Source organism: Pseudomonas sp. TWI923 (genome assembly GCF_039673365.1).
In the GTDB taxonomy this organism is placed as follows: Bacteria; Pseudomonadota; Gammaproteobacteria; order Pseudomonadales; family Pseudomonadaceae; genus Aquipseudomonas; species Aquipseudomonas sichuanensis.
On sequence record NZ_JBDJLM010000002.1, the window covers coordinates 1 to 53,985 of the forward strand.

Sequence of the window (53,985 nt, forward strand, 5' to 3'; positions counted from 1 at the left end):
GCCTACTTTGGCCGCGGCCGGCGAGGTAAGACCAAAGTAGGCCGCCGTAAGGGCGGAAAGGTGACTAAAAGTCGCTATCGCCGCTGAATGCGCATACATCTATCAAAACCAGCACTTTGAAAGCCGAAGCCGAAGCCGAAGCCGAAGCCGAAGCCGAAGCCGAAGCCGAAGCCATCAAGCCGCCAACCGCCCCCCCGCAATCGCCTCCGAAGCCGCCAACATCGCCCGCAACAACACCGCACACCCCGCCGCCAAATCCCCAGGCGTAGCATTCTCGATCTCGTTATGACTGATCCCCCCCTCACACGGCACGAAGATCATCCCCGCCGGCCCCAGCTCCGCCAGGAAAATCGCGTCATGCCCGGCCCCACTGACAATATCCATGTGCGCCAACCCCAGCGCCGCCGCCGAATGACGCACGGCATCAACACAGACAGGGTCGAAATACAGGGCCGGGAAGTCGGCAGTCGGCGTCAGCTCATAGCTCAGCCCATGCTTCGCCGTGGTCGCCTCGATCACCCCGCGCACCTCGGCGATCATCGCGTCCAGCTGCTCGCCCTCCAGGTGACGGAAGTCCAGGGTCATGCGCACTTCACCAGGGATCACGTTACGCGACCCCGGGTAGGCCTGCAGGCAGCCGACCGTGCCACAGGCATGGGGCTGGTGGGCGAGGGCGGTGCGGTTGACCGCCTCGACCACCGCGACGGCGCCGACCAGGGCGTCCTTGCGCAGGTGCATCGGCGTCGGACCGGCGTGGGCCTCGACGCCGCGCAAGGTCAGGTCGAACCACTTCTGCCCGAGCGCGCCGAGCACCACGCCGATGGTCTTGGCCTGGTCCTCGAGGATCGGCCCCTGCTCGATATGCGCTTCGAAGTAAGCCCCCACCGGGTGCCCGAGCACCGCGCGCTGGCCGGCATAGCCGATGGCGTTCAGCGCCTCGCCAACGCTGACGCCCTGGGCATCGCGCTTGGCCAGGGTTTCTTCCAGGGTGAACTTACCGGCGAACACCCCCGAGCCCATCATGCACGGGGCGAAGCGCGAGCCTTCCTCGTTGGTCCACACCACCACCTCCAGCGGCGCTTCGGTTTCCACGCCCAGGTCGTTGAGAGTGCGGATCACCTCAAGCCCAGCCATCACCCCGAAGCAGCCGTCGAACTTGCCGCCGGTGGGTTGGGTGTCGATATGGCTGCCGGTCATCACCGGTGGCAGTTTGGGGTTGCGCCCCGGGCGACGGGCGAAGATATTGCCGACCCCGTCGACCGTCACCGTGCAGCCCGCGGCTTCGCACCATTGCACGAACAGGTCGCGGGCCTGGCGGTCGAGGTCGGTCAGCGCCAGGCGGCACACACCGCCTTTCTGGGTGGCGCCGAGACGCGCGAGGTCCATCAGCGATTGCCACAGGCGTGCGCTGTCGATGTGGTGCTTGCTTGATTGCAGGACTTCCTTGGCGAGGGTAGTCATGGGTGTCTCCTCAGGCTTTTTTTGTCGGGCTGTTGCGGTCCCATCGCAGGGAGCGGTGCGTTCAGGGCAACGGCTTGGCCAGCCGCGCCGGCCCGCGCACCGCCACGCCGCCCAGGGCGTAGTAGAGCCCGCCACCCAGCAACGAACCGGTGAACCAGCCGTAGTCGTAGAACCAGCTGAAACTGCTGTTGCCGATGGCCATCACGGTCAGCGCCACCGGCACGCCGAAGGCAGCAAAACCGGCCCAGTTCCACGCCGGGTACACGTCGTCGCGGTACAGTCCGGCCAGGTCCAGCTGTTGGCGCCGCACCAGGAAGTAATCCACCACCATGATCCCGGCGATCGGCCCGAGCAGGCTGGAGTAGCCCAGCAGCCAGTTGGAATACACGCTCTCAAGGCTCAGGTCGGAGACGATCCAGCCCAGCTTCTTGAGCAGCTCGTGGCCCATCAGCGCCAGGCCGATGAAGCCGGTCAGCCACACCGCGCGGCTGCGCCCGATCAGGCGTGGGGCGATGTTCTGGAAGTCGTTGGTGGGCGAGACGATGTTGGCCGCCGTGTTGGTCGACAGCGTGGCGATGATGATCAGCGCCATGGCCAGCGCCACCCAGCCCGGGCTCTGGATATGGCCGATCAGGCTGACCGGGTCGGACACCGTCTGGCCCACCAGCGAGGCCGAGGCCGCGGTCATGATCACACCCAGCGAGGCGAACAGGAACATGGTCAGCGGCAGGCCGAAGATCTGCCCGAGGATCTGGTCCTTCTGGCTTTTCGCGTAGCGGCTGAAGTCGGGGATGTTCAGCGACAGGGTGGCCCAGAAGCCGACCATGGCGGTGAGTCCGGCGCAAAAATAGCTGACCACGCTGGCGCCTTCCGGGCGCTTGGGCGGTTGTGCCAGCAACTCGGTCATGGACATGTGCGGCATCGCCCAGAACAGCAGGCCGATACCCACCGCCACCAGCAGCGGCGCCGACAGGGTTTCCAGCCACTTGATCGACTCGGCGCCCCGCAGCACCACCCACAGGTTCAGCGCCCAGAACAGCATGAAGCCGATCACTTCGCCGGTGCCGCCCAGCGCCTTCCACTCGGGGAACAGCGAGCCGAGGAACAGGTGGATGGCCAGCCCGCCGAACATGGTCTGGATACCGAACCAGCCACAGGCCACCACGGCGCGGATCAGGCAGGGCACGTTGGAGCCGAAGATGCCGAACGACGAGCGCAGCAGCACCGGGAAGGGGATGCCGTACTTGGTGCCGGGGAAGGCGTTGAGGGTGAGCGGGATCAGCACGATCAGGTTGGCCAGCAGGATCGCCAGCAGCGCCTCGCCCACGCTCAGGCCGAAGTAGGCGGTGAGCACGCCGCCGAGGGTGTAGGTGGGCACGCAGATGGACATGCCCACCCACAGCGCGGTGATGTGCCACTTGTTCCAGGTGCGTTGGTGCACTTTGGTGGGGGCGATGTCGTGGTTGTAACGGGGGCTGTCGAGCACGTCGCTGCCGGCGTCGAGTTCGAACAGGCCATGCTGCTCGACCACTTGTGATCTGCTTTGTTGCATGGGGCCTTCTCCAGGGTTTTTTTCTTGTTGTTTGCTCATCGGGCTAATGCGATGGCCGGAGTACACACACCACCAGTACTGCACCTGCGGTCCGGCCATGGCGGTTGTGGCCGGGGTTACAACAACCGTGCCGGGTTGGCCTTGGCCGTTGCCGGTGATCGCTGCTGACCGCAGGTAACTTACTGACTTGCAAAAGCATTCCTGATTGCGCCTGGAACGTGCGAATAACTACAACGCCGATATAGGCCTACACACCGTGATTCAAAGCGGTGCGGCCCGGCATATCCGCTGCGCTGCCTGCGCCTGCCCAGCCGTTTTTAAACAGCTGAATTTGCGTAGAAAATCTTGACCAAATTCGCATCCTGTCAAGTGCGTCAAAATGGTGAAGGGCTGTTCCGTTTTGGTGATTCGTACAATTAATTCATATAAATCAAGAAGATAAAATTTTGAGTATTTGCATATATTTTTTCTTGATGAATGTCATAACCGCAACTAGCCTCGATTCTTGTCAGGCCTGACAGGATTGACCGAAACCCGCAGGCACTGGCCCATGAAAATTCCAAGAACCGGCCAGCAAGACCGGTCAGCCTGCGAGGAAGACGGCATGTCCCTGTTGATCCGTGGCGCCACCGTGGTTACCCATGAAGAAAGCTACCGCGCCGATGTGTTGTGTGCCGACGGCGTGATCCGCGCCATCGGTGAAAACCTCGAAGCGCCTACCGATTGCCAGGTGCTCGACGGCAGCGGCCAGTACCTGATGCCCGGCGGCATCGACCCGCACACCCATATGCAATTGCCATTCATGGGCACCGTGGCCAGCGAGGATTTTTTCAGCGGCACCGCCGCGGGCCTGGCCGGCGGCACCACCTCGATCATCGATTTCGTCATCCCCAACCCGCAGCAGTCGCTGCTCGAAGCCTTTCACACCTGGCGTGGCTGGGCGCAGAAGAGTGCCTCCGACTACGGCTTCCACGTCGCCATCACCTGGTGGAGCGAGCAGGTTGCCGAAGAAATGGGTGAGCTGGTGAGCCAGCATGGGGTCAACAGCTTCAAGCACTTCATGGCCTACAAGAACGCGATCATGGCCGCCGACGACACCTTGGTGGCCAGCTTCGAGCGCTGCCTGCAACTGGGCGCGGTACCCACCGTGCATGCCGAAAACGGCGAGCTGGTCTATCACCTGCAGCGCAAGCTGCTGGCACAAGGGCTGACCGGGCCCGAGGCGCACCCGCTGTCGCGCCCCTCGCAGGTTGAAGGGGAGGCCGCCAGCCGCGCCATCCGCATTGCCGAAACCCTCGGCACGCCGCTGTACCTGGTGCACGTGTCCAGCCGCGAGGCGCTCGACGAGATCACCTATGCCCGGGCCAAGGGCCAGCCGGTGTACGGCGAGGTATTGCCCGGCCACCTGCTGCTGGACGACAGCGTTTACCGCGACCCGGACTGGGCCACCGCCGCCGGCTACGTGATGAGCCCGCCGTTCCGCCCGCGCGAGCACCAGGACGCTCTGTGGGGGGGGCTGCAGTCGGGCAACCTGCACACCACCGCCACCGACCACTGCTGCTTCTGCGCCGAGCAGAAGGCCATGGGTCGCGATGACTTCAGCCGTATCCCCAATGGCACCGCAGGCATCGAGGACCGCATGGCGGTGCTGTGGGACGCCGGGGTCAACAGCGGGCGCCTGTCGATGCACGAGTTCGTCGCGCTGACCTCCACCAACACCGCGAAGATCTTCAACCTGTTCCCGCGCAAGGGCGCCATCCGCGTCGGCGCCGACGCCGACCTGGTGCTGTGGGACCCGCAGGGCACGCGCACCATCAGCGCCCAGACCCACCACCAGCGCGTCGACTTCAACATCTTCGAAGGCCGCACCGTGCGCGGCATCCCCAGCCACACCATCAGCCAGGGCAATGTGCTGTGGGCCGACGGCGACCTGCGTGCCGAGCCGGGGGCAGGGCGCTATGTGGAACGCCCGGCGTACCCGTCGGTATTCGAAGTGCTGGAGCGGCGTGCCGAGCGGCACAAACCGACGCCAGTTCAGCGCTGATCCCGTGGGAGCGGGCTTGCCCCGCGAAGCGAGCATCGCAGTGTGTGGTACCGGCTTGGCCGGTGATCGCGGGGCAAGCCCGCTCCCACGCTGGGCTATGAAAATCCGCTCCCACGCCAGCCCCTGTTGACTGCCATCCCCAAAACGGAAGCGGCACCTGACCACCGCCGCCTCCAATAAAAACGAGAGAGGCTACAACCGTGATCGACGCCCTGAACCACTTGCCGCGCCCCCGGGCCGGCGCCGACCAACTGGCCGAGGCCTTCAGCGACCTTGCGCCCCCGCTTACCGCCCGCCAGGCCGCCGTTGAAAGCGCACGCTGCCTGTACTGCTACGACGCGCCGTGCGTCAACGCCTGCCCCAGCGAAATCGACATCCCCTCGTTCATCCACCGCATCAGTGACGAGAACCTGCAAGGCGCTGCCGAGCGTATCCTTTCGGCCAACATCCTCGGCGGCAGCTGCGCCCGGGTGTGCCCCACCGAGATCCTCTGCCAGCAGGCTTGTGTGCGCAACAACGCCCAAGAATGTGCGCCGGTGCTGATCGGCCAGTTACAGCGCTACGCCCTGGACAACGCGCACTTCACCGCTCACCCGTTCCAGCGCGCGCCGGCCACCGGCAAGCGCATCGCCGTGGTGGGTGCCGGCCCGGCCGGGCTGTCCTGCGCCCATCGCCTGGCCATGCACGGCCATGACGTGGTGATCTTCGAAGCGCGGGACAAAGCCGGCGGCCTCAACGAATACGGCATCGCCCGCTATAAGCTGGTGGACGACTACGCCCAGCGCGAAGTGGAGTTTCTGCTGGGCATCGGTGGCATCGAGATCCGCCACGGCCAACGGCTGGGCAGCAACCTGTCGTTGACCGAGCTGCACGGCCAGTACCATGCCGTGTTCCTCGGCCTGGGGCTGGATGCCGTGCGTCAGCTGGGCATGGCGGATGAAGAAGCCCCCGGCCTGCTGGCCGCCACCGAATACATCCGCGAACTGCGCCAGGCCGACGACCTCAGCCAACTGCCGTTGGCCGACCGCTGCCTGGTGATCGGTGCCGGCAACACCGCCATCGACATGGCGGTGCAGATGAGCCGCCTGGGTGCGCGCGACGTCAACCTGGTGTACCGCCGGGGCGAGGCCGACATGAGTGCCACCGGCCATGAACAGGAGATCGCCAAGCACAATCAGGTGCGCCTGCACACCTGGGCACGGCCGGATGCCGTGTTGCTGGATGACTCAGGCCGAGTGCGCGGTATGCGCTTCGTGCGCACCCAACTGGTCGATGGGCGCCTCGACGACACCGGCGAGACCTTCGAGTTGGCCGCCGACGCAATCTTCAAGGCCATCGGCCAACGCTTCGACGACGCCAGCCTCAGCGACCCGCTGGCCGCGCAACTGGCCCGCGACGGTGAGCGCATACGCGTCGACGGGCACCTGCAGACCAGCCTGCCGGGCATCTATGCCGGCGGCGACTGCACCGCCCTGGGCCAGGACCTCACCGTCCAGGCCGTGCAGCACGGCAAGCTGGCCGCCGAAGCCATCCATGCCCAACTCATGCTCAACGTGGAGGCTGCGTAAATGGCCGACTTGTCCATCGTATTCGCCGGCATCAAGGCGCCCAACCCCTTCTGGCTGGCCTCGGCGCCACCCACCGACAAGGCCTACAACGTGGTCCGCGCCTTCGAGGCGGGCTGGGGCGGGGTGGTTTGGAAGACCTTGGGCGAGGACCCGGCAGCGGTCAACGTGTCGTCGCGCTACTCGGCGCACTACGGCGCCAACCGCGTGGTGCAGGGCATCAACAACATCGAGCTGATCACCGACCGTTCGCTGGAGATCAACCTGCGTGAAATCACCCAGGTGAAGAAGGACTGGCCCGACCGGGCGCTGGTGGTGTCGCTGATGGTGCCGTGCGTCGAGGAGTCCTGGAAGTTCATCCTGCCGCTGGTGGAGGCCACCGGTGCCGACGGCATCGAACTCAACTTCGGCTGCCCCCACGGCATGCCCGAACGCGGCATGGGCGCTGCGGTCGGTCAGGTACCCGAGTACGTCGAGCAGGTCACCCGTTGGTGCAAGATCCATTGCTCGCTGCCGGTGATCGTCAAGCTCACCCCCAACATCACCGACATTCGCCAGGCGGCGCGGGCGGCCCACCGTGGCGGGGCGGACGCGGTGTCGCTGATCAACACCATCAACTCGATCACCAGCGTCGACCTCGACCGCATGGTGGCCCACCCGATCGTTGGCGATCAGAGTACTCACGGTGGCTATTGCGGTTCGGCGGTCAAACCCATCGCCCTGAACATGGTCGCCGAGATCGCCCGCGACCCCGAGACTCGGGGCCTGCCGATCTGCGGTATCGGCGGCATCGGCAACTGGCGCGATGCCGCCGAATTCATGGCCCTGGGCAGTGGCGCGGTACAGGTGTGCACGGCGGCGATGCTGCATGGTTTTCGCATCGTCGAGGACATGCAGGACGGCCTGGCGCGCTGGATGGACCAGCATGGCCACCGCAACCTGGACGCTTTCCGTGGCCAGGCGGTGGGGCATACCACCGACTGGAAGTACCTGGACATCAACTACAAGTCGGTGGCGCATATCGACCAGGCCGCCTGCATCGGCTGCGGGCGCTGCCACATCGCCTGCGAAGACACCTCGCACCAGGCCATCGCCAGCACGCTCAAGGCCGACGGCACCCATGCCTACAGCGTGATCGAGGAAGAGTGCGTGGGCTGCAACCTGTGCCAGATCACCTGCCCGGTGGAAAACTGCATCGACATGCAGGCGCAGGACACCGGCAAGCCGTACATGAACTGGACCCAGGATCCGCGCAATCCCTATCGTGAGGTGGGTTGAACAGGGACTGGAACCATGGAAGCCGGCTCCCACACAATGAACTTGCACGTCCGCTGTAGGAGCGGCCTTGTGTCGCGAAAGGGCTGCGAAGCAGCCCCAGCGATCCGTGAGTAAACGCACGAAATCTGGGGCTGCTGTGCAGCCCTTTCGCGACACAAGGCCGCTCCTACAGGGGGAGCGTAACGGCGAAAGATCAAAGCCCAACCGCCGTCTCCTGCACACACCGCCACACCACCCCGCGCTCACTACATTCAATTATCGCTAGCGTGCAGCGTGCCTGTGCTACCAGCCTGGCTGGTCGAAGCAGGCCTATCGCGACAGTAATGCCAGGGCGCAGTGGCAGGCACTGCGCAGGGCCGCCGCGGGTACGCCATCACGTGCCTGCACCGAGATGCCATGGAGAAAGGTCGCGTAGAAATGGCCCAGGGCCTGCACATCGGTGTCGAGCGGCAACTGGCCCTGCTCGCGGGCATGGCTTAGCCGGGCAATGATCGATTCGCCGCGCTGGCGACGGTGATCCGCCAACCACTGCTGCACCGCGACGTTGTCGGGTGCAACGCCGCTGGCCGCGCTTACCACCAGGCATCCCTTGGGCTCGTCGGCACGGGTATAGGTAGCGACGGCGTCCTCGAGCATCTGCTCCAGCGCCTGGTGGATATCCGGCAGGGCCAGGGCACGGTCGGCAAAACCGCCTTCGGCCGATTCGTACAGTGCCACGGCCTCTTCGAACAGTTGCTGCTTGCTGCCGAAGGCTGCGTAGATCCGCGCCGAGGCGATCCCCAGCTCGGCGACCAGCGCTGCTATCGAAGTGCCTTCGTAACCGTGTTCCCAGAACAGCCGCAGCGCCTTGCGCAGTGCCTGTTGCTTGTCGAATTCCCGAGGTCGTCCTGCCATTGCCTGTCTGCCCGAATGCGCCAAACGGCCATTCTAGCCAATTCGCGATTGACGGGCAGCGTCGATCCATCCTATTGTTTGTCGATCGACAAACAATAGGATGGATTCCATGAAGACGCTCAAAGGCCCAAGCCTGCACCTGGCGCAATTCAGCAGTGACAACCCGCCGTTCGACTCGTTGAACAGCATCGCCGGTTGGGCCGCGCAGTTGGGTTTCAAGGCCCTGCAGGTCCCGGCCTGGGATGCTCGCCTGTTCGATGTGGCCCTGGCCGCGCAGAGCACGGGGTACTGCGACGAGATCAAGGGGCAGTTGGCAGGGCACGGCCTGCAGATCAGCGAACTGACCACGCATATGTTCGGCCAGTTGGTCGCGGTACACCCGGCCTATGACCCCCTGTGCGACGCCTTCGCGCCTGCTTCGCTGGCGGGGCGGCCGGCGGCCCGCACCGACTGGGCCATCGAACGGATGAAGCTGGCAGCGCGCGCCAGCCGCAATCTGGGCCTGGGCGACATGGGTACGTTTTCCGGGGCCTTGGCCTGGCCTTATTTGTTCCCCTTCCCGCAGCGCCCGCAAGGCCTGGTGGAGGCTGCCTTCGAAGAGTTGGCGCGGCGCTGGCGGCCGATTCTCGATGTCTGCGACGAGCAGGGCGTGAACCTGTGCTTCGAGATCCACCCGGCCGAGGACCTGCACGACGGCACCAGCTTCGAGCGCTTCCATGCCCTGGTGGGTGAGCATGAGCGCTGCCGTATCCTTTTCGATCCCAGCCATTTCGTGCTCCAGCAACTCGACTACCTGGCCTATCTGGACCTGTACCACCCGTTCATCCGCATGTTCCACGTCAAGGATGCCGAGTTCAATCCGAGCGGCCGGCAGGGTGTGTATGGCGGCTACAGCGACTGGGCCGAGCGCGCCGGGCGCTTCCGCTCGCTGGGCGATGGGCAGGTCGACTTCAAGGCGATCTTTTCCAAGCTGGCGCAGTACGACTTCGATGGCTGGGCCACCCTTGAGTGGGAGTGCTGCCTCAAGGACCAGGAGGTCGGGGCCCGGGAGGGCGTCGAGTTCATCGACCGACACATCATCCAGGTCACCGGGCAGGTCTTCGACGACTTTGCCGGTGCACCGCTCGACCCTGGGCAGATCCAGCGCATGCTGGGGCTTGCTGCGGCTGGCAACGCTGTGGGAGCACGGGCATGAATGCAGTCAGCGCAACCCGGGACGACGCGTTCGCCCATGTCTATGTGCAGGTGGAGGGGCTGCGCATCCATTGCGCCGTGGCCGGGGAGGGCGAGCCCGTGCTGCTGGTGCCTGGCTGGCCGCAGACCTGGTATGCCTGGCGCCATGTGCTGCCTGCGCTGGCCGCGCAAGGCTTCAAGGCCATTGCCGTCGACCCGCCCGGCCTGGGTGACTCGGACCGGCCCGAACAGGGCTACGACACAGGCAACGTCGCCCGCCTGCTGCATGCGCTCATGGCGCAGCTGGGGCATGAGCGCTATCACCTGGTCGGTCATGATGTGGGCATGTGGGTGGCCTACGCCTTGGCCAGCGATCAGCCGCAAGCGGTGCGCTCGCTGGCGGTGGCCGAGGCGGTGATACCAGGTTTGGCGGCGGCGCCGCCGATCTTCGTCGATCCGCAGGAGAACATCTTCCTCTGGCATTTCCTGTTCAACCAGGTCCGCGACCTGCCGGAGTTCCTGATTGCCGGGCGTGAGGAGGGTTACTTGAATTTCATGTTCGATCGCTGGGCCATCCAGCGCCATGCCGTGGCATCCGATGTCTATATTCGCGCCTATTCGTCACCCGGTGGCATGCGGGGCGGGTTTGCCTACTATCGGGCGATTCCTGAAACCATCCGGCAGAACCGCGAGCGTGCTGCCCGCCCGTTGCGCATGCCGGTGTTGGCGATCGGGGCCGAGCACGCCACCGGCGATGCGCCGTTGCAGACCCTGCAGGGGCATGCGCAGACGGTGCATGGCGTGATCCTGCCAGGCTGTGGGCATTTCGTGATGGAGGAGGCGCCGGCCTTGTTCAACGAACACCTGCTGGCATTCCTGCAGGGCCCGGCAGCCAGTCGCTGAGCAAGGCCCCTGGCGCTGTGCTCAGGGTTCCAGCCCGATACCGCGCAGGATGACGCTGGTCACGGTCTGTACTGCGCTTTCGAAAGCCAGGTCGGACAGCGGTTCGCCGCGGTTGAGCAGCGTCACCTGGTAACCGAAATCCGCATAGTGCTGGGTCGCTGCCCAGATCATGTACAGCAGCGCCGAGGGCTCCACCGGCAGGATCCGTCGATCTTCCACCCAGCCACGGATCTTGGCTTGCTTGAGTTGCGCCCAAGGCACCAAGGTCTCGTCCAGGGTCGGGCCGAGCACCGGCGCGCCGTGCAGGATCTCTTCGGCCCAGAGCTTCGAGCCCAGTGGCCGAGAGCGCGAATGGCCCATCTTGGCGCGGATGTAGCTGGTCAGTACCACGCGTGGGTCGTCGAAGCGCTCGAAACACAGCGCGTCCTGCTTCCACACATCCAGCAGGTCCTGCAGTACCGCGCGGTACAGCTCGTCCTTGGTACTGAAGTAGTAGTGCAGGTTGGAGCGCGGCAGCTGCGCCTGCTCGGCGATGTCGCCCATCGAGGTGGCGCCGTAGCCTTTGGCGGCGAACACCTGCTCGGCGGCCTGGAGGATCTTGTCGATGTTGCGCCGACGGATCTCGATCTTGTGGTTGGCCATGGGCTGTCCGTGGTGACCTGAACAGGGCAAGGCTAACAGCTTTGCAGGGCGTGTGGTGAAGGCTTCGCGGCCATCTGCTAACGTGCGCGCATTGCCCCGTTGAGTCCCGCGCCATGCCCTTCGCCGACAACCTGATCGCCTTCACCCTGGCCGCCACCTTGCTGACCCTGACGCCCGGCCTGGATACCGCGCTGATCCTGCGCACCGCCGCCGTGGAAAGCCGCCAGCAGGCACTGCGCGCCGCGCTGGGCATCAATGCCGGCTGCCTGCTGTGGGGCGCGGCGGTGGCCTTCGGCCTGGGCGCGCTGATTGCGGTGTCGGAGCTGGCCTACAACCTGCTCAAGTACTGCGGCGCCGCCTACCTGGCCTGGCTGGGGGTGAACATGCTGCTGCGCCCGCGCCAGTCGATGGCACCGGCTGGCGAGCAGGCGCCGTCCACCGGCAACTGGTTCGTCAAGGGCATGCTGGGTAACTTGCTCAACCCTAAGGTCGGCATCTTTTATGTGTCCTTCCTGCCCCAGTTCATCCCCCAGGGCCAGCCGCTGGTGGCCTGGACTTTCGGCCTGGTGGGTATCCATGTGCTGCTGGGGCTGCTCTGGGCGGCCGGCCTGATCGCCGCCACCCGGCCACTGGCCGAGGTGCTGCGCCGTGAACGGGTGATCCGCTGGATGGACCGCTGCACCGGCCTGGTGTTCGTGCTGTTCGCGGCGCGGCTGGCGTTGAGCCGGCGCTAGGTCCTAGACCAGCGGCAGGTAGATGTCGGTCTGCCACTGCGCTTGCGGGGTCTGTGGATACACGCTCAGGTAGTGGAAGAACAGCGGGTGGTCGCGCAGCTCTTCGCCGCTGGCCGGCAGCCAGTCACGGTAGAGCGGGTAGATGGTCTCGCCGATATGGTCCGGTGAGCCCACATGCCGCACCACGGCGCAGCGCCCGCCGGGGATGACCTGCGTTCGCACGCCGAATGGATTGGCGGCCACTTCGGCATCGACCTCGCCGCAGATGGCGAAGCGAAAGTCCTCTGGTGCGGTGGTGTCGGGATTGTTGTAGGGAATGCCGAAGGTGCGCCGGGTGGCCACTGGCGACTCATTGCTGTGGGTGCGCCATTGGATGAAGCGGCCCACGGTGGCCGGCAGTTGCGCGGGTGGGCCAAGGTGTTCCAGGGCGGCCACCTGGGTTTGCGTGAAATCGACGATACGGACTTGCATGCTGATGCTCCTGGCAAAGTGGGGAATGTGAAATGCCGTGTTCCAGGCGCGCCAGTCCGGCGCCCGGCGAAACGCGCTCGGCGACAGTGCGAAGTCACGTCGGAAGGCACGGGCGAATGCCTCCGGGCTGTCGAAGCCGGCATCCAGCGCCACCTGCAGCACCGCCAGCGCCGGGTCGGCGGCCAGCGCGTGGCCGGCACGGCGCAGGCGCATCAGTTGCACGTAGCGCGCCACCGGCACACCGATATAGGCACTGAACTGGCGGTGAAAGTGGTGCACCGAGAAGTTCGCCACCTGGCTCAGGCGCTCCAGCGACAGGTCGCCGTCGAGGTTGCCCTCGATATGCGCGAGCACGGCGGCGAAGCGTTGGTCGTAGGGGCGGTTGGGCGAGGGGGGGGACATCGGTGAAGGCTCCTGGGGTCACGGGCAGGCACAGGATGCGGCAGGTGAGCCGGGGTACGCCTAGCCGGGTTTGCTCAGGTGGCGCCGTTACGCGCCACAGGTATGGGTGAGCGGCCAGTGTGGAGCTACGATCCTGCCGGTGACGACGGGTCCGGACTTTCAGGTGGCCGCAATAGCCAGTGTTCGATTCTCTTGTGCAGGACATCAATGCCTGCACCCTGCGGATGCATTTGCGCCATCGCACCGACACGGTTGCAGGCTATGAAGTCGTCCTGCCCCAGGCTGTGGTTGGCAAGTGGTCCGGGGAGCATCAGCAGACAGCAGTCCGGAGGAGCACCAGCAATGCGCAGGCTGTCATGGTAGAGGTGCGCGGACTCCATGGCCTCCAGCTCGCAGTGCTCACCGCTACGCCACTTCGCGTCCAGAATGAGTGAGCGCACGGTCTGTCCCGTGCGCTCGACGATCAGAATATCGGGAATTCGTTTTCGGCTGATACTGAAGCCCTCGTACCCATGGCTCGATTGAGCTTTGGGGAACACTCCTTGATAGAGCAGCTCAAGGCTGTGGCCGGAGGCCAGCTCAGCACGCCAGCAGAAATCGGCCTCCACCGTGATCGGGCTAGCGGGCTGGAGGCTGTTTCCGGTGCAGCGCTGGAGGGTGTGCAGCACCTGGACGAAGCACCACATCTCATAGATGCCCCAGGAGTGACTCGCGTGCAGTTGGTCCGGTAGCTGATGGCCTTCGACGCCAAGCGCCAATGCTTGTGTTCCAAGGCGGTAGGCCTTGCCATATAACGGCTGGGCCGCGATCTGGGCAACGCCGCACGCGCTACTGGCTCCCGGTGTGACTGCAGGGAACGGATGTTGACGCAGCACTTGGGACACACGCGTGTCGAGTGCTTCGAGAAGTGCGAGGCGGCGCTGAGCACGTTGCTCCTGGTGCTTCCTGGTGCCTTGGAGTGCGTTTGCCCTGACTTTGACGCATAGAGCGCTGATGGCGGTCCTGAACCTTTTGAGCAGGGCGAGCAATGCGCGATTGGCCTGCGTGTCGACGCTCGCACCAGACGTCCAGGCCGTGACCGGCATGTTGCTGTGCTTGGCGGCGAGCGCAGGATTTCGAATGAGTGTTGAGAGTTTGGGGTCTCGCAGCGCCACAGGGTGCAGTCGGCGGATTTGCGAGAGGGGTAGCTTGCCGCGTTTGGCCTGCAACTTGGCATGCGGGATGCGGGCGACCTGTTCGACGGCTTCCAGGAAGGCCTGGCCATGCTGACGCAAGCGGGCCAGCAGCACCAGGTCGGGAAACAGCCCTGGTCGGCCATCGCTGCCGAACGCCAAGGTCGCCGCACTGATCCCGCCCAGTTGGCGAGGGTAGAGTGCACGTACCTGTGCGACCATTTCCTCGAATGGCAGGTTGTCGGCCTTGGATGTCGCCGAACCTACTTGCAGGAAATATTCATCGACCAATCCCGTCGGGCGCAGGACCTCCACGCGCACGCGCCCGGCGTAAAGCTCGGGCGTCCAGCGAAACCATCCGCGTGCCGACAATAGCTCCTCATCATCCACATACAGAAGGCAACCGTCCTGGTCTGGTTTGAGCTCATACCGGGCGTCTTCCTCGAACCCGTCCAGCACTACGCCAATCTGTGCGACTACCTGTGTCTGCGCTGCATGTTTCACGCGCCTGCGAATGGTCAGCATGAATCAGCGCCAGAAGCGTGCGGAGCCGGTTTCCACGAGGTCTTCGCGCAAGGCATGGACCTTTGCTCCACAGCGAGTGAGGCCATGTTCGAGCAGCACTTCATGAACCCGTGCAAGCGCTCTCTCGAACCGGGGCGAATGTTCGCCACGCAGCTTGGGCAGCACCCTGGCGTAGATGACGTCATCCAGTGCACTGAGGTCGGCATCGCCGACGTTGCGGAACGTCAGGTAGTTCAGTACATCGTTGATCGTGCGCCAGCCAAAATGCAGCCGAACCGGCTCCAGCGCCTCAACCAGTTGGCGCAGCAATGTGCGGGTCCGTTGGCGCACGCTCTCGGGCAGCGAGGCGGTTGACCAGCCTGGGAAACGCTCGACATCGATGTCCCAGAACTCCAGGGTATAGGCCCGGTCGAGTACCTTGTCCGACAGCCCGTGAGTGGTTTCATCCATGTTCAAGGTTCCGATGATGGCCAGGTTCGCGGGATAGCGAACCTGCATCGGGATCTGGCCGACGGCATCACCGAGCTGATGGAGCTCGATATGACCATGTGTCTCCATCGCTGACAGAATCGGCGCCATGTACTGCTCTGGATGGGACAGGTTCATCTCGTCGAGGATGGCCACGAAGGGGATGTCCGGGTTGTCTGCAGCCTGTAGCAGCAGTTCCAGGAAGGGGGTGCTCAGGTAGGTGGACTCCTGAATCGGACTCACGTAGCCCAGCAATGGGCTGGGGTCGTACCAGCCTGGCTGAACGGGGATCATCCGTATCCTGTGCGTTTCGTGCGGTTCAACCTGGCACAGTGCCTGGGCGTACTTGAGCGCCAATTGCGTCTTGCCAGATCCGGATATGCCCGAAAGCACAGCGAAGTGCCGCACGGGGTGGCTCCACAAGCCTGCATGAAGTTCGCTGACCAACTTCCCGTCCAGCGCGAGCTGGTCGCCGAAAAGCTGGTCGAGACGTTCTTTCATGTGCGCCGCGGTAGGTAGCTCTGCCCGGTCACGCAACGATTCTGGCGTCTCACCATCCTCCTGCATCTCTCCCGCCAGGGTTTCCGGTGTCCAGTCGATCATTCTTTCCCAGCGCTGGCCGCGCTCGGTCAACTGCAGAAGCTTGCCAGCGGTCTGAACAATCAGCCCCAGCGAAATGAACCAACCGATGATCGACGAGGGCGTGAAACTTGTGGTCCAGCCAGGATTCACCGATTGCAGCAAGTCGATCAGCTGCACCTTGCGTTTTGGGCCAGTTGCCAAGGCCTTGAGCAGGTGGTCGGTACCCAGCACGCGGGTCAACAAGTGGTCAGCAAACTCGTCCGGGTCCTGGCTCTCCAGCAGGTTCATGCCGCGTGCCGTCAGCTGGTAGCTGTCGCCGTCGCGCTTACACAGGTCGAACTCTCGGGAGATCACATTGATCATTGTCCCGATACTGTTGTCGGCCAGGTTGGGATTGTGCTGCCTGAGCAGATCGGCGAACTCCTCCCGGGTAACGCCCTCATCGAGCTCCGGTAGCAGGGCCAGCAGGGTCTGCAGGCCGCCGGCGAGGGAAGTGAGCCCTTTGCGTCGCACAAGGGCGGGCAGGGGGGTAAGGTCGTCGTCGTTGGCGGGTTGCGAAACGGAGCCCTCGGGGGCGGTGCTCGTTTCCAGGCGTTCATACAGCAGCCAGGGCACGCATACCTGCGTCACCAGCGATGCATGGTTCGTGCAGGCTTTCAAGGCTTGATCGGTCCTGGCGCGAATGGCCCTGTGCATTTGCACGGGATGGTCGTGGCGGTTGCCGCCGAGCTTGCGGTGCAGTGTCTTGAGCCGCCCAAGGTCCGACAGCGTGGTGAAGTGCTCAGGATACAGCGCGCAAAGTACGCGGTTGAGTTTCAACCAGGGCATACGGTCGCACAGCTTGCGCAGCCTGCTCACCAAGCCTTCATAGAGTTCGATCAACTGAGACTCCACTTGCACGGGATTACCGGGCAAGATTTTGTCAGCAGCGGCGGCGAACCACAGGACGAACGACTCATCCTGCAACGCCGGTTCGATTCGTACATGGCCGTTGCCAGTACTGGTCACTGGGTTGTCATTCCATAGCTTGAGCAGGAATTGCGCGTCGAGCAGATCAACAGGGTCTCGCTTGCGGACCTGCTCGAGGAACCCTTCGAGTTCCCTCATCCAGCCGTGAGTGCCTTTGTGCAGAATCGAGCTGGCGAGGATGGACTCGATATGCCCCTGCAGTTCCTTTTCTGTCACAACCCTTATGCTCACGGATCCCTCTGCTGTGCTTGTCGTTTTACGAACGCAGCATGCTAATGCGTCTGCTGTCATATGGCTATGAGCTATCACCGTAAAATCGAGAAGCGCACGCAGCGGCGAACAGGCGCGTGCATGGCGAGGGTCACGGATAGCATGCCAGGCCAAACAGCCCGCCTTTTAACATCGCATCCCTCTGCTACCCTTGCCACTCAGCACCGAAGCTGAAATCAGTCGCTGGCAGTTCAAGCGTTCACCTCCCGGGCTTCGACTTACCCATTTCGTGCGGTATGACCCACCAGGGAGGTGCGAATGCGCACTCGATTGTCCTGCGTCCTGGCCGTAATGCTGGCGTTGCATGGCGCCCCTACGCTCGCCGAGACGGCGACCCCCGGCCCGGCGGCGCCCGAGCCCGCCGCCACCAAGCAGGCGGTGTTCACCCAGGAGCAACTGGACCAGATGCTCGCGCCTATCGCCCTGTACCCCGACCCGCTGCTGGCGCAGGTGCTGATGGCCAGCACCTACCCGGGCGAGGTTGCCGAAGCGGTCAACTGGTCGAAGGCTCACCCGGACGCCAAGGGTGATGACGCGGTCAAGCAGGTGGCCAGCCAGCCCTGGGACCCCAGCGTGCAGGCGCTGGTGGCCTTCCCCCAGGTGCTCGCCACGCTGGGCCAGGACCCGGTCTGGGTGCAGCGCCTGGGCGATGCGTTTCTGGCCCAGCCGGACGACCTGATGAACGGCGTACAGCGCCTGCGCCAGCAGGCCAAGGCCGCCGGCAACCTGCAGAGCAACCAGTACCAGAACGTCACCGTGCAGGCCGCGCCGGCCAGTCAGAGCGCCCCGGCCAGCAACCAGACCATCATCATCCAGCCCGCCGACCCGCAGACGGTCTATGTGCCTACCTACAACCCCACGACCACCTACGGCACCTGGGCCTACCCGGCCTCGCCGCCGGTCTACTATCCGCCGCCGCCGGCCTATTACCCGGGCCAGGCGCTGGTTGCCGGGCTGGCCTTCGGCACCGGGGTGGCGATCGTCGCCTCGCTGTGGGGCGACTGCGACTGGAACAACCATGACGTAGACATCGACGTGAATCGCTACAACAGCATCAACCGCAATAACCAGATCAACAACATCAGCAACAACAAGTGGCAGCACAACCCCGTGCACCGCGACGGCGTGCCGTACCGCGATGCCCGCAACCGCGAGCAATACGGCCGCCAGCTGGACGGCGCGCGCGACCGCGCCGCCTACCGTGGCGACGATGCGCAGCGTGCAAGGGCGCGGCAGAACGCGCTCAGTTCGATGGACCGCCACGGCATCGAGCGGCCTGCCAGCAACAATGTGCAGGCCCGCGAGCGCATGCGCGAGGCACAGGCCGAACGCAACAACAATCCGCGCCTGGCCGAACGCCGCCAGGACGCGCCACGCGCCAACCAGGGCGGGCAGCTCAACCAGCGTCGCCAGAACGAAGGCCAGGCCCGCCAGCAGGTGGCGCAACGTCAGAACACCGGTCGTGCCCGCAACAATGCCTTCGATGGCGTGCGCGCGCCGTCGAGCAGCAGCGCCCAGGCCAGCCGCGGGCGCACCAGCCAGGCCTTCGCCCAGCGCGGCAGCGCGCCGCGCGCCAGCGGGCAGCAGGTTTCCCGTCCGAGCTTTTCCGGCGGGCGTCAACGGGGAGGAGGCCGCCGATGAACGCGCGCATCTTGAGTGCCTGGTGGCTGGCCGCCAGCCTGGCCTGGCCCAGCCTGGCGACGGCCCAGGAAGTGTTCGCCACCCCGCAGGCGGCCGTCGACGCCTTCGTTGCCGCGCTGGGTACCCAGCCACCTGACGAAGCACGTTTCGGCAAGCTGCTCGGCGAGGACTGGCGCACCTACATACCGCGTGGCGGGGTGCAGCACCGCGACGTCGAGACCTTCCTCGAGCAGTACCGCGCCGAACACCGCATCGAACACACCGGCGAGCGTGGCGCGGTGCTGGCGGTGGGGCGCGACGGCTGGACCCTGCCGATCCCCCTTGCCAAGGGCGCCGAAGGCTGGCGCTTCGACCTCAAGGCAGGTAGCGCCGAGATCCGTGCCCGGCGCATCGGCCGCAACGAACTGGCGGCGCTGCAATCGATGCTGGCCTACCACGACGCGCAGATGGAGTACGCCAGCCAGGACCGCAACGGCAACGGCGCGCTGGAGTACGCCCGCAAGATCTTCAGCACGCCCGGCGAGCACGATGGCCTGTACTGGGCCGACGAAAGCGATGGCCAGATCAGCCCGCTGGGCCCATTGTTTGGCCAGGAGGAAGCCGGCGACGACTGGCATGGCTACCACTTCCGCATCCTCGACGCCCAAGGGCCATCGGCACCCGGTGGCGCCTACGACTACCTGATCGGCGACCGCATGATCCGCGGCTTTGCCCTGGTCGCCTGGCCGGCCCGTTACGACGACAGCGGGGTGATGAGCTTCATGATCAGCCACGACGGCGAGGTGTTCGAAAAGGACTTGGGGCCCGACGGCGAAAAAGTGGCCCGGGCGATGAAAGAGTTCGACCCGGACAGCAGCTGGACGGTGGTGGCGGTGCAGGGCAAGTAGTGGGCTCCCGGTAAGGGTGATCATCCAGCCCGCATCGCTGGCAAACCGGGTTTTGGGGTTCAGGGGAGGGCACACATGCCAAATGACGGCAGCCTGTTGCAGGCGACGGTGGTTTTCCTGCTGGCGGTGGTGCTTCTGGTACCACTGGCCCAGCGCCTGAAACTGGGGGCGGTGCCGGGCTACCTGCTGGCCGGCATTCTCATCGGCCCGTCGGTGATGGGGCTGATCGACAACCCGCACAATGTCGCACGGCTGTCGGAGATGGGCGTGGTGATGCTGTTGTTCGTCATCGGTCTGGAACTCTCGCCACGGCGCTTGTGGACCATGCGTCGGGCGCTGTTCGGCATCGGTTCGTTGCAGGTGGGGCTGACCGCGCTGGTGCTCGGGCTGCTGGCCTGGCTGCTGTTCGGCCAGGCCCCGGCCACCGCCGTGGTGCTGGGGCTGGGCTTGGCACTGTCGTCCACCGCCTTCGGCCTGCAAGTGCTGGCCGAGCGTAAAGAGCTGGGCAAGCCCCATGGCCGCCTCGCGGTGGCCATTCTGCTGTTCCAGGACATCGCGGCCATCCCCCTGATCGCCGTGGTGCCATTGCTCGGTGGCGGCGTCGGGACCGCCGACGAAGGCACCTGGCCGCTGCTGGCGGTGCTGTTGGGTATCGGGGTGGTGGTGATCGCCGGGCGCTACCTGCTGCGCCCGGTGTTTCGCTGGACGGTGGGCAGTGGCCTGCATGAGCTGTCGACCGCCACCGCGCTGCTGCTGGTGCTGGGGACGGCCTGGCTGATGGAGCATGTCGGCGTGTCGATGGCGTTGGGCGCGTTCCTCGCCGGGGTGCTGGTGGCCGAGTCGGAGTTCCGCCACGAGCTGGAGTCGCAGATCGAGCCGCTCAAGGGCCTGTTGCTGGGGTTGTTCTTCGTGGGTGTGGGCATGACCGCCGACCTGCGCCTGCTGGCCGGCATGCCGCTGCAGGTGCTGGGGCTGACCGTGCTGCTGGTGGCGCTCAAGCTGCCGCTGCTGTGGGGCATCGGCCGCCTTTTCGGCGGTCTCGACCGACCCCAGGCGCTGTGCCTGGCGGTGGTGCTGGCGTCCGGGGGCGAGTTCGCCTTCGTGGTGTTCAAGCTCGGCTTGCAGCACCAGGTGCTGGAGCAGCGGGTGCACGATCTGTTGGTGCTGGCCATCACTCTGTCGATGGCCCTGGTGCCGCTGGTGATGATGGCCCTGGCCCGGCAGTTGCGCCCCGCCGATCAGGCCGACCTGACGCAGGAACCGCCGCAACTGGAAGACGCCCCGCAGGTGGTGATCGCCGGCTTTGGCCGCCTGGGGCGTGCTATCGGGCGCATGCTGCATGCCGAAGGCATTCGCGTGGTGGCCCTGGACGCCACGGCTGAAGCCCTTGCGCGCAAGGCCCGGCCACGCGGCGATGGCCCCACGGTGTTCTACGGCGACCCATCGCGCTCGGAAATCCTGCGCGCGGCGAAGGTCGAGCAGGCCGCGCTGGTGATCGTCGCCGCAGATGACGCGCAGAGCAACCAGAAGACCGTCGACGTACTCGTGCACCTGTACCCCAAGGCCCAGGTGATCGCCGCCGCACGCAATCACCGTGACGTGCTGCGCCTGCTCGACCTGGGGGTCAACCCGGTGCGCGAGACCTTCCATTCCAGCCTCGAGATGGCCCGTCGCGCCTTCATTGCGCTGGGCCGCAGCGAGGCGCAGGCGGCCGCCTGGGTGCAGCGTTATCAGCAGCAGGAGGCGCATTGGCTGCTCGAGCAGCATCGCCAGGGCACGGCGCTGGATGAGGAGGGACCACCCGCCGCCGACCGAGCCGAACCCCCTGCCGCCACCGTGATTCGACCAGGAGATGACGGATGATGCCGAGTTTCAAGCTGGACAGCGAATTGTCGCGCGGGATGCTCGACGTGTTGATCAAGGCCGGGCTGGTGGCGGCGCTGGTGCTGTTCGCCTACCGGGTGTTCCAGCCGTTCCTCGACCTGATGCTCTGGGCGGTGATCCTGGCGGTCACCCTGTACCCGCTGCATGGCCGGATCAAACGCCTGACCGGGATGCGCGAGGGCTATGCCGCGACCCTGGTGGTGGTGTTGCTGCTGCTGGTGCTGCTGGTGCCGATCTATCTGGTGGTGGCGTCGATCATCGAGTCGATGGACAGCCTGACGAACCTGGTCAAGAGCGGCGCCTGGCAAGTACCCCCACCCCCGGACTCGGTGGCCGGCTGGCCGCTGATCGGGCCACGGCTGCACGACGTCTGGCTGGCGGCGTCGCAGAGCCTGAGCAGCGTGCTCGCCAACCAGGCGTCCAACCTCAAGAGCGCCGCCCTCGCGGTGCTGGGCGCCGCCGCCAGCGCGGGTGGGGCTTTGCTGATGTTCATCGGCGCGATCATCATCGGCGGGGTGATCATGGCCTTCGGCGAGAACGGCCAGCGCGCCGCGCTACGCATCGCCATGCGCGTGTCCGGCGAGGAGCGCGGCAAGCCCATCGCCAAGTTGTGCACGTCGACCATCCGCGCGGTGGCCCAGGGGGTGATCGGCATCGCCTTCATCCAGATGCTGCTGATCGGCGTCGGTTTCGTGGTCAAGGGGGTGCCGGCCGCCGGCATGCTGGCGATCGTCATCCTCATACTGGGCATCGCCCAGGCCCCGGCGACGCTGGTCACCCTGCCGGTGATCGGCTACGTGCTCTACAGCGAGGGCTTCAGCCTGGTGACCATCGTGTTCGCCGTGTACACCTTCGTCGCCGGCCTGGCCGACAACGTGCTCAAGCCGCTGCTGCTGGGCCGTGGGGTGGACGTGCCGATGCCGGTGGTGCTGATCGGCGCCCTGGGCGGGATGGTGGTGCAGGGCATCATCGGCCTGTTCCTCGGCCCGGTGATCCTGGCGGTGACCTACAACCTGTTCTGGCAGTGGGTGGACCAACAGGTCCCCGCCCGGCCCGACGAGCCCGCGGTGTGAGCGGGGGCCTGCCATGCCCGGGTCACCACGTCGTTGCGCCTTGAGCCTGCTGGTGCTGCTGGCGGGCTGTACCCAGGTCGGGCCGGACTTCAGCCCGCCGCAGGATCCCTGGCTGGACCGCTGGAGCACACCCTTGCTGAGCCAGGCCACCGCCCCTGGGGGCGACCTGCGCCAGTGGTGGCAACTGTTCGCCGACCCCACCCTCGACGCATTGATCGCCGAAGCCGAGGCGCACAACACCAACCTGCAGGTGGCCGGCCTGCGTATCGCCGAGGCCCGGGCGCAGCTGGCCATCGTGCAGACCGGGCGCTACCCGCAGTTGCAGCAACTGCGCGCGCAGAGCCTGTACCTCAAGCAGGATCAGTCCGGCACCTCGAGCGCGCGCGACTCGGTGTTCTGGCAGTCGAGCCTGGGTTTCGACATCGCCTGGGAGATCGACTTCTGGGGGCGCTTCAGCCGCGCCGTCGAGTCGGCCGACGCGGTGTACTTCGCCTCCCAGGCCAACTACACGGACGCCCTGGTGCTGCTGCGCGCGCAGGTGGCCGACAGCTACTTCGCCCTGCGCACCACCGAGGCGCGGCTGGACATCGCCCGGGACAACGCGCGGCGCCAGGCACGCAGCCTCGAAATCACCGAGCGGCTGTTCCGCCATGGCGAGAACGACGAACTCGACTGGCAGCAGGCACGTACCCAGCTGCTGGCCACCGAGGCCACCATTCCGGAGTTCGAGAACCAGCTCAATGCCTTGCGCAACGTGCTCTGCTCGCTGCTGGGCCGCCCCCCGGGCCTGCTGCCGGAGCTGGACGCCCGGCACGCTCAGCTGCCGCTGCCGGACCGCGCCGTGTTGCAGGCCGTGCCGGCAGAGCTGCTGCGCCGGCGCCCGGACATCCGCGCCGCCGAGCAGGCCGTGGCGGCGCAGTCGGCGCTGGTGGGGGTGGCCGAGGCCGACCTGTACCCACAGTTGAGCCTGCTCGGCAGCATCGGCTGGAGCCTGGCTTCGGCCAGCCATGTGCCTGACAGTTTCGACATTGCCGCCGGCCCCGGGCTGATCTGGAACCCGTTCGATTATGGGCGGCGCAAGAATACCGTGCGTGTCGAGGACGCCCGCCTGCAGCAGCTGATCACCCTTTACCACCAGCAGGTGCGCGAGGCGGCGCGCGAGGCGGACGACGCCGCCAGCGCCCTGGTGCGGGCGTTGCAGAGCGCAGCCATCCGCGACCGCGCCTCGGCGGCGGCGAGCCGCTCGCTGGACTTGGCCAGCGCGCAGTATCGCGAGGGCTTCGCTGACTTTCAGCGGGTGCTCGACGCCCAGCAACTGCTGTTGCAGCAACAGGATGGCTACCTGGTCAGCCGTGGCAATGCGGTGGGCAGCCTGGTGGCGCTGTACAAGGCGCTCGGCGGTGGCTGGGAGCGCCGTGTGCCGACCATCGACGCGCCGACCCGGCGGCAGATGGAACAACGCACCGATTGGGGCGACCTGCTCGATGAACAAGGTGACGCGCAATGACTGACACAACCACGCCAGCCCCCGACCGCAGCCTGCGCTGGGTCCTGTTGCTGATCGTCATGAGCCTGGCCTGGTACCTGCTCGCCGACCGCTTCACCCCCTACACCCAGCAGGCTCGCCTGCAAGCCTACGTGGTGCCGGTGAGCGCCGAGGTGGCCGGGCAGGTACGGCGGGTGGCGGTGGGCAACAACCAGGAGGTGCGCCGCGGCGAGCTGCTGTTCGAGCTGGACCCGGAGCAGTACCGCATCGCCCTGAGCCGGGCCCAGGCCGACTATGATGCGGCGCGGCGCCAGGTCGGCGCCCACACCGCCGGCATCGATTCGGCCCAGGCCTCGCTGGCCGCGGCCCAGGCCAACGAGCGCAAGGCGCGCCAGGACGCCGAGCGCCTGCGGCGCCTGTACGAGGAAGACCAGGGCACGGTGTCGGTGCGCCGCCTCGAAGGCGCCCAGGCCACCTACGAGCAGGCGCGCAGCCAGGTGGCCGCGGCCCGTGCCGAAGTCGAGCGGGCCAGGGAGCAGGAAGGTGGCAGCGACGACGACAACGCCCAGTTGCGCAGTGCCGCCGCCAACCTGGAAAAGGCCCGGCTCGACCTGGCGCGCACCCAGGTGCGCGCCGACTCCGACGGGCGTATCACCGACCTCAAGGTGGACGTGGGGCACTATGTGGGGGCCGGCAGCCCGCTGATGACCCTGATCGCCACCCACGACCTGTGGATCAGCGCCGACATGACCGAGAACAACCTCGGCCGCCTGCGCAGCGGCACACCCGTGCTGGTGGTGCTCGACAGCCTGCCGGGCGAGGTGCTACACGGGCGCATCCGCAGCATCGGCCAGGGTGTCAGCAGCGGCCAGGCGCCGCCACCGGGGCAACTGCCGACGGTGCAGAACAGCCGCGAGTGGCTGCGTTCGGCGCAACGCTTCCCGGTGATCGTCGGGCTCGACCCGGACCAGCAGGTGGACCCCACGCAACTGCGCGTCGGCGGCCAAGCCGAGGTGATGGCGCTGCCCGGGGAGGGCAACCCGCTGAACCTGCTCGGGCGGCTGTTCATGTGGTGCATGAGTTGGCTGTCGTATGCCTATTGAACTGCGCCGCCGCCGCGCGCTGCGCCTGGCCTGGGGCGCGGCCATGAGCCTGGCGGCGAGTTTCGGCATCGGCTTGCCGGTGCCGGTACTGGCACCGGTGCTGTGCGTGCTGCTGCTGGCGATGCGCAACACCGCGCTACCGCTGCGCATGGCCCCGGTGCTGACGCTGCTGGTGCTGCTCAGCTGCGGCAGCGGCCTGCTGCTGATCCCGCTGCTGCGCCACGCGCCGCTGAGCGGCGTGCTGCTGGTGGCGGTCGGCCTGCTGCTGGTGTTCCGCTGGGCGCTGCGCGGGGGCAATGGTTTGCTGGCTAACTTGCTGGTGATCGGCCTGACCATGATCGCCGCCGCCGGTACCAGCGATTTCACCCTGGCGCTGTCGGTGGTCGAGGCAATGGCCAAGGGCATGTTGCTGGCGGTGCTGTGCACCCTGGTGGCCCACTGGCTGTTCCCGGAGCCGGCCGATGCGCCCGCCGCACCGGTCACGCCAAGCCTCGACCCGCGCGAGGCCGGCTGGATCGCCCTGCGTGCCACGCTGATCGTGATGCCGGCGTTCCTGCTCGCCCTGGTCGCCCCGGACCGTTTCATGCCACTGATCATGAAGTCGGTGAGCCTGGGCCAGCAGGCTGGCGAGACCGACGCGCGCCAGGCGGCCCGCGAGCTGGTGGGTTCGACCTTGCTGGCCGGAGTGCTGGCGATACTGGTGTGGGGCGCGTTGAGCCTGTTCGTGCACCTGTGGATGTTCTTTCTCTGGGTGCTGCTGGCCGCGCTGTGGCAGGCGCGGCGCCTGCAACGGCTGGTGGCGAGCCGGCATGCTCCGGCGTTCTGGGTCAGCTGCCTGACCACCATGCTGATCCTGCTTGGTCAGTCGGTGCAGGACAGTGTCGCCGGGCAGGACGTGTACCGGGCGTTTGCCGTGCGTCTGGCGCTGTTCCTGCTGGTATCGCTGTATGCCAGCGCCATGCTGGTGTGGATCGACCGGCGCCGGGCCGCGCTGTAGGCGCTACTCGACGATGGCGAGCCACGGCCAGCGCGCCCGGTAGCTTTCGGCCTTGGCGCGGAACATTTCCGGCTGGTGGTTGAGCGGATTGCTGCGCAGCAGGTCGTGCTGCAGGTCGTCGAGGCCATGGGTGCTGTACAGCTCGCCACTGGCGATGTCCAGGCCCAGGCAGGTCGAGCTGACCAGGTAGCGGTCGATGCCGTCGGTGACTTTGGCAAGGCGCGGGTAGGGCACGCCGAAGCGCGTGGTGTACCACAGGTGCACCCGGGCCTGGTTGCGCGCCTCCAGGGTGACGCCGAGGTCGGCGCCCAGCGCCTGGACGGCCTGGATCACTCGGTCCTCGGCCTCCCAGGAGAGATCCTGGTCGAAGTAGATGATGTCGTAGTCCTTGACGCCCCAGCCCGGTTCGCGACCTGCGCGGTGGTTCCACAGGGCCTGGAACAGGCAGCCGGCGGTGAGCATGCCGCCGGGCAGGTCGAGTGCTGGCAGGCGCTCGAGCAGAGTACGGTTGATCGGGTTTTCCAGCGCCAGCGCGATCACGCGCTCCGGGGTGAGTGGCGGCATCGTCCAGTCCTTGGCAATGGCAGGGGGCTGCGAGAATAACCGGTTCGGTTGGCGGTGTTAACCGCGTGCCGAGGTGGAGCGGGTGGCCGTTTCGGTCACCACTTGCTGCTGGTCCGCACGCAGCACGGCAAGCCTGCGTTGTTCGTATTGCTCCTGGCTGAGCCCTTGGCGTTGCAGCGCTTCGAGCTGTAGCTGGCGCGCTTCGCTGGCAGTGAAGGGGCGCAGTTCGGGGTGGTTGGCGCAACCGCTCAATACGGCGATGGCCAAGGCGGCGAGCAACAGGCGGGGGGTGTTCATCGGGCGCTTTCCATGATCGGTGGATCGATGGAGCGAGCATAGGGCGCACGCCCGATGAGGAGAAATTGCCGCGCTCGATAGTGACTATCGAGCGCGGCAACGGGCGGTCAGAACTTGTAGTTCACGCTGGCTTCGAGGGTGCGCGGCGCGCCTGGGGTGGCCAGGTCGACCGAACCGTGGGCCGAGGCATAGTAGTCGCGGTCGAAGGCGTTCTTCAGGCGCAAGGCCGCATCCCAGTGCTGCACGCTGTACAGCAAGGCGGCGTCGAAGGTGGTGTAGGCCGGCATCACCACCTTGTTGTCCAGTGCGGTGTAGCGGTCGTCGACGTAGTTGGCGCCGGCGGCCACGCGCCACTCGGGGGTGAGGGTACGCACCAGCCAGACGTTGGCGCTGTTGCGTGGCGTCAGGGTGGGCACCTGGCCTTCGTTGGCCACGCCGTTGGTCTTGCTGTTGGACTTGGTGATCTCGGCGTCCAGGTAGGCGTAGCCGGCATACACCTGCCATTTGTCGCTGAGTTGGCCGCTGAGGGTCGCCTCGAAGCCGTCGGTGCGCTGTTCGCCGGCGAGGATGGTCAGGTTGGGGTTGGCCGGGTCGGCGGTCTTCATGTTGGTGCGTTCGAGGCGGAACACCGCCGCGGTCAGCGACAGGCGGCTGTCGAGCAGGTCCCACTTGGCGCCCACTTCATAGTTGGTGGTCTCTTCCGGCTCCAGGCCCGCGTTGGTCGGCGAGACCGCGAACACTTCGCCCGAAGGCTGGTAGCTGCGGCTGACCGACACGTAGTAGGACTGGATCTGGTCAGGCTGGAACACCAGGCCTGCACGTGGGCTCCAGGTCTTGTCGGTGCGGTCGAGGTCGACGTTCTGTACCCGGGCGTCGTTGTACTCCTGGCCGAAGATGTCGTAGCGCACGCCTAGCAGGGCCTTCCATTGCGAGGTCAGCTCAATCAGGTCCTGCACGTAGAAACCGCTGGTCTGCTGGTAGTTGGTGCCGTTGGACGTCAGGTTGGCGGCGTGGTCCGGCACGCCCACCAGAGCGTCGCGGTACACCGGCACGCGGGCCACGTTGTTCTGGCTGTAGACGCGCTGGTACTTGTCCTGGAAGCCGACTTCCACGCCGTACAGCAGGTTGTGCTGCATGCCGGCCAGTTGCGCCTGCTGCTTGAGCTCGGTCTGGTTGAACACACCGCTCTCATCGCGCGCGACGTTGCCGCGGTTGAGCTTGACCAGCAGTTCGCCGTTGGGCGCGGTGACGAAGCGGGTCGGGCTGCTGTCGGCCAGGGTGTTGTTGCGGTCCAGGTCGTAGCGGTAGTAACGGCTGGTGTTGGTCAGGGTGAAGTCGTCGTTGATGCGGTAGTCGAGGCTGGCGGTGAACGAGAACACCTCGCTGCGGGCATAGTCCTGCGAGGCGTTGCCCGAGCCGAAGCGCTTGTCGCGGTCGACGTTGGCCGGGCGGTTGCCCACGGCCGGGATGCCGAAGTCGATCAGGCGCTTGTCGTACAGGTAGGTGGCGCCGAGGTTCAGCTCCAGGTCGTCGGACAGCTTGAACCAGGCCGACGGGGCGATGGCCTTGCGGTCGGTGTAGCCGTCGTCGCGGAAGGTGTCGCTGTCTTCGAAGGCACCGGTGACGCGGTAGGCCTGGTTACCCTCGGGGGCGGCCCAGCCGCTGTCGAACTGGGTGCGGCGCTTGCCCTCGGTGTCGAGGGTCATGCCCACTTCCTGCTTCGGCGCCAGGCCCGGCTTTTTGCTGATGCTGTTGATCAGGCCACCGGACGAGCCACGGCCGTAGAGCACGGCGGCAGGGCCCTTGATCACTTCGACGCGCTCGACGTTGGAGAGGTCGCGAAAGTACAGGGCATCGTCGCGAATGCCATCGATGTACATGTCACCGATGGCGCTGAAGCCGCGAATGGTTACCTGGTCGCGTTGACCGTCGCCGTTCGACAGGCCGACGCCGGGCACGTTCTTGAGCACGTCTTCCATGGACTGGGCGCCCTGGTCCTTGATAACGCTTTCGGGCACCACGTTGACGGTCTGCGGGATATCGCGCAGCGGTGCGTCGATCTTCAGCGCGCTCTTGCTCTCGCTGGCCTTGTAGCTCTGCTGCTCGTAGGCGCTGGTCACCGAGGTGGCCGGCAGGGCCAGCGGGTCCTGGGTCTGCGCGTGGACAGCAGGGGTGACCAGCAGGCCCAGCATCGACAGGGACACGGGAGCAACAGACTTTTTCGCCATGGTAATACGACTCGTTGTTGTTTGAGGTGGCGAATGGTAATGGTTCGCAAATGTAAAGCAAGTGTAAAGATGAAATATTCGGAAAAATATTTATCTTGTGGGTGGCTATTCATTGGGGTGTGTTTCTTTGTCGCGATGGGGCTTACGGGCCCTCATCGGATTTGGGTAATCAGGATTGGGTAATGGCCACCAGGTGCCTGCCGATGTTTTTGCAGCGTCTATGAGATCGAGCGCCGCCCGCGCGGCGCATCGCTGGCAAGCCAGCTCCCACATTTGTTTCGGGCCAGTCACTCCTGCAAGGTCATCACTGTCCGCCTTTTTGGTCCGACTCGATTCCGAGGCGGGCGCTGATGACGATGCGCCTGTCTCAAGACATGCGCCAAGGCGGGCAGCGGTACCTTCACAGACATAATTGGCCCGAAACAGATGTGGGAGCTGGCTTGCCAGCGATGCGCCGCGCGGGCGGCGCTCGATCTTGAGAGCGCTGCAGAACTATCGCCATGCACCTGGTGGCCCTCACCCAGTCTCCTGCCATGCACCTGGTGCCCCACCTACGATCCCAAGGCATGCCGCCGCCGGCTACCCCCTCAACGCGGCATGTACCCCAACTGCCAAGCCCGTGGAATAAACCGGCTCACCAAGGCCAGCACGCAGGCCAGGCCACAGCTTGCAAACAACGCCATCAACCCCAGCCGTTGCTCCAGCCAGGCGCCGATGGCCGCGCCTAGCAGCATTCCGCTCCAGGGCACCAACTGCACCCGCCAGCCATGCCGCCGCTCGCCCAGCAACCAGCGCCCCAGCCCGCGGCCAAACCGCGATAGCGCACCGGTGACATAGGTCAGGCCGATCGGCAGGCCATTCACCTGTTCGACCACGGCATTGAGCATGCCCATGGCCAGGATCGCCGCGACCAGCGCCGGGAAGCTCCTCGCCAGCGGCCAGGCGGCGGCAAAGGCAAGCAGGCCGGCGACCACCAGCAACAAGGGTGAGGCTCGCCGGCGGAAGTGCCGGGCCAGCAGTACCCCCAGGGCATTGCCCAGCACGAAACTTAAGATCGCCAGGGCCAGGCGCAGCATCAACGCCAGGTCGGCTTGGCTGATGGCCACCGCCAGGCGCGTGGTATTGCCGCTCATGAACGAGACGAAATCACCCAGCGCCAGCAGGCCGATGGCGTCGGTCATGCCCGCCAGCACCGACAGCCCGGCCACCAGCCCCAGGCCGACGCGGCCGCGCAGCACCTGGAGCCTGGCGCGGCGGGCACTGTGCAGGGAAGAGGCGGTGGGCAGCATGAGGGTATGTCTCCGGCAGTGGGGCCCCGATCTTATACCGGCGCCTAGGCCTTGCGCATGGGCACGTAGGGGAGCTCCAGGCCGCTCGATTTCATAGGCGCTGGAAAACACCGGCAGGCACCTGGTGGCCATTACCCAATCCTGATTACCCAGGGCCGGCGGTGTGCCGCCCAAGGGCCTGTCTTGGGATCGCATGTGGGCCACCAGGTGAAGGGCGACAGATTTGCAGCGCTCTCAAGATCGAGCGCCGCAACACTGTCGACATGCGCCTGGTCGCCCTCAAACGATCCCAAGGCAGGCGCGGCTGTAGACGATACGCGGTAATTGCAATGGCACCCAGGCATACCACGCAGTGGGCCGGCGCAATCAGCCGCTGCTGGCGATCCCCGGGCGGCAAGGCCATGCTGCGGGCTCCCCACGGCTGGCCGCGAGGCATGCGATGCAAAAGGAAACGCCGGTAGTCCTGATCAACGGCCTGATTGGCTGCCTGGATCATCCAGCACTTCACGACACCCTGCCTACCCAGGTGATCGCCCCCGACCTGCTTGGCTATGGCACGTTGCAGGACACCGCGCCGAAACTGATCGATATTGCCGCCCAGGTCGAGCACCTGCACCGCCAATTGCAGGCGCGCAACGTGGCGCGGGCACACCTGGTCGGGCATTCGGTGGGCGGGGTGGTGGCGCTGATGTTCGCTTACCGCCACCCGCAGCAGGTGGCCAGCGTGACCAGTGTCGAAGGCAACTTCACCTTGAACGATGCGTTCTGGTCGGCAGCGGTGGCGCGCATGGACCGCGAAGCGGTCGAAGAGCTGCTGGCAAGCTATCGGGCTGATCCCGGCGCGTGGCTGGCGCGGGCCGGGGTCGGGCCCGATGCGCGACGGCTGGCCCTGGCGCAGCGTTGGCTGGCGCATCAGCCGGCCGCCACGTTGCAGGCCATGGCCGCTTCGGTGGTCGCGGTCACTGGCGCGGCCCGCTACCCACAGCAGCTGCAGGCGGTGTTTGCCGCTACGCCGGTGCACCTGGTGGCCGGCGAGCACTCACGCGCCGGCTGGGACGTGCCCCACTGGGCCGAGCGGGCGGCGGCAAGCTTTACCGAGCTTGCGGGTGTGGGCCACCTGATGATGCTCGAAGACCCGCAAGGCTTTGCCAGTGCCATCGCCCGCCTGCTCGGCTGACCACCACCCTCAGAACGAGCCGGTTTGGACTTCGCCACTGCGCACGTAATGGGCGAGCAGAACGCCCTTGGGGGTGGTGGCCGATTCCACCAGCTCGAAGGCAGCCGCTCGCGCATCATCACCGAACAGCCGCTTGCCACGGCCGAGCAGCAGCGGGTGGATCAGCAGCCTCAGCTCATCCACCAGGCCTGCGGCCAGTAGCTGGCGCACCAGTTCGCCGCTGCCCTGGGTCAGGAGCACGTCGCCGTCCTGTTGCTTGAGCGCGCGAACCGCGCCGGTCACATCCGCGCCCAAGCCATGGCTGTTGTGCCAGTGGAGTGAGCCGGGATGGTGGGTGGCAACGTGCTTGGGCACGCGATTGAACAGGTCGGCCAGCGAGCGATCGTCCGCTTGATGCTCAACGTGCGGCCAGTACCCGGCGAAGATGTCGTAGGTGCGCCGTCCCAATAGCAGCTCGAACGGCTGGCTGAACAGCGTCTGCATGGCCTGGCCGAAGGCTTCGTCTGCCAGCGGCGGGATCCAGCCGCCGTGGGTGAAGCCGCCGCTGGTGTCTTCCTGCGGGCCGCCGGGGGCCTGCATGACGCCGTCGAGGGTGATGAAGGCGGCGACGATAAGCTTGCGCATGGGGTGTTCCTCTTCAGGTTGCTGTTCGAGGGGTAGTCGAACGGGGCTGGCTGAAATCGACAGGAACGATAGAACATGGGCGACGCGTCGGCAGGTTCAATCGCCGGCAAGCCGGCGATTGCGCTGGTATGGGCGGGCCTGGTCTACAGCCAGTACGTCACCGCCCACCAGCCCAGCCCACCCATGACCACGGTGTAGGGCAGCGCCATCCACACCATGCGCCCGTAAGACAGGCGAATCAGCGGCGCGATCGCTGAAGTCAGCAGGAACAGGAACGCCGCCTGCCCATTGGGTGTCGCCACGCTGGGCAGGTTGGTGCCGGTGTTGATCGCCACTGCCAGGGTCTCGAAGTGCTCGCGGCTCATGGCGCCGCTGACGAACGCCTGCTTGACCTCGGTGATGTAGATGGTGGCAACGAACACGTTGTCGCTGATGGCCGAGAGCAAGCCGTTGGCCAGGTACAGCATGCCCGGCTGCTGCTCGGTCGGCAGCGCCAGCACCCAGGCGATCAGCGGGCTGAACAGCTGCTGCTGGTGGATCACCGCCACCACCGCGAAGAACACCACCAGCAGCGCGGTGAACGGCATGGCGTCCTGGAACGCGCGGCCCAGGCGGTGCTCGTCGGTGATGCCGGTGAACGCAGTGATCAGCACGATCACCAGCAGGCCGATCAGCCCCACCTCGGCGATGTGCAGGCCCAGGCAGACGATCAGGATCAGCGCCGCCAGCCCCTGCACCACCAGGGCGATGCGTTGCGCCGGGGTGCGTGCGGCGTCGTCTTCGGCGGCGTAGGCGGCCAGTACCTGGCGCACGCGCTCGGGCATCAGGGTGCCGTAGCCGAACAGGCGCAGCTTCTCCAGCAGCACGCAGGTGACCAGCCCTGCGGCCAGTACCGGCATCGACACCGGCGCGACCTTGAAGAAGAAGTCGGCGAAGTGCCAGCCCATCTCATGGCCGATCAGCAGGTTCTGCGGCTCGCCCACCAGGGTGCACACGCCGCCCAGCGCGGTGCCCACCGCGCCATGCATCAGCAGGCTGCGCAGGAAGGCGCGGAACTGGTTGAGGTCGTCGCGGTGCAGCTGTTCGACCTGGTGGTCGCTGTCCAGTGCCGACTCTTCGCGGGGGTTGGTGCCGGAGGCGACCCGGTGGTAGACCGCGTAGAAACCCACGGCGGCACTGATGATCACCGCGGTCACGGTCAGCGCGTCGAGAAACGCCGAGAGGAACGCCGACAGCACGCAGAACAGCAGGGCCAGCACGGCCTTGCTGCGCACCCCCAGCAGGATCCTGGAGAACAGGTACAGCAGCAGCTCTTTCATGAAGTGGATGCCGGCGACCATGAACATCAGCAGCAGGATCACCGGAAAGTTGTGCTGCAGCTCTTCATACAGCGCTTCGGGCGTGGCCATGCGCAGCAGCAGCGCTTCGACCAGCAACAGGCCGCCGGGCATCAGCGGGTAGCACTTGAGCGCCATGCCCAGGGTGAAAATGAACTGCAGCACCAGCGCCCACCCCGTGACCACCGGGCCGAGGGTTGCCAGCAGCAGCGGGTTGAGCAGCAGGAACAGGCAGATGACCGCCTTGTACCAGCGCGGCGACTGGCCCAGGAAACTGTGGGCGAGGGCGCTGGGCAGGGATTGCGACATGAATTTGTATCCTTTTGATTCAGCAGTGGCGCACGGTGCCGGATTGGGCCCCGGGGTGCAAGGCGTGCAGTCCCGCTTTTGGCACATGTGCGGCCTTATGGGTGCGCTAAGATCCTGCGCGTGAACCCTTTCCCCACAGGAGTGCCGTCCGTGACCGAATACACCGCATTCAAGGTTGAACTGACCGACAACATCGCCCATGTGCAGATCAACCGCCCGGACAAGATCAACGCGATGAATGCCGCCTTCTGGGAGGAGATCGTCGACATCTTCCAGTGGATCGACGACACCGACGCGGTGCGCGCCGTGGTGATCAGCGGCGCCGGCAAGCATTTCTCCTCGGGCATCGACCTGATGATGCTGGCCTCGCTGGCCGGCCAGCTGGGCAAGGACGTCGGCCGCAACGCCCGCCTGCTGCGCCGCACCATCCTGCGCCTGCAAAGCTCGTTCAATGCCGTGGACAACTGCCGCAAGCCGGTGCTGGCGGCGATCCAGGGTTACTGCATCGGTGGCGCCATCGACCTGGTCTCGGCCTGCGACATGCGCTACTGCGCCAGCGACGCGCAGTTCTCGATCAAGGAAATCGACATGGGCATGGCCGCCGATGTCGGCACCCTGCAACGTTTGCCGCGTATCATCGGCGACGGCATCATGCGCGAGCTGGCCTTTACCGGGCGGATGGTCGATGCCGAGGAGGCGCTGCGCATCGGCCTGGTCAACCGGGTTTATGCCGACCAGGCGGCATTGCTCGACGGAGTCTTTGCCATTGCCCGCGAGATTGCCGCAAAATCGCCGATCGCGGTGGCCGGCACCAAGGAGCTGATCAGCTACATGCGTGACCATCGCGTCGACGATGGCCTGGAGTACATTGCCACCTGGAACGCCGCCATGCTGCAGTCCGAAGACCTGCGCGTGGCGGTGGCCGCCCACATGAGCAAACAGCAACCGACGTTCGCCGACTGACCCCGTTGGCGGGCGCCTTCAAGGGACCGCAACGATGTCAGCACGCTGGACAACCGCAGTACTCGACCCGCAGATCACCGGGGGGCTGGCCGTCGCCCGCAGCCCGGAAGGGTTCCTGGTGGACGCCAACGGCGCGCTGTTCCCCCGTGAGTGGCTCAAGCGTCAGGCACTGGACGTGCTGTGCGAGCACGGCATCGGCCACTTCGACGGCCAGCCGGTGTTCCTGCTCGAACTGCGCAGCGCCGGCGAGGTGCCGGGCTGCACCTGGCAGGGCCTGCGCCGGTTCATGCTCGAAGGCGACTTCGACACCTACAAGGTGCTGGGCTACGCCGCGCAGATCGGCACCTGGGCCCGCGAACACCGTTTCTGCGGCAGTTGCGGCCAGGCGATGACGCAGGTCCACTGGGAGCGGGCGATGTACTGCCAGCCCTGCGACCTGCGCAGCTACCCGCGCATTTCACCGAGCATGATCGTGCTGGTCACCCGTGGCGACGAGGTGCTGCTGGCGCGTTCGCCGCGTTTCGTGACCGGCGTTTACAGCACCCTGGCCGGTTTTGCCGAGCCGGGCGAGTCGGCCGAGGACTGCCTGGTGCGCGAGGTGCGCGAAGAGGTGGCGGTGGAGGTGCAGAACATCCAGTACGTCGGCAGCCAGTGCTGGCCGTTCCCGCATTCGATGATGCTGGGTTTCCATGCCGAGTACGCCGGTGGCGAGATCGTCATGCAGCCGGACGAGATCGAGGATGCGCAGTGGTTCAATGTGCATGAGCTGCCGCCGCTGCCGGCGGGGCGTTCCATCGCCCGCTACCTGATCGACTTGTATGTGGCGCGGCGCTTAGGCCTGGCCGAACCAGTGCTGCCACGCTAGGCGTACGGTCAACGCCAGTACCACGGCGATGAACACCGGGCGGATGAACTTGCTGCCGCCGCTGATCGCCGTGCGTGCGCCGAAGAACGCGCCGACCATCACCGACAGGCCCATGCACAGGCCGACGATGTAGTCCACCTGCCCGGAAATGATGAACACCGTCAGCGCCGCGATGTTGCTGACGAAGTTCATGCTGCGCGCCACGCCGCTGGCACGGACCAGGTCGATGGGGTAGAGCAGCAGCGTACTGACGGTCCAGAACGCACCGGTGCCGGGGCCGGCGACGCCGTCGTAGAAGCCCAGGGTGAAGCCCTGGGGGAACTGCCATTTCTTCTTGATCGGCGCATCGGCGTCCAGCGGCGCCTTGGGCGTGCCGCCGAACAGCAGGTAGACGCCGCAGGCGAAGACGATCACCGGCAGCATCTTGTTCAGCCATTCGGCCGGCATGTAATGGGCCACCACCGCACCCAGCAGCGCGCCCGCCAGGGTACCCGCTATCGCCTGGCGCCACTGCGCCGGGTGGAACAGCTTGCGCCGGTAGTAGGTGATGCTGGCCGTGGCCGCGCCGAAGGTGGAACTGAGCTTGTTGGTGCCCAGCACCAGGTGCGGTGGCATGCCGGCGGTGAGCAGCGCGGGGGTGGTCAGCAAGCCGCCGCCACCGGCGATGGCATCGATGAAACCGGCGACGAAGGCGACCAGGGCGAGGATCAGTAGGGTGAGCGGTTCTACGGTGAGTTCGAAGGGCATGGGGGTCGGCAGGCTGGAAGGCAGGGGTGCGGCAAACTGCCGCGCTAGAGGGGTGACATGGTAAGCCGCCAAGTATGTGTTGTCAGCACTTACGCCATCGCGGAGCAAGCCCGCTCCCACAGGTGCGGGGCCTGTGGGAGCGGGCTTGCCCCGCGATTGTTTTTACAGGAACCAGCGATACTCCCGGGCACTCACCTCTTGCATGAACGCCAGATGGTCCTGGCGCTTGTTCTCGCAATACACCATCACGAACTCAGCCCCCAACCCCTCATTCACCGCCGGATGCCCGCGCATGGCTGCCACCGCGCCGAGCATGTCCTTGGGGAAATCGATGCCGCTGCTGCGGTCGTCGTTCAGCGGCGCAATCGGCTCCTGCCCGGCATCGAGCCCGTGCTCCATACCGCACAGGATTGCCGCCAGCACCAGGTAGGGGTTGGCATCCGCCCCCGCCAGGCGATGCTCGATACGCAGGTTGCGCGGGTCCGACTCGGGGATGCGGATGCACGCGTCGCGGTCTTCGAAGCCCCAACTGGCGCGGCTGGCGGCATTGACCATGGCGCCGTAGCGGCGGAACGCGTTGTGGTTGGCGGCAAAGATCGGCATGCAGTGCGGCAGCAGCTCCAGGCAGCCGGCCACGGCATGGCGCAAGGGGCGTTGGTCGTTGGCCGCGAGCAGGTTGTTGCCTTGCGGGTCGTACAGGCTGACGTGCACATGCATGCCGCTGCCCGGCGCCTGCAGGTACGGCTTGCTCATGAACGAGGCGCGCAGCCCGTGCTTGAGGGCCACGCCGCGGGTGCTGCGGCAGAACAACGCCGCCCAGTCGGCGGCGCGCAGGCCGTCGTCGCAGTGGCCGAAGTTGATCTCGAACTGGCCCGGGCCCAGCTCGGCGGTGATGACGTTGGCGTCCACCCCTTGTGCGTTGGCGGTCTCGACCATGTCGCGCAGCACGTCGGAGAAACGCGAGAGGCGCTCGATATGCATGTTCGGCTGGTCGTCGGCGTCGGCGCTGAACGGGTCGTGGGGGAACTGCGGCAGGCCTTCCTTGAGCGCCCGGTCGAACAGGTAGAACTCCAGCTCGAACGCCACCACCGGGCGGATGCCGCGACGCTCCAGGCGCTGCAGCACGCGGGCGAGCACTTCGCGCGGTTCGAATTCGATGGGGGCGGCGGTGCCGTCGGAGGTGATCAGCATCTGCCCCAGCGGCTCGCGCTCCCAGCTCACCGGCTTGAGGGTGCCGGGCACCAGGCGCCGTGCGGCGTCGGGGTCGCCGTCGTTGAAGCAGTAGTCGCCAATCGGGAACAGCCCGCCTTGCACGCCCAGCAGTACGCAGTTCTGCGGCAGCTTCAGCGGGCTGCCGGCGGCAACCTTTTCCAGCATGTCGATGGGGTAGCGCTTGCCGTAGAAGTGCCCGGGGATGTCCAGGCTGATCAGGTCGACGTAGCGTACCTGCGGGTGTTGGGCGCGGAAGGCGCGGACTTCGCTGAGCAGGTCGGGCATTGTTTTTGTAGTTGTCATGGTCATGCTCTTAACGGAAGACCCAGAGGACCCGGGTCGGCTCGGTGGTGAGGTTGGCGTAGCGGAATTGGCTGTGCGGCGGCAGCTGGAAGCTGTCGTTGGGGTACAGGGTGACGGCCTCGGCAACGCCTTCGAGCCACAGCGTCAGCTCGCCTTCGAGGACGAAGCCTCCCTGTTCCGAGCTGTCGTCCAGGTGCCCATCGCCACTGCTGGCGCCGGGCGCCAGGTGGCTTTCGAGCATGGCGAAGCGGCCATTGAGGGTGGGCGAGACCAGCACGTCGGTGACGCCGGCGGCGTAATACAGGGTGCGCCGCTCGCCGGGGCGGGTGACCCAGTCGATCTCCCGTGGCGGCACGGCCTGGTAGAAGTAGGTGGTCGGTACCTGCAGGGCTTCGCTGATGGCGGTGAGGTCGGCCACGGTCGGGCGCGACAGGCCGCGCTCCACTTGCGAGAGGAAGCCCAGCGAGCGGTTGACCCGCCCGGCCAGCTCGTCCAGCGTCAGGCCACGGTGCTTGCGCAGGTCGCGCACCAGCCGCGCCAGGGCTTGGCTGTCGTCGGTCAGCTCAGACATGGTCGCGCATCCTGTACCAGGCCTTGGCCGCGGCCTCCAGTGGCGCAGCCAGGAGGTCGCCGCCGGGGAAGCGGCCGTTGTCGATGCCCTGGTACAGCGCCAGCAGATCGTCGTCGCCGAGGATCGCGTCGCTGACCGCCCGCGCCCCGGCCAGGGTCGGCAGCACGCCGTGCCCGGAGAAGCCTTGCAGCCAGTAGCGCTGGCCTTGGCGGCCGATGTCCGGGGTGCGCTGGATGCTGCAGTCGATGTGGCCGCCCCAGGCATGTTCGATGGCCACCCCGCGCAGTTGCGGGAACACCCGTTCCAGGTAGGGGCGGGTGGCGGCGGCGACATCCTTGGGGATGCCGCCCAGGTAGGTGCAGCCACCGCCGAACAGCAGGCGGTGGTCGGGGGTGAGGCGGAAGTAGTCGGGGACGAACTGGTTGTCGATCACGCAACTGTTGCGCGGCAGCAGCGAGGCGGCGAAGTCGGCGTCCAGCGGCGCGGTGGCCACCTGGTAGGAGCCCACCGGCAGCAGGCGCCGCGCCAGGTTGCGGTCGAGGCGGTCGATGTAGGCGTTGCAGGCCAGCACCAGCACACTGCTGCGCACTTCGCCCTTGTCGGTGCGGGCGACGAAGCCTTCGGCCGTTTCCTGATAGTCGAGTACCTGGCTCTGTTCGAAGATGCGCCCGCCGGCCTGTTCGAGGGTGGCGGCCAGGCCCTGGGCCAGTTTCAGCGGGTTGAGGTGGGCGCCGTTGGGGTCCAGCAGGGCGGCCTGGTAGCGTGGGCTGTCGATCCACTCGGGCAGCTCGTCGCGGCCGATCAGGCGCAGGCAGTCGTAGCCGAATTTCTGTGCCGCGTCGCGTTGCGCTTCCTCCAGCAGCTTTACCCGCCTGGGCAGCACGGCAGTCCACAGGCTGCCGAGGCGGTAGTCGATGTCGAAGCCGTGGCGCGCCGGCAACTCGCTCATCTCGCGAGCGGCCCAGCACATGCTGTCCCACAGGCGCCGGCTGCGCTCCAGGCCCAGGGCCTTTTCCAGCGGTGGCATGTCGCAGGACCAGCCCGGAAGGGCCTGGCCGCCATTGCGCCCCGAAGCGGCCCAGGCGACGCGGCTGGCTTCGAGCAGGGTTACGCGTTTGCCGGCCAGGGCCAGGCGCAGGGCAGTGTGCAGGCCGCTGAAACCGGCGCCGATGATGAGGATATCGGTGTCGTGCTGGCCTTGCAGGGTAGGGCGCAGGGGGATGGCGCTGGGGTAGGTCTGGGCGTAGTAGCTGGCGACGTGCTGGGCGGATTGCTTGAACATGCCGGTGCCTCGTGAAATTTGTTTTGATTATTTTCATGAAAAAATAGCAGATAAATTTCATTGCGCCAGCGGGGCGGTGTTGACGATATGATCCGGGGACCGCGTTGCGGTCCTTTCGTGGTACAGAGGAATGCGTATTCCTGTAGGAGCGGCCTTGTGCCGCGAAAGGGCTGCGCAGCAGCCCCAATGACAAATACAAGGCTTACGCCCATGCGCCGCCTGCCATCCCTCACCGCCCTGCGCACCTTCGAATGCGCCGCCCGCCATGGCCACTTCGGCCGCGCCGCCGCCGAGCTGTGCGTCACCGACAGCGCCGTCAGCCACCAGATCCGCCAACTGGAAGAACAACTCGGCGTCGCCCTGTTCGAGCGGGTTGGCCGTCAGGTGCGCCCGAGCGCCGAGGCCGAGCGCCTGCTGCACCACCTGCAGCAGGCCTTCGAATTGATCGGCAAGGCCTGCGACGAGCTGCGCGACCCGGCCTCCCAGGCCGTGCTGCGGGTGGCGGTAACCGCGGAGCTGGCGCAGAAATGGCTGGTGGCGCGGCTGGCCGATTTCAGCAGCCGCTACCCACACATCACCCTGCACCTGCACGACCAGCCGATCGACGCCGGCGCCCCGGCGCTGGACGTCGACCTGGCGATCACCTACGGCACCAGCACCCTGGATGCCAGCACCCACTTCGTGCGGCCTTTGCCGCTGCTGCAGTTCTTCCCGGTGTGCAGCCCGGGCCTGTTCAACCAGGGCGGGCTCAAGCGCCCGCGCGACCTGGTGCGCCATTGCCTGTTGCACGACGATCAGGATGGCCGCACCTGGACCACCTGGCTGGCCACCCACGCCGAAGACGCCTTGCCCACCCGGCAGCTGTATTTCCCCCACGCCGCCCTGGCGCTGGAGGCGGCGTTGCTGGGGCAGGGCGTGGCCATGGGCGATAACCTTACCTGCCAGGCCGACCTGCAAAGTGGCCGCCTGGTGCGCCCGTTCAGCGCCAGCGTCACCGCCCAGGGGCAGTACGCGCTGGTGTGCGAGCGCCTGCGGCTGGAGCGTGGGGCAGTGGCACAATTCATCGAATGGTTCATCGAACAGCAGGGCGATAGTTGAATTCAATTCAGCTATCGCTGAGTTTTCATCGTTGGAAGGCAAAAGCGCCGCGGCGTAGCGTGCAGTCATCACTCACCGACACCGAGGTTGACCCATGGCACGTTCGCTCACCACCACCCCCAAGGCCGATGGTTTCCGCTTGCCCGGCGAATTCGAAGCCAAGGCCGGCTGCTGGCTCGGTTGGCCGGAGCGCCCGGATGTGTGGCGCAATGGCGGCAAACCGGCGCAGAAGGTCTGGGTCGAGATCGTCACGGCCATCGCCAGCAGCGAGCCGGTGACGGTCTGTGCCTCCGCCGCCCAGTACGCCAACGCCCGCAACCTGCTGCCGGCCCATGTGCGGGTGGTGGAGATGACCTGCAACGACACCTGGTTCCGCGACAGCGGGCCGTGCTTCGTGGTCAACGATCAAAGCGGCGAGGTGCGCGGCGTGGACTTCGAGTTCAATGCCTACGGCGGCCTCGACGGCGGCCTCTATTACCCTTGGGACAAGGATGACCAGATCGCCCGCAAGATCCTCGAGATCGAAAACCTCGACCGCTACCGCGCGCCTTTGATCGCCGAGCTGGGCGGTATCCAGAGCGACGGTGAAGGCAGCCTGCTGACCACCGAGCAGTGCCTGCTCAACCGCAACCGCAACGCCCACCTGGGCAAGGACGAGGTGACCCGACGGCTGCAGGACTACCTCGGCGCCGAGCAGGTGATCTGGCTGCCGCGCGGGTGCAAGTTCGACGAAACCGATGGCCATGTCGACGACCTGGCCTGCTTCGTGCGCCCAGGCGAAGTGGTGCTGCAATGGACCGACAACCGCGACGACCCGCAGTGGGAGATCTACCAGGAGGCCTATGACATCCTGCGCAGCACCCGCGACAGCCGTGGTCGCGCGCTCAAGGTGCACAAGCTGCCGCAGCCCGAAGTGCTGCGCTGGACGGCTGAAGAGGCGGCGGGCCTGGACCATGTCGAGGGCACCCATGTGCGCCAGGCGGGCACGCAGATCTGCGCTTCCTACATCAACTACTACGCCGGCAACTCGGCGATCGTCGTGCCGCTGTTCGGCGACCGCAACGACAGCATCGCCCAGGCCACCCTGGCCGAGCTGTTCCCAGGCCACCGCATCATCGGCATCGACAACAGCCGCGAGATCCTGCTCGGTGGCGGCAACGTCGCCTGCATCACCATGCCGCAATACGCCGGGGGCCGCCGCTGATGAACCGCCTGGCCCTCGCACTCGCCTTGGGCTGCATGGTGTCGGCGGCCACGGCCGCCGATGCCGACAAGCCCACGGTCAACTTGTACATCTGGGGCGAGTACCTGGCCCCGGACACCTTGGCCAACTTCGAGAAGGAAACCGGCATCCGCGTGGTGGCCGACCATTTCGATTCGCTGGAAACCGCCGAGACCAAGCTGCTCACCGGCGGCAGCGGCTACGACCTGGTGCTCAGCGCCGGCCAGCACCTGAGCCGGGCCATCGCCAGCGGCGCGCTGCAGCCGCTGGACAAGTCGCGCTTGCCGCACCTGCAAGGGGTAGGGGAGGCGTTTCTTGAGCACATGGCGGTGTTCGACCCAGGTAACCGCTACGCCGGCACCTACGCCTGGGGCACCACCGGCGTGGGCTTCCAGCAGCAGGCAGTGGCCGCGCGGCTGGCCGACGCGCCCAAGGACAGCTGGGCGATGCTGTTCGACCCGCAGGTGGTGGCGAAATTTGCCGATTGCGGGGTCAGCCTGCTCAACGACCCCAACGAAGTGTTCGCCGCGGTGATGCGCTACATGGGCCTGGACATCAACCAGCAGCGGCTGGAGGACCTCAGGGCCGCCGAGGCGCAACTGCGCAAGGTGCGCCCGTACATCCGCTATTTCGACAACGACCGCAACATCAACGACCTGGCCAATGGCGAGACCTGCGTGGCGATGTCGTGGAACGGCAACGTGGCCATTGCCCAGGCCCAGGCGCAGCAGGCCGGCAAGCCGTTCGGCCTGGACTACAGCATCCCCCGCGAGGGCACGTTGATCTGGCTCGATGCTTTGGTGGTGCCCAAGGACGCACCGCATCCGCAAGCGGCCTGGGCCTTGATGGATTACCTGATGCGCCCGGAGGTGATTGCGCCGATCACCGATACCATCCACTACGCCAACGCCATCACGGCGGCCGACAACCTGGTGGATGCGCAGATCCGCAATGCCCCGGGTACCTACCCGCCGGCTGCGGTTCGGGCGCGGCTGTACAGCAAGAACGACAACGACAAGGCGTTCAACCGCGAGCTGACCCGGGCGTTCAGTCGTTTGAAGAGCGGCACCTGAACCTCAGTGCGCCCCCGCATGCCGCCGTGCACGGCGTGTTTGCCGGGGTTTGGCCAGGGGCGGCGTGGGCAGGTGATGGGGATGGGAGTGCCGCCGCACGATGCGCAGCACGCCCCAGAGCATGGCCGCCGCAACGCTGAGCCACATGCCGACCAACATGAGGATTGCCATGGACAGGGTCATGAATGCCTCCTTCTTGGTGACGGGCAGCGCGTCATCCCGGACACAGTTGATAGTCTAGCCCGGCGCCTGTGACGTTCCATTGACCGAAGGTCTAGTGCTTGGGCCGTTTGGTTCCAAGCATGGCCCGGGCTATACCCGGGCGCGGTGGCGGCCTATGATCGGTGGCCATGGCCGGGCGGCATCCGCCTGGCGTCGGAACAAGCGAGTGCCCATGTTGCAAGACCTTCCCAAGTCCTGGGGCTCGAGCCCCCGTCGTCTGCTTGCCGCTTGCCTGGTGGCCGCTGCCTTGACCGGCTGCGCCAGCACACCCCCGGCGGCGCTCAAGAGCCTGCCGCAGCGGGTCGAGATCAGCAGCGTGCCGTTCTACCGCGGCAATGCCAACCACAGCGGATCGATGGCCTTGGCGGCGGTGCTGTCGGCCAAGGGTGCGCCGATCACCCCGGGCTTGCTGGACAAGCCGCTGGGCCTGCCGGGGGCCGCCGAGTCGCTGGACAGCACGATCCCCAAGGTAGCGCGTGAATACGGCATGGTCGTGTACCCGCTGGACAAGCGGCTTGACGCCTTGCTGGCGCAAGTGGCCGCCGGTTACCCGGTGCTGCTGCGTTTTCAGGAAGGTTCGGCCTGGTGGAGCGAGCCACGCTACGCCGTGCTGATCGGTTATGACCGCTACAAGCAGCGGGTACTGCTGCGCGCAGGCATGCACCGGCGACAGTTGATGAGCTTCGACAGTTTCGAGTCGGCGTGGGCCAAGGAGGGCAGTTGGGCGGTGCTGGTGCAGTCGCCTCGGCAGTTGCCGGCCCAGGTGGATCGCCAGCGCTGGTTGCAGGCGGCGGATGAGCTGGCGCGCTCGGGGCAGGAGATTGCGGCGAAGCAGGCGGTCAATAGCCTGGGGCATTGAGTGGAAAAATCGCGGGGCAAACCCGCTCCCACGCAGGTTAGATACCGGGGTGGGAGCGGGCTTGCCCCGCGCTTGTTTGTTGCGCGTGGTCTATCAGAAGCCCAGGCGGTCACGCAGGCTGTAGTACCAGGCGCCAAGGGCGCTGAACGGCACACGCAGCATCTGGCCACCCGGGAACGGGTAGTGCGGCAGGCCGGCGAACGCGTCGAAGCGCTCGGCCTGGCCGCGCAGGGCCTCGGCCAGCACCTTGCCCGCCAGGTGGGTGTAGGTCACGCCGTGGCCCGAGCAGCCTTGCGAGTAGTAGATGTTGTCGCCAATGCGACCTACCTGCGGCAGGCGCGACAGGGTCAGCAGGAAGTTGCCGGTCCAGGCGAAGTCGATTTTCACGTCCTTGAGCTGCGGGAAGGCCTTGAGCATTTTCGGGCGGATGATCGCCTCGATGTTGGCCGGGTCGCGCGCGCCGTAGACCACGCCGCCGCCGAAGATCAGGCGCTTGTCGCCGGTCAGGCGATAGTAGTCGAGCAGGTAGTTGCAGTCCTCGACGCAGTAGTCCTGCGGCAGCAGGGTGCGGGCCAGTTCCTCGCCCAGCGGCTCGGTGGTGATCACCTGGGTGCCGCACGGCATGGACTTGGCGGCCAGTTCCGGCACCAGGTTGCCCAGGTAGGCGTTGCCGGCGACGATGATGAACTTGGCGCGGACCTTGCCCTGCGGGGTGTGTACCACCGGGTTGGCGCCACGCTCGATGCGAACGGCCGGGGTCTGCTCATAGATGATGCCGCCCAGCGACTCGACCGCCGCGGCTTCGCCCAGGGCCAGGTTGAGCGGGTGGATATGGCCGCCGCTCATGTCGAGCATGCCGCCGACATAGCTGTCGCAGGCGACCACTTCACGGATGCGCTTCTGGTCCATCAGCTCCAGCTGGGTGTGGCCGAAGCGTTCCCACAGGCGTTTTTGCGATTCCAGGTGGCCCATCTGCTTGCTGGTCAGCGCGGCGAACACGCCGCCGTCCTTCAGGTCGCACTGGATGTTGTACTTGGCCACGCGCTCACGGATGATGCGCCCGCCTTCGAAGGCCATCTTGCCCAGCAGTTGTGCTTCTTTAGGGCCGACGGTGCGTTCGATCACGTCGATGTCGCGGCTGTAGCTGTTGACGATCTGGCCGCCGTTGCGGCCCGAGGCGCCGAAACCGACCTTGGCGGCCTCGACGATGCTCACCTTGAAGCCGTTCTCCAGCAGGAACAGGGCGCTGGACAGGCCGGTGTAGCCGGCACCGATGATGCACACATCGGTTTCCACCTCACCCTGCAGCGCCGGACGTGGCGGCACCGGGTTAGCCGAGGCGGCGTAGTAGGACTGGGGGTAGGGGGTAGTGGCCATGCTCGAGGAACCTCGTGTTTTATATTTTTAACGAATGTACCGATGCTATCAATAATAATAAACACCCGCTAGTCGTCCGGTGAAAATCCTTTACGCCGACCCTGCCGCTATCCTTTTTTAAATATTTTTAAGATTCAGTAGCTTAGCGTGAAAAAAAGCGTTGACAGCGATTTTGTAACGCGTAGAATGCGCCCCACACGACAGGCACATAGCTCAGTTGGTTAGAGCACCACCTTGACATGGTGGGGGTCGTTGGTTCGAGTCCAATTGTGCCTACCAAACAAAAGCCCCGGTTTCCGGGCACTTGAAGGGCGATCCGAGAGGGTCGCCCTTTTTGTTTTTGCAAAACTTTTGCAAAACTTTTGCAAAACCACCCACCTCAATCTGGTCTATGCCGGCCCCGCCGTTCATCAGATGGCCAGATCAGCCTTCACTTCGACGTACTGAATTTCTTTCGGTGCGTGCCCGTCTTGGTACCGCTCGGTCATCTCAGCAGTGGCGTGCCCCATCAGCAACTGCACATATTCGGTCGAGAACTTCTGCTGCTCGTACAGCCAGGCGCCCAGGGCTCGGATCTCATGGAAGGTTGGGCGCTCCTCGAGATCGAGGTGGTCGTATGCCTTCGCGGCGTCCCTGGCCTTCCTGAAGCTCTTGGACAGGTAATCAGGGGTGACCGCCGTCCAATGTTCTTTCGCCTCGATCTGGTCCTGTCGGCGCGCCTTCGGGCGGTAATGGATCAGGAGGGGCGAAATGATTGGCGACCGAAAGCACTCGTTCACCGTCTCGCGCAGTGCCTTACCCATGATGATCTGCAAGTGGATCGGCGTGTCGTAGTTGTCGGTCTTCCCAGGGGATACCTTGATGGTGTTCTTGATCAGGTCAACCGCCGACTTCTTCCATGTCACGATATCTTCGCGCCGCTGCAGGCTGGTCAGGCCCAACCGGATAGCGCGCTTGAGCCACCCCGGTGTGGTGTCTGCGTCCAGGATCTTCTGCACGCCTTCAATGGTGTGGCGCTGGCGCTTCTTCTTCGCCTCTTTTTTTAGCAGAGTCATGTCGGCAGCGTTGCGCTCGGTCATGCCTTTGGCGATCGCGAAGGTCAGCAGGCTGACTAGCAGGCTGCGGTGCTTCGTGTAGGCGTTGTTGCTGAACTGGTCCAGATACTCGGCGGCGGCAAGAACGTCGAACTGGCCCACCAGCAGGTGCCCGATATCCGCCCGGTAGCGCTTGAGCTTGTAGCCGATCTCGTCCAGCGACGACCGCGCATAGCCGCGCTCGGGCAGCCACTCGGTTTCGAAGCGATCGATCAGGTTGCCGATAGTCGGCAGGCGGTCGCCGGTGATGGTGGCCAGCATCTCGCCGTTGTCGGTCATAAGGAAGGCCAGCTTGGCGTTGGCGGCCTTTGCCAGGCGCACCGCCTCGTCATACGGCTTGTTGATGCTGGTCATCTTCCCGGTGATCGGGTTCTTGTATCGCCAGTATTTCCCGTTTGGGTACAGGTTGGGCGGAAGCGTCTTGTTCTTCGGGCTGCGCGGTCGTGGTGCCATTTCAAATATCCAGCATCTGAGCCAAGAGCGGGTCGTTCGAGCCGATCACGGCGGCCTGTAGGTCGACGAAGTACATCCCGCCGCGCACTTCGCCCGCCAGCTCTCCGTCATCAATCCATTTCTTCAGCTGCTGCAAGCTCGGTTTACCGCCGGCGTAGCGCAGCTTCCGGTACTCGCCAGCCTCCATGAGCCTAGGCAGGCTGGCGGTGATTTGAGCTATGACTTTAGCCATGGCTGAGCCTCAATTGTTACTGTGATTCGACGCCTGACGCGCCAGGTTCTCGCTGTCACGGTGATCTGTCGCATCAGCCTCCAGCAGCTCCTTGGTCACCGACTGGATGCCAGCCGCATAGCTGCACGGCCGATCCACGGCAGCACCAGCCAGGCGCTCGATCACCACGGCAACCGGGGAGGCGCGGAGCGATGCAACCATGTCGACTGCCCAGTTTCGCCCCTCCAGGAACATGAAGTGGTTAATGGGGCCGGTGACGACTGCCTCCAGGCTGCGCGGTCTGGCGTCCGGCGCCGGGGCGCTAATTTTCGGCGCCTTCGATGTAGGCGCTTTCGCTGGCTTCCCGCTGATCCGCTGGCGGGCGTGTTCCAGCGCCATTTCAGCGAGACTGCCCATGGCTGGCATCCTCCATTTCGGTAACGGCGCGCAGGCGCAGTGTGATACCGCACTCGCGGGCCAGCTGGTTGAGCCGGCCGACGCTGGTGGTGCTGTCCTGCAGAGCCTTGCCGAAGCGCACCAGGCGCTCGCCCAAGTCCTCGAACTCGTTCAGGGTTGGCTTTGGCTGGGTCATAGCTGCTCCTCCGGCAGGGCCTGGTCTTGGCGCTGCGCGTGATCGATTAATCGATCAAGATCGTCACCGGATAGCGAACGCAAGCCGCGGGCCGCCAACAGGCCATGGGAAGTGGAGCTGATGCAGTGCCGACTTCGCAGACATCGGTACCGGCGAGCATCAGCAGCCATGCGGACGTGCTCATCGAAATCGAACTCTTCACGCTCAAGCGCTGGCGACACCAAGTCGCCCTGGCTGGCGGCGGCGATAACAGTCAGGCCGCGACCGATCGAGACGTGGGCGCTGAGCATGGCGAACGGCAGCACCTGCTCCAGGGTTGCGCCTTCGGGTGCGCGCAGCGCGAGGGTGATGCGGTCAGGCAGCGTCATGGGTCACCCCCTTCGACTCGGCAGCCAGGGTGAGAGCATCGAGCAGAGCGTTCTTGCGCGCACGTCCATCAAGGTACTCGCGCAGAGCGGTGATCATCAGGCTGTTCATCGAACGATCATCAGCCTCGGCTGCGATTGCGACTTGATCTCTCATCCCGTCAGGAAGGCGAATCACAAATTTGTCGGCATCGCGGCTGTTATGGTTGAAAGTGGTCATGGTGAAGCTCCTTTTTCAGGGCAAGCCGAGGGCCCGCCGCGATTGTTGGCTTTCGCAAAATCAAGGGTTGGTCAGATCAGGTGGGCGGCGTCACGCCACCGCCAAAGCGCACTCGGCGCGCCGAGTTGGAGCACGAGTTTCAATCCGTTTCTCGCCTCCGCTGCCGCCGCGCCGGACGCGCAGTGCGACATCGTCCCCAATCATCGAGTGCAGGGTCAGCACCAGCGCAAGGGTGGTAGCTATCGGGCTGATCAGCCCTTTCTGCATGGCCACGGCGACGAGCTGAGCACGGCGAGTGACGCCGAGCTTCGTGGTCGCACTCAGCACGCGTTTCTTGATCGAGTCGGGCTGCACGCCTAGGTCGCGAGCCAGCTCTTTCGAGGTCTGACCGCCGGCGATACCCAAGACACACTGCACCTCGCGCAGAGAGAGCTCACGACCCAGGAAGCCGGTCCAGCCATTGGAGGTGATGGAGGTTGCTGTGGTCATGGTGAGTGCTCCTTGCTTAGCGGCGATGAGTAGAAAGGTTTCCCGAGTGGCTGTGTAGCGCTTCAATGGATTTAAATTTATCCATATGATAAATAGCTGTCAATATCAATTTGATAAATTAAGCTTGGCTGAGATATTGATTCGTTTATCAGGTAATTTCAACGGCATAAAAAAGCCCGCACAAGGCGGGCAAAGGAGGGAATCGAAAATCAGTCTTCGGCGGGAACGGTCCAGGCGAGCTTTACTGATCCGTCGTCGCGGTAGTCGAGCGTGACGTTGTCGTTCTCGGTCACCTCATCTAGGAATCGCTCCCAATCGCCGGGCGCTTCGTGTTCTTCCTTGGCGATCACGACCGAGCGGACCTTCTGCGCTGCCGGTGAATTGATGATCTTCTGGATGCGCGCCCCCATCATTTCGAAGGGGGTCGGCGGGGCGGGTGCTTTCGATTTTTGCTGTTGTTTGGTCATGGTGGTGCACTCCATTAGCTGTATGGATGAACAGTATTTTATTCAGTTGTAAATGGCAATACTGGTTAGAGTGCATCTGTACTCCTAGATTGAGCGGCCAGAAAAAGCCCGCTCGACGGCGGGTGCGCTCAATTCCGCTGAACCATCCAAGCGATCCCTGCCTCTACCGAGAAACAGCTACCGGAGACGGTCATGACCTGGAATGACAGGGAAAAAGCACTCATGGCCTGGCGAGAGCTTTTCACGACGTCAGTGGTTCGGATGGATGCAGCTGAGCAGTACGAGGAACTGGTCCGGCTGGCCGACAACTACCAGCGAGGTGGACTAATAAGTGAGGAGGAGAGGAGCGCTTTGATCTTCGAGGCGACCGACCGTTACGCCAGCCTTGTCGTTGGCGCTGGAGAGGTCTGTAGGTCGAGGCAGGGAGTAAAAAGTCTTCAACTCCCCCCATCAGTCATTGAGCGCCAGGCTATCAGAGCTATCCGCCTTCTGCCTGGCAATCAGATCAGCCAGCGCCTCTGTAAATCCTGATCATGGCCTGAGCGTCAGGCTCGTTTCCGGCCTCGCTCAGGCGCACGGCAATTCGCATCAGCTCGACAGCTTAGGGCCGGGACGTCAAGATCGATACAGGTCAGTGGCGGGCAAGGTCCGTCTCAATGGCAGTGCCGGCTACCCGCCTTTTTGTCGTAATGGCAGCCTTGCTTGTCGGTACGACCGCCATGAGCGATAGCAGATAGGGAGGTGGCTGCGAGAATTGCTGCCAAGAAAATGCTGGTGAATTTCATAACGCACTCCATGTGTTGATAGAAACCGTTAAGTCTTTGTGAGCGGGTCATTCTGCATTGCTTCGGGTCACTCGCCCGTCCTTGACTTCCTCCCCATACCCCTTCAATCGATCCGCCAGCTGATGCAGACTTTCGACATACTTCATTGAGGCTGATAACTCATCTTTTTCGCCCATCTGGGCCCTATGGAAGATCTCTAGAGCTGCGCTTTCCAGGGCAGAGGCAGCATCCTTCAGGTCTCGGCGCAGCTGCTGGCTGGGCTTGGTAAGGCTCATGGCTCGCTCCTGACGATCAGCTCATCCTCAACCTCATCAGAAATGGTGAGCACAATTTCTCTCCACTCCTTCAGATCCTTACCGATTTTATTTAGAGCCTTTGCATCATCTGCCAGGCCAGCCTCTTCAATTCGTTTAGCGATTAAAAGTAGGTCATGCGCAGCCCAATCAAGGGAGGCCGCATGTCCATCGAGGTCTTCGTGTAGCTCTTGGTTGGGCTTGGTGAGGGGCATGGCAGGCCTCCCTAGAAGAAAGATGCGCCCCAGAAGACTCGGCCGATGATTTCAATATCTTCTTCGATCAGCTGCTCTGCCGTGTACTCCTCATCTGGATGCTCGTCACGGTTAAAGCTGCGAAGCCGTAGGCCACCACGGGCAAGTCGATAAAGCTGCTTTACGCGCACATGTCCGGCATGACTGAGCGCGTACATCTTCCCGTCTACAACATCCGAGACCTTGTTCTTGCCACGATCCACGGCAACCGTCCCACCATTCTGCAGGACGGGCTCCATGGAATTCCCAGAAACAGACACGCAAACGGCTTGGTCTGGCTGAACGCCTAGGTTTCGGACGGTGTATTTTCCGAATCTCAGCTTCCTGGTGCCGCTGACCTCTACCACCGTTTTTCCGCCTCCAGCGGACAGTTCAACTTCCTTGAGGAACGGGAGCTCGATTTCATCATCATCAAGCGGGGTGTCGTCCGACCACTGATCGATGCCTTCGGATTCAATTTTGCCATTTGCAACTGGCTTCCTGATCTCACTAGCCGAGTGCGGCTGATCAAGCCAGCCATGTGGCATACCGGTCGCTTCCTCGATCCTCCTGGCAAGCTGAGGGCCGAGATTTCGCTTGGGGTTTGGCGAAACGATCAGGCTGATAACTGAAGGAGCAGTGCCGCAGGCTGCTGCAAACTCGGCCTGGGTTGGGTATCGGGCCGCAAGGGCTCGCAAATTTTCGCGTCGAATGCTGTTCGTATCCATGCGCGAATCATCCCTGCTTTTATCCATCTGATAAATAATCGTTCCGATCAATAGTTTGTTGCCTAAAAAATATCTGTAAGATAAATTTGATTTATCTCGCGGAAAGGTAACGAAGATGAAAACCCCCATCCCTGAAATGCAGACCTGGCTTAGCGGCGCCAGCACCGATGAGCGCCAGCGCGTGGCAGACTCATCGGGAATATCGGTCGGCTACCTCTGGCTGATCGCTGGAGGCCATCGCAAACCATCCGAGGACGTAGCCGCGAACCTGCACAAGGCAACCGACGGCCGCGTCTCGGCCTTCTCGTTTTTCCCGAAACTCGCAGCGATCGCGGCAACGACTGCCGAGTCCGCCGCACAACCAACCACAACCGCAAGGAGCAGAGCCGAAATGAGCGACCTGTCGCGAATCCGTCAAGCTCCGTCGACCATGACGCAAAAGATACCGGCAACCAGCCATCAGCACAGCTCCACTGGTGGGGCTGTTCATCCATCCAGTGCCTCGAAGGCCTCGCCGTGATCGAGAAACTCCGCATGCAGAATCTCTTCGGGGCCGGCGAGCATTCTTTAAACCCGATTAAAAGCATTTCCGCGTCCGGACGGCAGAAAATTGCCACACAGCACACGATTTAGGGGCATTGCCTTTCCACTATTAGGGCATGACTTGCAGTTTGGGGGAATGTGATATGCGCACACGAGCATCAATTCGGCAGGCCCGACCAGGTTAGCCAATGACCCTCTCAGGGGAGGGGGTTGCATATTTTGTGTTCCGTGGAAGATGGGATAACCAAACGCCAGGCACAAAAAACCCGGCTTCGCAGGCCGGGCTTCGTAAAGCGTGTCGCTTGTGTCGAGCAAGCAACTTTTAAAACTTCTTCGTCTTTGGAGGACGATCTCGTGCACCCAAAAAATACCACCTCGCCACCAGCGGCGCAACCAATCCTCGCCAGAAAGATCGGTCTTCTCAGCACACCCATCGCGAACTCCAGGGATCAGCTTCTCAGTGTTGAGCCGGGCCTGGATGCCCAAGATGCACTACAGGCCGCGCGCACCCTTTCTTCAGGTATGAGCCAACTTTGCCGGCACATGCACGACTCGCTGAACTATGGCGAGATGGTTTACTGCGATGGGGTGGCAGCTCTTGAGTTTCTTGGTGAGACGGTGAACGCCCTGATTTTCTCGGTCGAAAAGAGCGTCGCCGGGGCAGCCGGTAATGGGGGGGATGTATGACCGCCACCCCGACAGTTGCTGATGTTGCCGCCGAGGCCGAATTCCAGTTGCTTGCAGCGCGCGATCATCTTGTCTGGCTCGCCGGCCTGGCGAGCGCCATCCGCCTGAGCCATTTGCATGAGGGTGGGCGCAATGTCGAAGCGCTCGCCGGCCTGGCAAAGTTTCTCGATGACACCGGATTCAGCGGTGTTGATAGCGCGATTGAGGACTTCAGGAAAATCTCCAACGATCGCGCCGCGCCACAAAAGCCTACCCCTCGAAATCGTGGCGCGGGAGGTGCGGCATGCTGACTGTGCACAACCAACTAATGCCGACGCCTGCTGCCGGCGAGCTGGTACAGGACGTGACCCTCTCTGCAGATGAGGTTGCTAAATTCAACGAGGCCCGCGAGGCGTTCCGGGCGATCAAGAGCCTGTACTGGTCGAAGATCGTCCCTGGGCTCGGGGGCTTTGAAAGCCCCGTCGTGTGCGAGCTTGAGCGCCTTATGGAGTGCGTTGTCTTCGGCACTCGTAATTTCCTGTACCCGCACCGCAATGCGGCGGCCTTCCATGATGCAAAGGACGTGGGAGGTACTGCATGACACTGCCTTCTACTGCCTTCACCACCATGGACACCACCGAGCTGCTGGCGCTGGTCAACGAGTCCCGGGCCGCGTTCGGCGAAGGATCTGTCCGCCACAACGACTTCGTTGCACGCTGCAAGGATGAGCTCGACGGGGAGCATTACGAAACTTTCGTAGTGCAAAATTTGAACAACACCCAGTCCGAAGGGCTTCGACTCACCGCTGACCAATGCAAGTTGGTCGCCATGCGTGAGTCGAAGGGTGTTCGCCGTCGAGTGCTCGCCCGCCTGAATGAGCTGGAGGGGCAGCAAGCCCGCCCCATGACCCAGGCCGAGCTCATCGCGGCCAGCGCGAACCAGTTGGTGGCGATCGAGCGCCAGCAGGCCGAGCAGCGGGTGGCATTGGAGCGAGTCGAGGACCGCACCGCCAAGCTTGAGCAGGTCCGCTATCTCGACTCCGTGCCCAGCG

At 64.9% G+C, this 53,985-nt stretch carries 57 protein-coding genes and 1 tRNA gene (1 of these 58 only partly in view); 27 read left to right on the forward strand and 31 right to left on the reverse strand.

Features of this window, described 5'->3' with window-relative positions; all coding sequences use genetic code 11:
- Positions 1-174 precede the first annotated feature (174 nt).
- Together ABE459_RS01050 and ABE459_RS01055 are read right to left on the reverse strand one after the other, a co-directional pair.
- The gene (locus tag ABE459_RS01050; protein ID WP_258704572.1) at positions 175-1,461 is read right to left on the reverse strand and encodes a Zn-dependent hydrolase; all 1,287 of its coding nucleotides are present in this window, start codon (positions 1,459-1,461) and stop codon (positions 175-177) included.
- Between the two features lie 61 nt (positions 1,462-1,522).
- On the reverse strand, positions 1,523-3,013 hold the full coding sequence (locus ABE459_RS01055; RefSeq protein WP_125859102.1) for an NCS1 family nucleobase:cation symporter-1: 1,491 nt from the start codon (positions 3,011-3,013) through the stop codon (positions 1,523-1,525).
- 604 nt (positions 3,014-3,617) lie between these two features.
- On the opposite strand from ABE459_RS01055, the gene hydA reads away from it, so the two are divergent.
- From hydA to preA, 3 genes are all read left to right on the forward strand, one after another.
- Positions 3,618-5,057, forward strand: coding sequence for a dihydropyrimidinase (gene hydA / locus ABE459_RS01060; RefSeq protein WP_323831784.1), 1,440 nt, complete (start codon positions 3,618-3,620; stop codon positions 5,055-5,057).
- A 200-nt stretch (positions 5,058-5,257) separates the two neighbouring features.
- Positions 5,258-6,625: an NAD(P)-dependent oxidoreductase gene (locus ABE459_RS01065; RefSeq protein WP_323831782.1), complete on the forward strand. Its 1,368-nt coding sequence runs from the start codon at positions 5,258-5,260 to the stop codon at positions 6,623-6,625.
- Positions 6,626-7,900, forward strand: a complete 1,275-nt coding sequence (preA, locus tag ABE459_RS01070) for an NAD-dependent dihydropyrimidine dehydrogenase subunit PreA (RefSeq protein WP_153788880.1) — start codon at positions 6,626-6,628, stop codon at positions 7,898-7,900.
- 309 nt (positions 7,901-8,209) lie between these two features.
- Here the strand turns inward: preA and ABE459_RS01075 are convergent, their stop codons facing one another.
- Entirely contained in the window at positions 8,210-8,794 is a 585-nt protein-coding gene (locus ABE459_RS01075) for a helix-turn-helix domain-containing protein (RefSeq protein WP_323831779.1), read from the reverse strand.
- Between the two features lie 109 nt (positions 8,795-8,903).
- On the opposite strand from ABE459_RS01075, the gene ABE459_RS01080 reads away from it, so the two are divergent.
- Together ABE459_RS01080 and ABE459_RS01085 are read left to right on the forward strand one after the other, a co-directional pair.
- Complete coding sequence (locus ABE459_RS01080) at positions 8,904-9,989, forward strand: sugar phosphate isomerase/epimerase family protein (RefSeq protein ID WP_322360568.1); 1,086 nt, start codon at positions 8,904-8,906, stop codon at positions 9,987-9,989.
- Positions 9,986-10,870: an alpha/beta hydrolase gene (locus tag ABE459_RS01085; protein WP_125464515.1), complete on the forward strand. Its 885-nt coding sequence runs from the start codon at positions 9,986-9,988 to the stop codon at positions 10,868-10,870. The genes ABE459_RS01080 and ABE459_RS01085 overlap by 4 nt, the downstream gene beginning before the upstream one ends.
- 21 nt (positions 10,871-10,891) lie before the next feature.
- Here the strand turns inward: ABE459_RS01085 and ABE459_RS01090 are convergent, their stop codons facing one another.
- Positions 10,892-11,512 carry a TetR/AcrR family transcriptional regulator gene (locus ABE459_RS01090; protein WP_125464514.1) on the reverse strand — a complete coding sequence of 207 codons (621 nt, stop codon included), beginning with the start codon at positions 11,510-11,512 and terminating at the stop codon, positions 10,892-10,894.
- A gap of 113 nt (positions 11,513-11,625) precedes the next feature.
- Here ABE459_RS01090 and ABE459_RS01095 point away from each other — a divergent pair, with 113 nt between their 5' ends.
- The gene (locus ABE459_RS01095) at positions 11,626-12,246 is read left to right on the forward strand and encodes a LysE family translocator (protein WP_322360567.1); all 621 of its coding nucleotides are present in this window, start codon (positions 11,626-11,628) and stop codon (positions 12,244-12,246) included.
- A gap of 3 nt (positions 12,247-12,249) precedes the next feature.
- On the opposite strand, the gene ABE459_RS01100 is transcribed toward ABE459_RS01095, so the two are convergent.
- From ABE459_RS01100 to ABE459_RS01110, 3 genes are all read right to left on the reverse strand, one after another.
- Positions 12,250-13,119, reverse strand: a complete 870-nt coding sequence (locus ABE459_RS01100; protein ID WP_323831776.1) for an AraC family transcriptional regulator — start codon at positions 13,117-13,119, stop codon at positions 12,250-12,252.
- A 125-nt stretch (positions 13,120-13,244) separates the two neighbouring features.
- The gene (locus ABE459_RS01105) at positions 13,245-14,816 is read right to left on the reverse strand and encodes a DUF2357 domain-containing protein (protein ID WP_323831774.1); all 1,572 of its coding nucleotides are present in this window, start codon (positions 14,814-14,816) and stop codon (positions 13,245-13,247) included.
- Positions 14,817-14,819: 3 nt separating this feature from the next.
- Positions 14,820-17,066: a hypothetical protein gene (locus ABE459_RS01110; RefSeq protein ID WP_323831772.1), complete on the reverse strand. Its 2,247-nt coding sequence runs from the start codon at positions 17,064-17,066 to the stop codon at positions 14,820-14,822.
- A 297-nt stretch (positions 17,067-17,363) separates the two neighbouring features.
- Between ABE459_RS01110 and ABE459_RS01115 the strand changes: the two genes are divergently transcribed.
- From ABE459_RS01115 to ABE459_RS01145, 7 genes are all read left to right on the forward strand, one after another.
- A complete protein-coding gene (locus ABE459_RS01115; protein ID WP_323831770.1) occupies positions 17,364-18,746 on the forward strand; it encodes a DUF3300 domain-containing protein in 1,383 nt (460 codons plus the stop codon).
- Positions 18,743-19,633 (forward strand): DUF2950 domain-containing protein, encoded by an 891-nt coding sequence (locus ABE459_RS01120; RefSeq protein ID WP_323831769.1) that lies wholly within the window; start codon positions 18,743-18,745, stop codon positions 19,631-19,633. Before ABE459_RS01115 ends, ABE459_RS01120 begins: the two co-directional genes overlap by 4 nt.
- A gap of 75 nt (positions 19,634-19,708) precedes the next feature.
- Positions 19,709-21,496, forward strand: coding sequence for a monovalent cation:proton antiporter-2 (CPA2) family protein (locus tag ABE459_RS01125; RefSeq protein ID WP_323831767.1), 1,788 nt, complete (start codon positions 19,709-19,711; stop codon positions 21,494-21,496).
- The gene (locus ABE459_RS01130) at positions 21,493-22,590 is read left to right on the forward strand and encodes an AI-2E family transporter (RefSeq protein ID WP_323831765.1); all 1,098 of its coding nucleotides are present in this window, start codon (positions 21,493-21,495) and stop codon (positions 22,588-22,590) included. Before ABE459_RS01125 ends, ABE459_RS01130 begins: the two co-directional genes overlap by 4 nt.
- A 13-nt stretch (positions 22,591-22,603) precedes the next feature.
- Positions 22,604-24,097, forward strand: coding sequence for an efflux transporter outer membrane subunit (locus tag ABE459_RS01135; protein WP_323831763.1), 1,494 nt, complete (start codon positions 22,604-22,606; stop codon positions 24,095-24,097).
- Positions 24,094-25,179, forward strand: coding sequence for an HlyD family secretion protein (locus ABE459_RS01140; protein ID WP_323831762.1), 1,086 nt, complete (start codon positions 24,094-24,096; stop codon positions 25,177-25,179). Before ABE459_RS01135 ends, ABE459_RS01140 begins: the two co-directional genes overlap by 4 nt.
- Positions 25,169-26,176: a DUF2955 domain-containing protein gene (locus tag ABE459_RS01145; RefSeq protein ID WP_323831760.1), complete on the forward strand. Its 1,008-nt coding sequence runs from the start codon at positions 25,169-25,171 to the stop codon at positions 26,174-26,176. Before ABE459_RS01140 ends, ABE459_RS01145 begins: the two co-directional genes overlap by 11 nt.
- Positions 26,177-26,179: 3 nt before the next feature.
- On the opposite strand, the gene ABE459_RS01150 is transcribed toward ABE459_RS01145, so the two are convergent.
- From ABE459_RS01150 to ABE459_RS01165, 4 genes are all read right to left on the reverse strand, one after another.
- Positions 26,180-26,740 (reverse strand): nucleotidyltransferase family protein, encoded by a 561-nt coding sequence (locus tag ABE459_RS01150; protein ID WP_323831758.1) that lies wholly within the window; start codon positions 26,738-26,740, stop codon positions 26,180-26,182.
- A 57-nt stretch (positions 26,741-26,797) separates the two neighbouring features.
- Complete coding sequence (locus tag ABE459_RS01155; RefSeq protein ID WP_125464501.1) at positions 26,798-27,037, reverse strand: hypothetical protein; 240 nt, start codon at positions 27,035-27,037, stop codon at positions 26,798-26,800.
- A 107-nt stretch (positions 27,038-27,144) separates the two neighbouring features.
- Positions 27,145-29,265 carry a TonB-dependent siderophore receptor gene (locus ABE459_RS01160; protein WP_323831755.1) on the reverse strand — a complete coding sequence of 707 codons (2,121 nt, stop codon included), beginning with the start codon at positions 29,263-29,265 and terminating at the stop codon, positions 27,145-27,147.
- Between the two features lie 587 nt (positions 29,266-29,852).
- A complete protein-coding gene (locus tag ABE459_RS01165; protein WP_323831753.1) occupies positions 29,853-30,554 on the reverse strand; it encodes a YoaK family protein in 702 nt (233 codons plus the stop codon).
- A gap of 439 nt (positions 30,555-30,993) precedes the next feature.
- On the opposite strand from ABE459_RS01165, the gene ABE459_RS01170 reads away from it, so the two are divergent.
- A complete protein-coding gene (locus tag ABE459_RS01170; protein WP_323831751.1) occupies positions 30,994-31,731 on the forward strand; it encodes an alpha/beta hydrolase in 738 nt (245 codons plus the stop codon).
- 9 nt (positions 31,732-31,740) lie between these two features.
- On the opposite strand, the gene ABE459_RS01175 is transcribed toward ABE459_RS01170, so the two are convergent.
- Together ABE459_RS01175 and nhaB are read right to left on the reverse strand one after the other, a co-directional pair.
- Positions 31,741-32,355, reverse strand: a complete 615-nt coding sequence (locus ABE459_RS01175; RefSeq protein WP_323831749.1) for a dihydrofolate reductase family protein — start codon at positions 32,353-32,355, stop codon at positions 31,741-31,743.
- A 143-nt stretch (positions 32,356-32,498) separates the two neighbouring features.
- Entirely contained in the window at positions 32,499-34,001 is a 1,503-nt protein-coding gene (gene nhaB / locus ABE459_RS01180) for a sodium/proton antiporter NhaB (protein ID WP_125464497.1), read from the reverse strand.
- Positions 34,002-34,151: 150 nt separating this feature from the next.
- Between nhaB and ABE459_RS01185 the strand changes: the two genes are divergently transcribed.
- Together ABE459_RS01185 and nudC are read left to right on the forward strand one after the other, a co-directional pair.
- Positions 34,152-34,964, forward strand: coding sequence for a crotonase/enoyl-CoA hydratase family protein (locus ABE459_RS01185; protein ID WP_125859082.1), 813 nt, complete (start codon positions 34,152-34,154; stop codon positions 34,962-34,964).
- Between the two features lie 34 nt (positions 34,965-34,998).
- Positions 34,999-35,829, forward strand: a complete 831-nt coding sequence (nudC, locus tag ABE459_RS01190; RefSeq protein ID WP_323831747.1) for an NAD(+) diphosphatase — start codon at positions 34,999-35,001, stop codon at positions 35,827-35,829.
- Here the strand turns inward: nudC and ABE459_RS01195 are convergent.
- The 4 genes from ABE459_RS01195 to ABE459_RS01210 form a co-directional block, all read right to left on the reverse strand.
- Positions 35,797-36,576: a TSUP family transporter gene (locus ABE459_RS01195; protein ID WP_110994729.1), complete on the reverse strand. Its 780-nt coding sequence runs from the start codon at positions 36,574-36,576 to the stop codon at positions 35,797-35,799. The genes nudC and ABE459_RS01195 overlap by 33 nt on opposite strands.
- A 162-nt stretch (positions 36,577-36,738) precedes the next feature.
- Entirely contained in the window at positions 36,739-38,091 is a 1,353-nt protein-coding gene (locus ABE459_RS01200) for a glutamine synthetase family protein (protein ID WP_258642170.1), read from the reverse strand.
- Positions 38,092-38,101: 10 nt separating this feature from the next.
- The gene (locus ABE459_RS01205) at positions 38,102-38,662 is read right to left on the reverse strand and encodes an XRE family transcriptional regulator (RefSeq protein ID WP_125859079.1); all 561 of its coding nucleotides are present in this window, start codon (positions 38,660-38,662) and stop codon (positions 38,102-38,104) included.
- Positions 38,655-39,944 carry an FAD-binding oxidoreductase gene (locus tag ABE459_RS01210; protein ID WP_125464492.1) on the reverse strand — a complete coding sequence of 430 codons (1,290 nt, stop codon included), beginning with the start codon at positions 39,942-39,944 and terminating at the stop codon, positions 38,655-38,657. The genes ABE459_RS01205 and ABE459_RS01210 overlap by 8 nt, the downstream gene beginning before the upstream one ends.
- A gap of 210 nt (positions 39,945-40,154) precedes the next feature.
- Between ABE459_RS01210 and ABE459_RS01215 the strand changes: the two genes are divergently transcribed.
- The 3 genes from ABE459_RS01215 (at position 40,155) to ABE459_RS01225 (ending at position 43,337) form a co-directional block, all read left to right on the forward strand.
- Complete coding sequence (locus tag ABE459_RS01215) at positions 40,155-41,042, forward strand: LysR substrate-binding domain-containing protein (RefSeq protein ID WP_323831745.1); 888 nt, start codon at positions 40,155-40,157, stop codon at positions 41,040-41,042.
- Between the two features lie 94 nt (positions 41,043-41,136).
- Entirely contained in the window at positions 41,137-42,246 is a 1,110-nt protein-coding gene (aguA, locus tag ABE459_RS01220) for an agmatine deiminase (RefSeq protein WP_125464491.1), read from the forward strand.
- Positions 42,247-42,281: 35 nt separating this feature from the next.
- Positions 42,282-43,337 carry an extracellular solute-binding protein gene (locus ABE459_RS01225; RefSeq protein WP_223277221.1) on the forward strand — a complete coding sequence of 352 codons (1,056 nt, stop codon included), beginning with the start codon at positions 42,282-42,284 and terminating at the stop codon, positions 43,335-43,337.
- Positions 43,338-43,340: 3 nt separating this feature from the next.
- Here the strand turns inward: ABE459_RS01225 and ABE459_RS01230 are convergent, their stop codons facing one another.
- Positions 43,341-43,520: a hypothetical protein gene (locus tag ABE459_RS01230; protein ID WP_125464489.1), complete on the reverse strand. Its 180-nt coding sequence runs from the start codon at positions 43,518-43,520 to the stop codon at positions 43,341-43,343.
- 154 nt (positions 43,521-43,674) lie between these two features.
- Between ABE459_RS01230 and ABE459_RS01235 the strand changes: the two genes are divergently transcribed.
- The gene (locus tag ABE459_RS01235; protein ID WP_323831743.1) at positions 43,675-44,418 is read left to right on the forward strand and encodes a peptidase C39 family protein; all 744 of its coding nucleotides are present in this window, start codon (positions 43,675-43,677) and stop codon (positions 44,416-44,418) included.
- Positions 44,419-44,511: 93 nt separating this feature from the next.
- Here the strand turns inward: ABE459_RS01235 and ABE459_RS01240 are convergent, their stop codons facing one another.
- On the reverse strand, positions 44,512-45,795 hold the full coding sequence (locus tag ABE459_RS01240) for an FAD-binding oxidoreductase (protein ID WP_125464487.1): 1,284 nt from the start codon (positions 45,793-45,795) through the stop codon (positions 44,512-44,514).
- Between the two features lie 202 nt (positions 45,796-45,997).
- Here ABE459_RS01240 and ABE459_RS01245 point away from each other — a divergent pair.
- A tRNA-Val gene (locus ABE459_RS01245) sits at positions 45,998-46,074 on the forward strand.
- Positions 46,075-46,205: 131 nt separating this feature from the next.
- Here the strand turns inward: ABE459_RS01245 and ABE459_RS01250 are convergent.
- From ABE459_RS01250 to ABE459_RS01285, 8 genes are all read right to left on the reverse strand, one after another.
- Positions 46,206-47,342: a phage integrase Arm DNA-binding domain-containing protein gene (locus ABE459_RS01250; protein WP_346647850.1), complete on the reverse strand. Its 1,137-nt coding sequence runs from the start codon at positions 47,340-47,342 to the stop codon at positions 46,206-46,208.
- Position 47,343: 1 nt separating this feature from the next.
- Positions 47,344-47,574, reverse strand: a complete 231-nt coding sequence (locus tag ABE459_RS01255) for a hypothetical protein (protein WP_346647851.1) — start codon at positions 47,572-47,574, stop codon at positions 47,344-47,346.
- A gap of 9 nt (positions 47,575-47,583) precedes the next feature.
- The gene (locus ABE459_RS01260) at positions 47,584-47,970 is read right to left on the reverse strand and encodes a hypothetical protein (protein ID WP_346647852.1); all 387 of its coding nucleotides are present in this window, start codon (positions 47,968-47,970) and stop codon (positions 47,584-47,586) included.
- Entirely contained in the window at positions 47,954-48,145 is a 192-nt protein-coding gene (locus ABE459_RS01265) for a hypothetical protein (protein WP_346647853.1), read from the reverse strand. Before ABE459_RS01265 ends, ABE459_RS01260 begins: the two co-directional genes overlap by 17 nt.
- Complete coding sequence (locus ABE459_RS01270) at positions 48,142-48,513, reverse strand: hypothetical protein (protein WP_346647854.1); 372 nt, start codon at positions 48,511-48,513, stop codon at positions 48,142-48,144. The genes ABE459_RS01265 and ABE459_RS01270 overlap by 4 nt, the downstream gene beginning before the upstream one ends.
- Positions 48,500-48,730: an Arc family DNA-binding protein gene (locus ABE459_RS01275; protein ID WP_346647855.1), complete on the reverse strand. Its 231-nt coding sequence runs from the start codon at positions 48,728-48,730 to the stop codon at positions 48,500-48,502. The genes ABE459_RS01270 and ABE459_RS01275 overlap by 14 nt, the downstream gene beginning before the upstream one ends.
- A 90-nt stretch (positions 48,731-48,820) precedes the next feature.
- On the reverse strand, positions 48,821-49,219 hold the full coding sequence (locus ABE459_RS01280; protein ID WP_346647856.1) for a helix-turn-helix transcriptional regulator: 399 nt from the start codon (positions 49,217-49,219) through the stop codon (positions 48,821-48,823).
- A 209-nt stretch (positions 49,220-49,428) separates the two neighbouring features.
- Entirely contained in the window at positions 49,429-49,686 is a 258-nt protein-coding gene (locus ABE459_RS01285) for a DUF1654 domain-containing protein (protein ID WP_346647857.1), read from the reverse strand.
- 192 nt (positions 49,687-49,878) lie between these two features.
- Here ABE459_RS01285 and ABE459_RS01290 point away from each other — a divergent pair, with 192 nt between their 5' ends.
- Positions 49,879-50,217: a hypothetical protein gene (locus tag ABE459_RS01290; RefSeq protein WP_346647858.1), complete on the forward strand. Its 339-nt coding sequence runs from the start codon at positions 49,879-49,881 to the stop codon at positions 50,215-50,217.
- 122 nt (positions 50,218-50,339) lie between these two features.
- Here the strand turns inward: ABE459_RS01290 and ABE459_RS01295 are convergent, their stop codons facing one another.
- Genes ABE459_RS01295 through ABE459_RS01310 form a run of 4 tightly spaced genes read right to left on the reverse strand, consistent with a single transcriptional unit; the run spans position 50,340 to position 51,854 of the window.
- Positions 50,340-50,471 carry a YHYH domain-containing protein gene (locus ABE459_RS01295; RefSeq protein WP_346647859.1) on the reverse strand — a complete coding sequence of 44 codons (132 nt, stop codon included), beginning with the start codon at positions 50,469-50,471 and terminating at the stop codon, positions 50,340-50,342.
- Positions 50,472-50,518: 47 nt separating this feature from the next.
- Positions 50,519-50,746: a hypothetical protein gene (locus ABE459_RS01300; RefSeq protein ID WP_346647860.1), complete on the reverse strand. Its 228-nt coding sequence runs from the start codon at positions 50,744-50,746 to the stop codon at positions 50,519-50,521.
- Positions 50,743-50,979 carry a hypothetical protein gene (locus tag ABE459_RS01305; RefSeq protein ID WP_346647861.1) on the reverse strand — a complete coding sequence of 79 codons (237 nt, stop codon included), beginning with the start codon at positions 50,977-50,979 and terminating at the stop codon, positions 50,743-50,745. Before ABE459_RS01305 ends, ABE459_RS01300 begins: the two co-directional genes overlap by 4 nt.
- An 11-nt stretch (positions 50,980-50,990) precedes the next feature.
- The gene (locus tag ABE459_RS01310; RefSeq protein WP_346647862.1) at positions 50,991-51,854 is read right to left on the reverse strand and encodes a helix-turn-helix transcriptional regulator; all 864 of its coding nucleotides are present in this window, start codon (positions 51,852-51,854) and stop codon (positions 50,991-50,993) included.
- On the opposite strand from ABE459_RS01310, the gene ABE459_RS01315 reads away from it, so the two are divergent.
- The 5 genes from ABE459_RS01315 to ABE459_RS01335 all read left to right on the forward strand — a co-directional run.
- Entirely contained in the window at positions 51,841-52,245 is a 405-nt protein-coding gene (locus ABE459_RS01315) for a hypothetical protein (RefSeq protein ID WP_346647863.1), read from the forward strand. The two genes, ABE459_RS01310 and ABE459_RS01315, sit on opposite strands and share 14 nt — an antisense overlap.
- A gap of 233 nt (positions 52,246-52,478) precedes the next feature.
- Positions 52,479-52,955, forward strand: coding sequence for a hypothetical protein (locus tag ABE459_RS01320; protein WP_346647864.1), 477 nt, complete (start codon positions 52,479-52,481; stop codon positions 52,953-52,955).
- Entirely contained in the window at positions 52,952-53,245 is a 294-nt protein-coding gene (locus ABE459_RS01325; RefSeq protein ID WP_346647865.1) for a hypothetical protein, read from the forward strand. The genes ABE459_RS01320 and ABE459_RS01325 overlap by 4 nt, the downstream gene beginning before the upstream one ends.
- Positions 53,239-53,535, forward strand: coding sequence for a hypothetical protein (locus ABE459_RS01330; protein WP_346647866.1), 297 nt, complete (start codon positions 53,239-53,241; stop codon positions 53,533-53,535). Before ABE459_RS01325 ends, ABE459_RS01330 begins: the two co-directional genes overlap by 7 nt.
- Positions 53,532-53,985, forward strand: partial view of a phage antirepressor gene (locus tag ABE459_RS01335; RefSeq protein ID WP_346647867.1) — the 5' portion only. The gene runs 293 nt beyond the window's last position; the window shows 454 of its 747 coding nt (coding positions 1-454); its start codon is at positions 53,532-53,534; its stop codon lies off the right edge, out of view. Before ABE459_RS01330 ends, ABE459_RS01335 begins: the two co-directional genes overlap by 4 nt.

Bases quoted from the DNA above. Each gene is read 5' to 3' on its own strand.
- ABE459_RS01050 (WP_258704572.1), bottom strand. From the start codon at position 1,461: ATGACTACCCTCGCCAAGGAAGTCCTGCAATCAAGCAAGCACCACATC.
- ABE459_RS01055 (WP_125859102.1), bottom strand. From the start codon at position 3,013: ATGCAACAAAGCAGATCACAAGTGGTCGAGCAGCATGGCCTGTTCGAA.
- hydA (WP_323831784.1), top strand. From the start codon at position 3,618: ATGTCCCTGTTGATCCGTGGCGCCACCGTGGTTACCCATGAAGAAAGC.
- preA (WP_153788880.1), top strand. From the start codon at position 6,626: ATGGCCGACTTGTCCATCGTATTCGCCGGCATCAAGGCGCCCAACCCC.
- ABE459_RS01075 (WP_323831779.1), bottom strand. From the start codon at position 8,794: ATGGCAGGACGACCTCGGGAATTCGACAAGCAACAGGCACTGCGCAAG.
- ABE459_RS01080 (WP_322360568.1), top strand. From the start codon at position 8,904: ATGAAGACGCTCAAAGGCCCAAGCCTGCACCTGGCGCAATTCAGCAGT.
- ABE459_RS01085 (WP_125464515.1), top strand. From the start codon at position 9,986: ATGAATGCAGTCAGCGCAACCCGGGACGACGCGTTCGCCCATGTCTAT.
- ABE459_RS01090 (WP_125464514.1), bottom strand. From the start codon at position 11,512: ATGGCCAACCACAAGATCGAGATCCGTCGGCGCAACATCGACAAGATC.
- ABE459_RS01095 (WP_322360567.1), top strand. From the start codon at position 11,626: ATGCCCTTCGCCGACAACCTGATCGCCTTCACCCTGGCCGCCACCTTG.
- ABE459_RS01100 (WP_323831776.1), bottom strand. From the start codon at position 13,119: ATGTCCCCCCCCTCGCCCAACCGCCCCTACGACCAACGCTTCGCCGCC.
- ABE459_RS01105 (WP_323831774.1), bottom strand. From the start codon at position 14,816: ATGCTGACCATTCGCAGGCGCGTGAAACATGCAGCGCAGACACAGGTA.
- ABE459_RS01115 (WP_323831770.1), top strand. From the start codon at position 17,364: ATGCGCACTCGATTGTCCTGCGTCCTGGCCGTAATGCTGGCGTTGCAT.
- ABE459_RS01120 (WP_323831769.1), top strand. From the start codon at position 18,743: ATGAACGCGCGCATCTTGAGTGCCTGGTGGCTGGCCGCCAGCCTGGCC.
- ABE459_RS01125 (WP_323831767.1), top strand. From the start codon at position 19,709: ATGCCAAATGACGGCAGCCTGTTGCAGGCGACGGTGGTTTTCCTGCTG.
- ABE459_RS01130 (WP_323831765.1), top strand. From the start codon at position 21,493: ATGATGCCGAGTTTCAAGCTGGACAGCGAATTGTCGCGCGGGATGCTC.
- ABE459_RS01135 (WP_323831763.1), top strand. From the start codon at position 22,604: ATGCCCGGGTCACCACGTCGTTGCGCCTTGAGCCTGCTGGTGCTGCTG.
- ABE459_RS01140 (WP_323831762.1), top strand. From the start codon at position 24,094: ATGACTGACACAACCACGCCAGCCCCCGACCGCAGCCTGCGCTGGGTC.
- ABE459_RS01145 (WP_323831760.1), top strand. From the start codon at position 25,169: ATGCCTATTGAACTGCGCCGCCGCCGCGCGCTGCGCCTGGCCTGGGGC.
- ABE459_RS01150 (WP_323831758.1), bottom strand. From the start codon at position 26,740: ATGCCGCCACTCACCCCGGAGCGCGTGATCGCGCTGGCGCTGGAAAAC.
- ABE459_RS01155 (WP_125464501.1), bottom strand. From the start codon at position 27,037: ATGAACACCCCCCGCCTGTTGCTCGCCGCCTTGGCCATCGCCGTATTG.
- ABE459_RS01160 (WP_323831755.1), bottom strand. From the start codon at position 29,265: ATGGCGAAAAAGTCTGTTGCTCCCGTGTCCCTGTCGATGCTGGGCCTG.
- ABE459_RS01165 (WP_323831753.1), bottom strand. From the start codon at position 30,554: ATGCTGCCCACCGCCTCTTCCCTGCACAGTGCCCGCCGCGCCAGGCTC.
- ABE459_RS01170 (WP_323831751.1), top strand. From the start codon at position 30,994: ATGCAAAAGGAAACGCCGGTAGTCCTGATCAACGGCCTGATTGGCTGC.
- ABE459_RS01175 (WP_323831749.1), bottom strand. From the start codon at position 32,355: ATGCGCAAGCTTATCGTCGCCGCCTTCATCACCCTCGACGGCGTCATG.
- nhaB (WP_125464497.1), bottom strand. From the start codon at position 34,001: ATGTCGCAATCCCTGCCCAGCGCCCTCGCCCACAGTTTCCTGGGCCAG.
- nudC (WP_323831747.1), top strand. From the start codon at position 34,999: ATGTCAGCACGCTGGACAACCGCAGTACTCGACCCGCAGATCACCGGG.
- ABE459_RS01195 (WP_110994729.1), bottom strand. From the start codon at position 36,576: ATGCCCTTCGAACTCACCGTAGAACCGCTCACCCTACTGATCCTCGCC.
- ABE459_RS01200 (WP_258642170.1), bottom strand. From the start codon at position 38,091: ATGACAACTACAAAAACAATGCCCGACCTGCTCAGCGAAGTCCGCGCC.
- ABE459_RS01205 (WP_125859079.1), bottom strand. From the start codon at position 38,662: ATGTCTGAGCTGACCGACGACAGCCAAGCCCTGGCGCGGCTGGTGCGC.
- ABE459_RS01210 (WP_125464492.1), bottom strand. From the start codon at position 39,944: ATGTTCAAGCAATCCGCCCAGCACGTCGCCAGCTACTACGCCCAGACC.
- ABE459_RS01215 (WP_323831745.1), top strand. From the start codon at position 40,155: ATGCGCCGCCTGCCATCCCTCACCGCCCTGCGCACCTTCGAATGCGCC.
- aguA (WP_125464491.1), top strand. From the start codon at position 41,137: ATGGCACGTTCGCTCACCACCACCCCCAAGGCCGATGGTTTCCGCTTG.
- ABE459_RS01225 (WP_223277221.1), top strand. From the start codon at position 42,282: ATGGTGTCGGCGGCCACGGCCGCCGATGCCGACAAGCCCACGGTCAAC.
- ABE459_RS01230 (WP_125464489.1), bottom strand. From the start codon at position 43,520: ATGACCCTGTCCATGGCAATCCTCATGTTGGTCGGCATGTGGCTCAGC.
- ABE459_RS01235 (WP_323831743.1), top strand. From the start codon at position 43,675: ATGATCGGTGGCCATGGCCGGGCGGCATCCGCCTGGCGTCGGAACAAG.
- ABE459_RS01240 (WP_125464487.1), bottom strand. From the start codon at position 45,795: ATGGCCACTACCCCCTACCCCCAGTCCTACTACGCCGCCTCGGCTAAC.
- ABE459_RS01250 (WP_346647850.1), bottom strand. From the start codon at position 47,342: ATGGCACCACGACCGCGCAGCCCGAAGAACAAGACGCTTCCGCCCAAC.
- ABE459_RS01255 (WP_346647851.1), bottom strand. From the start codon at position 47,574: ATGGCTAAAGTCATAGCTCAAATCACCGCCAGCCTGCCTAGGCTCATG.
- ABE459_RS01260 (WP_346647852.1), bottom strand. From the start codon at position 47,970: ATGGGCAGTCTCGCTGAAATGGCGCTGGAACACGCCCGCCAGCGGATC.
- ABE459_RS01265 (WP_346647853.1), bottom strand. From the start codon at position 48,145: ATGACCCAGCCAAAGCCAACCCTGAACGAGTTCGAGGACTTGGGCGAG.
- ABE459_RS01270 (WP_346647854.1), bottom strand. From the start codon at position 48,513: ATGACGCTGCCTGACCGCATCACCCTCGCGCTGCGCGCACCCGAAGGC.
- ABE459_RS01275 (WP_346647855.1), bottom strand. From the start codon at position 48,730: ATGACCACTTTCAACCATAACAGCCGCGATGCCGACAAATTTGTGATT.
- ABE459_RS01280 (WP_346647856.1), bottom strand. From the start codon at position 49,219: ATGACCACAGCAACCTCCATCACCTCCAATGGCTGGACCGGCTTCCTG.
- ABE459_RS01285 (WP_346647857.1), bottom strand. From the start codon at position 49,686: ATGACCAAACAACAGCAAAAATCGAAAGCACCCGCCCCGCCGACCCCC.
- ABE459_RS01290 (WP_346647858.1), top strand. From the start codon at position 49,879: ATGACCTGGAATGACAGGGAAAAAGCACTCATGGCCTGGCGAGAGCTT.
- ABE459_RS01295 (WP_346647859.1), bottom strand. From the start codon at position 50,471: ATGAAATTCACCAGCATTTTCTTGGCAGCAATTCTCGCAGCCACCTCC.
- ABE459_RS01300 (WP_346647860.1), bottom strand. From the start codon at position 50,746: ATGAGCCTTACCAAGCCCAGCCAGCAGCTGCGCCGAGACCTGAAGGAT.
- ABE459_RS01305 (WP_346647861.1), bottom strand. From the start codon at position 50,979: ATGCCCCTCACCAAGCCCAACCAAGAGCTACACGAAGACCTCGATGGA.
- ABE459_RS01315 (WP_346647863.1), top strand. From the start codon at position 51,841: ATGAAAACCCCCATCCCTGAAATGCAGACCTGGCTTAGCGGCGCCAGC.
- ABE459_RS01310 (WP_346647862.1), bottom strand. From the start codon at position 51,854: ATGGGGGTTTTCATCTTCGTTACCTTTCCGCGAGATAAATCAAATTTA.
- ABE459_RS01325 (WP_346647865.1), top strand. From the start codon at position 52,952: ATGACCGCCACCCCGACAGTTGCTGATGTTGCCGCCGAGGCCGAATTC.
- ABE459_RS01330 (WP_346647866.1), top strand. From the start codon at position 53,239: ATGCTGACTGTGCACAACCAACTAATGCCGACGCCTGCTGCCGGCGAG.